Here is a 57,671-nt window from a genome sequence, read left to right on the forward strand (position 1 = left end):
CGCGGCGGCTGCGGGAATGCCCTGTTACGCTCGATCAGCTGGCCCACGAATTGTCCATATCCAGCGAACGGGTTCGGCAGATCGAGATGCGCGCCTTCGCCAAGGTCAAGCGGGCGGTGACGCTCGCTGCGCAGGATGCGCCACGCGGCACCGCATGGAGAGTTTGAATTCGTTTTCATTTGAACGCGGGGCCGACCGTTCTCATCTGTTCGACGATCCGGCGTAACTCGCTCCAGGCAGACCACCATGGGAATTGTTCGCTTCGCGCTCCGGCTTCCGCACACATTCTATGTGCTTGCGGCGCTGATCCTGTTTCTCGGCGGCATCGCGATCCGGTCGATGCCGACAGATATCTTCCCGGAGATTCGGATCCCCGTCGTTACGGTCATCTGGAGCTACACCGGCCTCTCGACGCCGGAGATGGAGCAGCGCGTCAGTACCTACAGCCAGTATTCGATCAGCGCCAACGTCAGCGGTATCAAGAACATCGAGGCGCAGACCCTCAACGGGCTGTCGATTCAGAAGATCTACTTTCAGCCGGACGTCAATCTCGATCTTGCTATCGCGCAGATCGTCTCGGGGACCAATGCCATCCGCGCCCTGATGCCGCCGGGCATCCAGCCGCCGATCATCGTGCAGTTCAATGCCTCGAGCGTGCCAGTGCTCCAGCTCAGCCTCGAGTCGAACAGTCTCAATGAGCAGCAACTCTACGACTTCGGCATCTACCGGGTCCGTCAGCAGCTGGCTCCCGTTCCAGGCGTGACCTTGCCCACACCTGCCGGCGGCAAATACCGCCAGATCATGGTCGACATCGATCCAAACAAGTTGCTGTCGCGCGGATTGACGCCGCTCGACATCGTCAATGCGGTGAACACCCAGAATCTGACGTTGCCGACCGGTACGACGAAGATCGGGGACACCCAGTACACTGTTCGCACCAACGCGACGCCGGGCACGATCCAGGATCTCAACATGATCCCGGTCAAGTTCGCGAACGGGGCCACGATCTTCCTGAAGGATGTCGCCCAGGTCCGCGACGGCGCTCAGGTCCAGCAGAACATCGTGCGCGAGGACGGCCACCGCGCGGTCCTGCTCAGCGTTATCAAGAACGGAAATGCCTCTACGCTCGCCGTCGTCAACGGCGTGAAGGCGGCCTTGACGTCGATCCGCGCGTCGGCTCCGGCGGGGCTGAAGATCAACGAGCTGTTCGATCAGTCGATATTCGTCACCCATTCGGTCAATGGCGTGCTGCGCGAAGGTGCTATCGCTGCTGGCCTGACAGCGCTGATGATCCTGGTGTTTCTGGGATCGTGGCGATCGACGCTGGTTGTCCTGATCTCGATCCCGCTGGCGATGCTGTCCTCGCTGATCGTCCTCTATTTCCTCGGCGAGACCCTCAACACGATGACACTCGGCGGGCTTGCCTTGGCGGTCGGTATCCTCGTCGACGATTCGACGGTGACGATTGAGAACACGCACCGGCTCTGGACCGAGGAAGGCATGCCGTTGTCGGAAGCGACCCTGCATGGCGCCGCCGAGATCGCGGTGCCGACGCTGGTGTCGACGCTCGCGATCAGCTGCGTGTTCACCTCGGTCGTATTTCTGGAGGGGCCGGCCAAATATTTGTTCACGCCGCTTGGCCTCGCCGTGGTGTTCGCGATGCTGGCGTCCTACGGGCTATCGCGGACGCTCACGCCGATCACTATCGGCCTGCTGCTGAAAGGGGGAGCGACGCCATGGTGAGGGCGAGCGCCCGTCGGGGATCTTCGCGCGCGCCTCCGCAGCATTCGAGCGCGGCTTCGAGCGCCTGCGCGATGGGTACTCGGATCTCCTGCTGAAAGTGCTGCGGCGTCGCGCCGTCGTACCCGTCGTCGCCGTGCTGGTGCTGGCGCTCGGAGCCACCATGTTCGCCTATGTCGGCAGGGATTTCTATCCCCTGATCGACGGCGGCCAGATCCAGCTTCATGTCCGCGCGCCCGCGGGCACGCGCATCGAGCGCACCGAGGCGATCTTCCAGGCGGTCGAGGACAAGATCCGTGAAGTCATTCCGGAGCATGACCGGGCGCTGATCGTCGACAATATCGGTCTCCCGGCGCGGGCCTACAATCTCGCATTCACCGACGGCTCCACGATCGGGGTGAACGACGGCACAATTCTGGTGTCGCTGAAGGACGGGCACAAGCCGACTGCGGATTACGTCAGGAAGCTGCGGCAGGTGCTGCCATCGGCATTCCCGGAGGACACCTTCTATTTCCAGGCGGCCGACATCGTCACGCAGATCCTGAACTTCGGTCTCCCGGCGCAGATCGATGTCCGCACGGTCGGGTACGGCGCTAACAACCTGGCCGTGGCCAAGGAGCTGCAGAAGAGACTGGCGGAGATCCCCGGAATAGTCGACGCGCATCTGCAGCAGGAGGTCGATGCTCCGGCGTTCTATGCTGACATTGACCGCACCCGCGCGGCGCAGCTGGGTCTCAATGCGAGCACGGTGGCGACCAACATCAATGTCAGCCTCAGCTCGTCCGCGCAGGTCTCGCCGAATTTCTGGACCGATCCGACATCAGGCATCCCGTATTACCTGGCTGTGCAGACGCCCGAATACAGGGCCAACTCGCTAAACGCACTGAGCAACACGCCGGTGTCGGCCTTGCTTGCCGCAAGCGGGCAGACGGTGCCCGGCCTGCTCAGCAATGTCGCCACCTTCAAGCGGGGCACCGTTCCCACCAATTCGAACCAGGTGAATGTCCAGTCGGTGTTCGACGTCTATGCGAGCGTCCAAGGCCGGGATCTCGGCAGCGTCGCGGCCGATATCGAGAAGGTGACGTCAAACCTCCAGAAGCAGTTGCAGCCGGGCAATTCGATTCAGGTTCTGGGACAGATCCAGAGCATGCATCAGTCGTTCCGCGATCTTGGAATCGGACTGCTGTTCGCCGCCATCCTGGTCTACCTGTTGATGGTCGTGAACTACCAGAATTTTGGCGATCCTTTCGTCGTCATCCTGGCGCTGCCGGCGACATTCTGCGGCATTGTAACGATGCTGTTCATCACTGGTACCACGCTGAACGTGCCCTCGCTGATGGGAGCCATCATGGCGATCGGCGTCGCCTCGGCAAACTCCATCCTGCTCGTGACCTTCGCGCGTGACGAGCAGTTGAAGGGACACACGGCCTTACAGGCGGCGCTCAGCGCGGGCCGAACGAGGATCCGGCCCGTCCTGATGAACCGCGGCCGCGATGATCGTGGGCATGATCCCGATGGCGATTGGCGGGCCGGGCGAGGAGCAGAATGCCGCGCTCGCGCGGGCAGTCATCGGCGGCCTGCTGTTCGCAACCCCGACCACCTTGCTGATCGTGCCTTATCTCTTCGCCGTGCTGCGCAAGGGTAATGACGGCAAGCCTCGCCACGGCGTATTCGAGGAGCAACCGGAATGAGTGATGTTCGCGCAAGGACCGATGACGAGGGGGCTCGAGACCGCCCGGGGGCAGAGAGCCTCCGGGTCGTGGAGCTGCCGGGCAAGAGCGCACGATCCGGACGCCGTTACGGTGGCGCGCTGCTCGGGGGAGGTGTGCTCCTGCTGCTTGCGGGCGGTCTCGGCATCGGCGGCTGGCGGCACTACGAGGCCGCGCGTGACGTTGCCGCGGTGGCAGAGCAGGTTCGGACCAACGTTCCGGAAGTTCGGGTGGCGACAGTCAAGCCAAGCGGCAACATCATGAAGGTGAGCTTGCCGGCGACGACGACTGCGTTCGAAGCGGCCAACATTTTCGCGCGGACCAGCGGCTATATCGAGAAGCGCTATGTCGATATCGGCGATCGGGTCAAGAAGAGCGATCTCCTCGCGGAAATCACCGCGCCCGAGCTGGACCAGCAGATCGCGCAGGCGCAGGCGACGCTCGCCCAGGACCAGGCTGCCCTTCAGCAGGCGCAGGCGAGCCGGGAGCTGGCCGACGTCACCAATTCGCGGGACAGCAATCTCGTCAAGCAAGGCTGGTTGACGGCGCAACAGGGCGACAACGACCGACTCACCCTGCGCGCGCAGCAGGGTGCGGTGGGCGTTGCCCAGTCGAACATCACGGCGCAGGAGGCGCAGATTCGCGTCCTCCAACAGGAGAAGGCTTACCAGCGCGTGGTGGCGCCGTTCGACGGCGTGGTCACCCAGCGCAACGTGGACAATGGCAGCTTGGTGCAAGCAGGCTCCACCTTTATGTTCACGATGATGCATTCCGACGTGGTCCGAACTCAGGTTTTCGTACCGCAGGACGAGGCGTTCGGAGTTGGGCCGGGCGTCGATGCGGAAATCCGCGTCCCCGAGATTCCGGGGCGGACGTTTGCAGGCAAGGTTACGCGGATCGCGACCGCGCTGCAGCCGGGTAGCCGGACGCTGCTGACCGAGATCGACGTCCCCAATCCCGATGGCCTGCTCAGTCCCGGGATCTATTGCACCGTCGAATTGTCAATCCCGCGCAGGACGCCATCAGTGACGATTCCCTCCGACGCGCTCGTCTTCGATCAGAACGGCCTCCATGTCGTGGTCGTACGGAACGGCACGGTTCAATTTCAGCAGGTCTCGATCTCCCGGGACTTCGGTACCACGGTGGAAGTACGAGACGGCGTGCAGGCCGGCGATCAGGTCGTGCTCAATCCGGCGGTCAGTCTGGCGGAGGGCAGCAAGGTCACCGTTCGCAAGACCGAGGTGAGTTAGGGACACGGAAATGATGCGGATCGCGCTCGCAACGGTGATGGCTCTCCTGCTCGCCGGTTCTCCGGGCCACGCACAGGTCGCAACGACCGGCAGCACGGCAATGGATCTGCCGACGGTGCCGGGCGCGATCGTGATTTCGCCGCTCAACAGTCCGGGACCGTTTTCGGCGACGACCGTGCCGGGTGCTCCGGATACGACGCTGGCGCCTGTTCCGCTCGCTTCGGATCCGACCACGCCGGGGACGGTCGTCGTCTGCGCTCCATCGTCGTCATCGCCGGCGCCGGTGCCGGCGACTCCGATGGTATCGGCCACGGGCCTTTCGACATCGGGCATCGCAGCTCCGATCCTGCTGGCCATGGGACAGAACGGCAGCTCCATCGGGACTGTCTCCGCCGCTACGCCGGTGGGAACAGGTACGAGTGTCGCATGCAGCTCAACGCCGGGAGGGCAGGTGACAAGCGCTGCGTCCCTGCCGCTTTCGGTACCGCAAGTGGCTGCAAGCCCCGCGCCTGGCACGATCCTGGCAGACATCGGCGGCGCCGGCGGCACTGGCATAGACCCGAACGTCGCCGTTGTGCCCAGCCCAAACAGCTCGGCCTGCGCGGAAGGGGTCTCGATGAATCTGGCGGAGCCTGCGACGGTGTTGCCGGCCAACGCCTCAGGCGCAGCACCGACGCCGGGCGTGTCGCCGATCCTTCCGCCGGGCTGCTGAGGCGGAATTGCAGGGCTTCCGTGTCATTGCATCACACCGCATTCGCCCGTCATGTTGCCGGGCGTAGCTTGCGGACTTCGGCATCCGGCGGAAGCATCGTTCCACCGTCCTTATATTTCCAGTCCACCATGACCGCCTTGTTGCCCCTGACCGTGGTGCGGCCGACGAATGTCCCCATCGTGCTCTGATGGTCGATGGAACGCCAGGCCGCCGGTCCAAACGGCGTATCGAAGCTGGCATTGCCAAACCCGTCCGCCATCGTTTCCGTATCGAGGCTCCCGAGGCGCTCGATCGGAGCGACGATGGAGCTGATCATGGCGTGACCGACCACGGAGCCCATGGTGGGAGGCTCGCCATATCGCGAGGAATAGGCCGACGCGAAGGAGCTGTTGGCCTGATCCAGGATCTCGGTCACGGGGTATCCGGTCACGATCCATCCTTTCGGCGCGTCCTCTCCGAGCGGATGGAGGTATTCGGGCTCGCCTGTCGTGAACGACACAACGTCTCGCCCTTCGAACAGGCCGCGATCATTACCTTGCCGGACGAATTTCGTGAGATCGGGCCCGAAGGTGACATTGAGGATCGCTTCGGGATTCTGCTGAGCGAGGGCGTTCACGACAATGCCGGCGTCGATGGCGCCCAAGGGCGGCCACTGACTGCCAACGAGCTGGACGTCGGGTCGACGTTGGCTGAGAAGCTGCATGAACCACCTCACGGCCGACTGCCCGTACTCGTAGTTCGGAGCGATCGTCGCCCATCGTGTCGCCTTGAGTTGTGCTGCCTCCTCCACCAGCATCGCTGCCAGCATGTATGTCGAGGGGCGGAGCCTGTAGGAATATCGATGTCCCCGCTCCCAGACGAGGGCATCCGTGAGCGGCTCGCTTGCGACGAACAAGACCCGATTCTGCCGGGCAAAGTCGCTGACCGCGAGGCCCACATGCGACAGATAGGCACCTGCCAGCAGATCGACCTCGTTCCTGCGCACGAGCTCTTCCGCCGCGCGGATTGCGACGCTGGGTTTGCCTTCGTCGTCCCGGCTGATGACCTGCAGCTCTCGCCCGAGAAGGCCTGCTTTCGCGTTGACCTGCTCGACCGCCAGCTGCCAGCCGCGACGATAGGGCAGGGTGAACGCAGGTGCGCTGCTATAGGAGTTGATCTCGCCGATCCTGATCGGTCGAGTGCCCTGCGCACGGATCAGGCCGGGCGAAAACACCGAAGCGCCGATGCCGGCCAGAATCTGTCGTCGAGAGATGTTCATCGAGCAAGTCCGCAAGATGGAGTGATGGGTCATTTTGGCAGTGCAGGACAAGTTGTCTCGGCCGAGCCTAGCAACCTAGTGGCAGGTGCAAGACGCGGGCCGGTCGCTGTCGCATGTCGAAAGTGAGATGCCCGGTATTTCAGCCAGAGCGCGGGCGAAGGCGAGCGCGGGAAGATCGATCTCCTGATCGAACAGAGCACTGACCGGACCGACGAGATCAAGGGCAGTCTGCTGACGGTTCGATCCAGCCATGATCCTTGCCCACGCCGCCGCAACCTTCAGCTCGTAGAAGCGGCATTGCTGGTCTCGGGCCACAGATAGTCCCTCGGCAAACAGCAATTCCGATCGCGAGAGATCGGATGGATTATTGGCCAGGAGAATTTCAGCCTTGATCCTCAACAGGTCGGCAAGGCACCACAACTGGCGGCCTTGCCGCGATATCGAAAAGGCCTCTTCCACCGCGCCCAGTGCCTGCGCAGCCTCGCCGCTCGCGAGCAGGCCTTCGGCGAGCGATCCGAGAAACTCGGGATTGCGCATCAGCCATCCGTTCTCGGTCCGCGCTTTCAGGCCGCTGCGCAGCAGAGCAATTCCGTCGTCGTGATTGCCTTGCAGGACCAGCAATTGTCCCTTCAGGCAAGACGTCCAGCTGGTCCAGAAAGCTATCCCCTCGCGTGTGACGAGCTCGAGAAGGGAGGATATCGCCTGATCAGCGGCAGCGAGATCATGCGTCATCAGCGCGATGGGGCAGACGGCATTCCGGAGTGCGTAGGCGATTGCAAGCTTGTCCTTCTCACGCTGGGCCTCCTGGAGGCATTCGGCGGCCAGGGATCTGCCCTGGGCGATCTTTCCCTGCAACAGCAGGACGCGCGCCAACATCGCCTTGGCAAGAACGCTCTGGTTCAGCAGAAACCACATCTGGTTCACACCGCCGTTCAATCCGTGAGCCGATTGGTCCAGCGACAGAGTCAGTTCGCGCCGCGCATCCTCCTGCGCGCCAAAGAAATGGCTGGCGGCGCCGATCAGGCGACGGCCTACCGCCTCGTTGGCGGTATTTTCCGTGCGCAGTGCGATCTCGAGGTAGCGTTCGCCGACCTCCTTGGCCGCTGCATATTGACCAGAGTTGAGGTTATAGCTCCACAAAGTCCAGACCGCCTTGAGCTGAAGTTCCAGATCGGACAATTCCTCGGCGAGCACGAGGCCGATGCTCAGTGCCGCCTTCATGCGATCCGCCGATCCCGTCGTGTTGAGAAGTGAGAATCCCAGGGCGACACAGAGCTGCGCCTTCAGCTTCGGAACGCAGCTGAACCCGGGACTGAAATGTGCAAGCGCATGCTCAATCCGTGTCGAACATTCCACGAAGGACAGCAGCTGCATCCATACCGGAACGAAACCGGCCGTCAGCTCGATTCCCAGCGCGGTATCGCCACCGGGCGAGAACGCCCAATCGAGCGCCGCATGCACGTTTCCGATCTCCTGGGCGAAACGGGAGATGTCGTCGGGAGCAGGAGAGGCATCGCCGAGCGGCGCGATGATCTGCCTGAGAAAGCCGGCCTGCCGTTTGGCCGCCTGTTCGACGAGGCCTGCGTCCGCGAGCTTCTCCAGCGCATAGGCGCGGGTGCTCTCCAGGAGGCGCCATCGTCCTTCGAACGAGGGGTCGAGCGACACTAGCGATTTTCCGACCAGATTGAACAGGGTTTCGATGACGTCCGACCGGGACAAAGTGTCGTTCATCATCGCGCTGGCCGCATCGAGCGTGAAGCCGGCAGGAAACACCGCGAGTTGGCAAAGCAGGTTCTGCTCTGCCGGGGGCAAGAGGTCATAGCTCCAGTCCAGTGTCGCCCGCAGGGTCTGGTGGCGTGGCAACTGATCGCGGCGGCCGCCGTTGAGGAGTTCGAAGCGCTTGTCGAGGCGAAGCAATACGGTGTTTACGCCGAGATTGGCGGCGCGGGCCGCGGCAAATTCCAATGCGAGCGGAATGCCGTCAAGCCGACGACAGATGGCGGCGACCTTCTGAAGCTCCTCAGCGCCTGCGGCGAAGCTTGCGCGCAAGGCCCGCGTTCGTGCGACGAACAGCTGCACAGCGCTTTCCCGGAGCAGCAGGTCGGGATCGTGCACATCGGCACCAGGAACCGAGAGCGCCGGAATGGCCGCAACGTATTCGCCATCGATACGGAGGCCTTCGCGGCTGGTCGCGAGGACCGTGGCGTTCGGACAATAGCGCAGCACGGCGCCGGCGATCTGCGCGGCCGCTTCGATCACATGCTCGCAATTGTCCAGGACAAGAAGCAGACGGCGGGTCCCGATGCCTTGGGCAATGCTCGCGGCCGAGACTTCCTTGTCATTCGAGACGAGCTTGAGTGCACGGGCGCATGCGGATGCCGCAAGTGCCGCATCCTGCAGGGTCGCGAGCTCGACCAGCACAACGGAATCGTTGAAAGTGGAGGCGACGCTGCGCGCGAGCTCGATTGCCAGCTTCGTCTTTCCGATGCCGCCGGGCCCGACCAGGGTCACGGCCCGATATGCCGATAGCACATCAGCCAATTGTCTCAGACAGTCTTCGCGTCCGATGAGAGGCGCGCGGATGCTCGGCAGGTTGCCGGAAAAGGGTGCATCGGCGGGCACCGTGACAGGTATGGCCAAAGGGTAGTCCAGATGCCCGCTTCGCCAGGTCCCGGCGAGTATGTATCCGCGGCCCGAAACCGTTTTGAGGAGATTGCGATCCTCGCCAAGAGCCTTGCGGACGGCCGAAATATGAACCTGAAGCGTGTTGTCTTCGACGGTCAGGCCCGACCAGACGCTCCCGATCAAATCGTCCTTCGTGACGAGGAGGCCCGCCGAACCGACCAGTTTCTCGAGAATTTCGAATGCGCGGCTGCCGATTGGCACCGCGACGTTGTCGTATCTCAGCTCTCTTCGCTGGCAATCGATCAGCCAATGTCCGAAAGAGTAAGTGCGATCAGTCGGCGATGACATCGGGGGTCCGTGAATCAATTTCGCTGCCGTGATCCGGCGGAAATCACGAGCTCGCCCTTGAGATCACCGCCCCTTGGCAGAATTTGAAAGCGTCAATGCGCTTGGGTCTCCTACAGGGGAGGTTGTCGGCGTGTCAAGAAGGCCCACTCAGTCGCCGGCGCTTCGTTCATCGTCGATGCTGGCACCCGACGCGTTCGTGTTCGATACACGAATTCGTGACGAGGTCGGGCGTGTGTCAGATTGGGAGAGTCGTTCGGAAGGAGGCTGATGCCATCAGTGAAGGCATCATTCGCTCACATCGCCGGGAGACGTCAGCGCAACAACTCCGAGGCACGATGCTTCGAGGAGACGTGCACCAGTCGCAAGAACGGCGGCCTGATCGTGAGCCGCCGTCCTTCCTACCGCCGAGGGGCCAAAATCCGAAACGTTGAGAGGATCAATTTCCAGTCGGCGTCAACCGGACTTGCTCCGGTTCGGGAGCTCAGTAGCCCGACGTGGGCTCGCAGGGCGGCCGGCGCCAGGGAGCGGTTGCGTAAGCGCCGACGTCGGGAGCACGGGCGCAGCCGTGCTTGGAGGTGACCGGAACGCGCTGAGCCGACGCATAAGCGTCGACATTGGTACGCTTCGCGTTGCCTTCGCGAGCCATCACGGGGGAGGCAATCATGGCTGCGACCACGAATCCGGCCGACAAGAGCTTCAGTGTAGTCATCGAACATCTCCTTGAGAAAGCGACGCCGGGAACGTCTCGGCCCGCTCACGGGACATGTGCATGTGCGCGCCGGATCCGCAGTGTTGATCGAACGAACATTTTCGCCTTTGCACGGAGTCGTCGCGGCGCGTTGACCTCAGACATCGACGACCCATCCGACAAAGAGGTTCGCGCACTAGTCAGGCGAATGCTTTCCGTGCCGAGGGCGCGCCAAGATTGCGAGCGCATTGCACGTTTCCAGATGCCGAAGAACTGTTAAGTTTTGCAGTTGTCGGAATCGATGTGATCGGCCTTGCTTCGAAGCCGGCAGGGTGCGCCGCATGGCGCGGTCGCACTCCCGGACTGCGGACACCATCATTTGCACCTGGCAGAACGCAGGATGCTCGATTGCCGTGTCTCGTCATCGGTGCCAGCTGCGGTTGTGAAGGTGGCCCGCGGCGAAGACGGGCGCGGCGCCACCGGGCCGCTCGATGCCCATTCGCCCGGCCGGCGTCAGCGCGCCACCATTCAGCACGTCGCGATCGGGGTACATCGATGCAAAGGCGGCTGGCTCCTGATCGGCGAAGGACCAGGCTGCGGATGCGGATGATATCGTTGCCGTTGAGAGTAGCGCAGCGGCGATTAGGATTCTGAATACGCTCATAGCGTTTCTCCATTGTTTGCTCTGTGCGGAGAGTCGCTTCGCGATGATCGCTGCTCGGCTAGTGGCGTTTCCGAAATTGTTCTTGATGGTTATGTAGGTCGTCCTGGTGGAAAACCCCGGCGTATGTGCATCACTGTTGCGGGAAGATTCTGTCTTCGTTGTCAGAATTCTCGCGCGATTGTGCGTGGTCAAACGCGTCCAGTGTCCGTTTCTGGAAGGCAGATAGTTTGAACATCTGGAGTGTGAGCAATGAGATCATTTGCTGTTGTTTGTATCCTCGCCAGCGTTGCGCTCTCGGGCACCGCGTCTGCCCGCGGTGGCATGGGATCGCATATGTCGATGGAGAGCGGCGGTGCGCTCGGTACGAGCGCCGCCGCACCAGGAACGAATTCGCTCGGCACCGCGCTTCCGTCTTCGGGCAGCGGTGGTCACGCGACTAAGGGGCCGTTGCTCGGCACGGACCAGACCATCGACAAGGAAGACGCCCGGCTCGAGAAGATGCTGGAAGGATCGATCTGCCGCGGCTGCTAAACAGCGCGCATTGCAAGACGGGAGTGGGGCGGCTGCGCCGCCCGGCTACCCGTGTCTTTCGAAAGAATTGATGGTAAGCTGGGTAGAAAATGATGAAACCGCTTGGGCTGTCCCAATGATGGCTGAGCCAGGCCAGCGTACCGTCTACATTTGCCGGGAATGGGAAATAGATCTTGCCAGACGCGAATTGCGCTTGACGAGAGAGCTCGTTCCCTTGGGGGGACGCGCCTTTGAGATTCTTGCCGAATTGGTGCAGGCGCAGGGCCATCTCGTCACCAAGAAAGATTTAACGGAACGCGTCTGGCGGGGCGTCTTTGTCGAAGAGAGCGCACTTCGCGTGCATATCGCGGCGATCCGAAAGGCGCTTGGTCCTGACCGCGACATGCTGTCAACCGCCGTCGGCCGCGGTTATCGTTTACTGGGAGCGTGGCAGATCCAGCACATCGACACCCCGCCACAATCTGTCGCAACCGGCTTGCCGCCGTCGATCAACATTCCCAACGCAGCTTTCGATCTCATTGGCCGAACGGCTGCGATCGTACATTTGTGGCGGCTACTGTCGGCCTATCGCATCGTGAGCCTGGTCGGGCCTGGCGGCATTGGGAAGACGTCGCTGGCACTCGAGGCCGCCAGGACGCCTCCGCCCGGCTTTGTGGCTGACCGGTTGCTGGTCGAGCTGGCCTCGCTGTCTGATCCCAAGCTCGTCTGCTCGGTCATCGCCGGCGTGCTCGGCGTCAAGCTCGAGGGCGAGGAGATTTCGCCTGATGCCATCGCGCGTGCAATCGGCCATCGGCCATTGCTGCTCATTCTCGATAATTGCGAACATGTCATTGATGCCGTGGCGGTTGCGGCCGAGCTGATTGTCAGCCGCTGTTCCGGGACGTTCATTGTTGCGACGAGCCGGGAGGCGCTGCGCATCGAGGGGGAGCATGTCTACCGCGTGCCCCCTCTGGATGTGCCGCCTGAATCCCGGTTCGAATCCGCCGGCGCTTCTGCGTACAGCGCAGTGGAATTATTCACGAGCAGGGCGAAGGCGCTGGGTTCAAGCTTCGCGTCCGACGAGGAGAACATTAGCGCCGTCGCAACCATCTGCCGGCGCCTCGACGGCATTCCGCTTGCCATCGAGTTTGCAGCGGCGCGCGCAGTCATGCTCAGCCCGCCGAAGATCGCCGCACTTCTCGATGACAGGTTCAAATTTCTGACGACCGGACGGCGCACGGCGTTGCCGAGACAGCAAACGCTGCGCGCAACGCTCGACTGGAGCTATGACCTGTTGCCGGACGACGAGGCGTGGCTTCTCCGGCAGCTCGGCATATTCGCTGGCGAATTCGAGCTCGATGCAGTGATCGGGGTCGCCGGCGAGGGCATCAGCGACGTGACCGGCCAGCTTGCCCGGCTGGTGGTAAAGTCGCTCGTTCTCGCTGATATTCGCGGCGACAGTCCTCATTATCGCTTGCTGGATACAACACGTGCCTATGCATTGGAGAAGCTGCACGCCGCCGGCGAACATCCCGACGCGGCCTGCCGCGAGGCGAAATACTATTGCGGAGTCTTTGCCCGCGCCGAAGCAGACAGCGAAGTAAGGCCGCAGGCGGAGTGGCTCGCCATCTATGGCCGGCACATCGACAACGTCCGCACGAGCCTCGATTGGGCCTTCTCGTCCGGCGGAGACTCGCAACTTGGGGCGGCCTTGACGGCGGCTGCGGTCCCACTCTGGGTGCAGTTGTCGCTCCTCACCGAATGCCGCGAGCGGACCGAACTCGCCCTGGCGCGCCTCGATCCGACGGCCTCGAACGCGCCGCGGCTTCGTATGCAGCTGTCGGCCGCGCGCGGCTGGTCGCTGATGTACGGTGTTGGAAGGGCCCGGGAGGCCGGTCCCGCCTGGGCTGAGACCCTTCGGCTTGCCGAACAGCTCGAGGACAAGGACTATCTGTTGCGCGCGCTTTGGGGACTCTGCATCGATCAGTTCAACAACGGCGGATTCCGCAGGGCGCTCGAATTTGCGCATCGCTTCGCGGCGGTCGTGGCTGATTCCGGCAATCCAGTCGACCGGATGATGGCCGACCGGCTGCTTGCGACGACGCTGCACTATCTCGGCGATCAGCGGCAGGCCTATGATCATATCGGGCGAACCCTGTCTCGCCTCTCGGATCTGGCGGCCAAGCCTCAGGTCATCCGGTTCTGCTTCGATCTGCGGGTCTCGACGCGCTACTTCCAGGCGCGGATACTGTGGCTGCTCGGCCTCGCGGATCAGGCCTTGAGCGTCGTCGAGCACAACGTCGAGGAAGGCCGGACCAGTGGTCACGCTCTCACTTTCTGCAGCGTCCTCGGCCAGGGTGCTTGCCCGATTGCCCTCCTGACCGGCGATCTCGACGCGGCCGAGCGCTATTGCACGATGCTGCTCGAACATACCGAGCGCCACCCGATCCGCTTGTGGAATCTGTGGGCGCGCGCCTTCAAGGGCCTGTTGATCGCGCGCCGGGGCGACCTTGCGACCGGATTGCCGTTGCTGCGCAAGACGCTCGAGCTTGCCCGCGAGGCGCGTCACCTGCCGCGCTTTCTGCTTATGCTCGGCGAACTCGCGGTATGTCTCGGCGAAGCCGGCGAGGTGTCACAGGGGCTTGCGACCGCCGACGAGGCGCTCGCGCGATGCGAGGCGAGGGACGAGGGGTGGTATGTCGCCGAACTCTGGCGCATCAAGGGCGAATTGCTGCTGCTTCCCGGCGAGCGCCGCTCGACGATCTCTGCCGCGCAGGCCTTCGACAGGGCGTCCGAAGTGGCCCGGAGCCAGGGCGCGTTGTTCTGGGAGCTCAGGACGGCGATCAGCATGGCGCGATTGCGGATGAGCGAGGGGCGTCCGGCCGATGCGCGCCATGTTCTGGCGTCCGCATACGGCAAGGTCACCGAAGGCTTCGAGACAGCAGACTTCCGCGACGCGCGCGCAATGCTGGCGAAGCTGGGGTCGTAGGCGAAGCCCCGGGGAGCGACATCCGATTTAACTCATCGGATGCCGGTGCGGCCTCTGTGAGCGCCGCATCCCCCGTGCTCTGGAACGTTCCACAATTCGCGTGTAAGGCCGCTTGTGCCGCGCGCCGACGTCTCATTGCATGCGCAGCGTGGACCGGCAGCCCGCACGAGTCGTTCGAGACTGCACCCCACTATCGCGATTGCACGGCGGTCATTTGGCCGCAAACGAGCACGAGCGTGGCGGGCTCAGCTCGGCAAGCAAGCCCCTTGCCGTCACGAGGCTGCGTGTCTGGAATCCCTCGGTAAACTGCTGATAGACGGACGCAAGCATATCGTGCGCCTGCTGGTGCCGCCCGCCTCGCTGCCATAATCTCGCGAGCGCAATCGCCGCGCGAAGCTCATAGCCCAGCGCTCCCTGATGGCGGGCGATGTCGAGCGCTTGCACGAGGCTCAGCTCGGCTTGCGAAAAATCCGGATTACTCTTGTGCATCAGCGCTTCCGCTCTTGTGCGCAACATGTCGGGCATGTCCATCATGAAGTTGCAGCGCCGGGACTGGGCGATCGCCTGATCAATGGTGTCCAGAGCTTCGTCGCCATGACCTGTCGCCACCAGGGCTTCGGCGAGAGGCATGCGAAGCCCTGCCACCGCACCGAAACTCAGGCTCTGCAGCTTCTCGATCGAACCTTTCAACATCGCGAGCCCGATTCCGGTCTCGCTCCCAGCCAGCAGCGTAATCCCCTTCATGGCCTCGCCTACCATCTGGAGGATGGCGAGGTTGTGCCTTCGAGCCTCCACGATGAATCTGTCGATATGGTCTTCGCAATCCTCCGTTTCGCCATTCCAGAAGAAGACGCCGAATGCCCATGGCAGTGCCCGGCAGAACATCACCGGATGGTTCGCTGCTATGACGTCCGAGATGGCGCGGCGCACCATTTGCGTCGCCTGATCCGAATGTCCCTGAAGCCAGAGGACGCGCGCAAGGGTGATCTGAGCGCGTTTGGGATATTCGAGCGTAAGTCTGCTAGGGACGTCCCCACCCAGGTCCGGATGCAGCAACGCCGATTCGATGTATGAGCGAGAGGCTGCGAACTTTCCGAGATATTGGCAGGAGATGCTGAGCAACACGCGCATGCGCGCCACCGCAATGGAATCGTTGCTGGCGAGAGCAATGGCTTCGCCGCGTTTGGCAGTGCCCAATGCCTCATCATACTTGCCGACGAACAATTGCAGCAAATGCAACTGATCGATCAGGCGGATCTGCCCTTGTATGTCGCCGATCTTTTCCGTCAGCTCGATCGCCCGGTGGAGGTGATTTGCGCCCAATTCATCCAGCTGTCCCGTGAGCATGCGGGCGGCCACAAGCGTAGCGTGAAGGACGAGGCCCTGCTTGATGTTTCCATTGGTCTCATCGAGTGCTTCGATGGCGCGGGTGACCCAGAACTCGCATTCTGCCAGGAGCGACAGCTTGAAGAATAGCGGTACTGACGCTGCGGCGAGGGCCACGCCGGCTCTGCGGTCTCCCTGATCGGAGAAGCACCACGTCAGCGCGGCACGGACGTTGCCAAATTCCTCGGCAGCCGCCGAGAGGTCTCGGTTCGCTTCGCCGCCGATCTTTTCAAGGAGGCCGTGAAAGTAGCAGGCGTGACGTCGCGAGATCGCGCCGGCGTCCCCGCTGGCGGCAAGTTTCTCTTGCGCGTATGCCCGGGTCGAGTCCGCAAGGCGGTAGCGGGGCCGGTTGCGAGCCGATGTTCAGTGCGAGCATCGACTTGGCGATGAGGCTGTCGATGATCGCCAGGATCGTGTCGTCGTCCTCCGTGGTCGCGGCAATCGACCGCGCGGCATCCAGGGTCATGCTGCCGACGAACACTGACAGCCGGCCGAGGATCACGCGTTCCGATACGCTTAGTAGATTGTAGCTCCATTCGATGGTTGCGCGCAGCGTCCGGTGTCGGGGCAGTGCGGTGCGCCGTCCCTCCCATAGCAGATTGAGGTGCTGGTCGAGGAGCTGGACCATCGCTCTCGCGCCGTATACGCCCACATGGGCGGCGGTGAGCTCGATGGCGAGCGGGATGCCGTCGAGCCGGCGGCAAAGGTTGCCAACGTCGGAGGCGTTCGCATCCGACAGCGCGAACTCGCCGCCTCCCGCAGTCGCGCGCTCGACGAAGAGTTTCACGGAAGCATAGGCGAGGGCGTTCGCGGCCGTCAGAACGGCCCTCTCCGGCGGGCTCGGCAGCGGCGGGAGACGGTATGTGAATTCGCCTTCGACGCGCATCAGCTCCCGGCTCGTGGCCAGGATGTGCAGCTCCGGCGCTGCCTGGTAGAGCCGCTCGGCAAGCACCGCCGCTGCCTCGATGACGGGCTCGCAGCAATCCAGAATGAGCAGCATGCGCCTGTTGCGCAGGAATGCCGTGAGGTTGCTCGTGGGATCATTCGATCGGATCAGCAGCCCAAGTGAAGATGCGACGATTGCCGGCACCGGAGCGGCGTTGCCGGTCTTGCCGAGATCGACGAAGTGGACATGACCGACGAATTCATCGAGCAGGGCGTGGCCTGCGGAAACGACAACCGTGGTCTTGCCGATGCCGCCCGGGCCGACGACGGTGACGAAGCGTTGAGCTCTCAGTTTTTCTGAGATGTCCTGGATGGTTTGCTCGCGCCCTACCATCTGCCGGGGAGGCGCCGGCAGGTTGTGGACGTAAACCGGGTCGGTCGGTGCAGATTGCCTCTGTTCCGGGTGCGAGACCGCAGCGACGAAGCAGTAGCCTTGCCCGGAGACCGTGCTCAGATATCTGACGCCGTCGTTGCCGTCTCCGAGTGCCTTGCGGAGTGCGGCGACATGGACACGCAGGATGTTTTCCTCGACTTCAGTGCCCGGCCACGCCTTGGCGATCAGATCCGTCTTGCTGACGACGTTGCCGGCCTGCCGCACCAGGGCGAGCAGGATGTCGAATGCGCGACCCGACAGTTGCAGCGGGCCTCCGTCTCTTTCAATCAGCCGCTGCGATGGGTCGAGGCGAAACGGCCCGAAGACGAAGATCTCCCGGGAGGCTTCGTCCTGGGCGCAGCGGTCAGCGGGGCTCATCACGTTGTTGCTTTGCCAGCGGGGGCCATTTGGCGATATCAACCCGGCGCACGATTCGTCACGTTCTATGACTTGGAAGCACACCAGGACGTGTGAACGTAGTGGCCCACGAAAGGTAACATCCGGCAGTTTCAGGGTAAAGGATCAGAGCCTATCACTTTCGTCTGGGGCTCGAAGTGGCTCCTGAATCTTTCGGGACGTCCTATCCGATGAATGTCGGCTTGAGAATGTCTTCCAGTCCGATGCGGCGGAGCAGTTCCGCGCGGGCGCTGTCGGCGACGGCGTCGACGGTTGCGGCTCCGTCGTCGTCCGGACCGAAATGAGCGCGTAGCGGACGCTGTCCGAATGGCATGTCGACGACATCGGCTATGGCGGTCGCGACGTCTTGGGGAGTTCGATCCTTCGCCGAGAGCTGCGCAAGCGCCGATAACGCGACCTCGCTCAAATCGGCCGTCGGACCATCCGCGTATTCCTCGGCCCGAACGGTGTCCAGCGGCCGGCCGGAGCGAATGTAGTGGCCGGGTCCGAGCGCGCTGGGGACGACGATGGTCGTCTCGACGCCCCAACGCGCGAGCTCGCCGGCATAACCGAGCGCCAGCGCGTCAAGGGCGGCCTTTGACGAAGCATAGGCGGCGAGGAAAGGAACCGAGCCGCCACGCGCGCTGCTCGACGAGACCCATATCAGCAGGCCTTGGCCCTGCTTGCGCAACTGTGGCAATGCGGCCCGATTGAGCCGTTGCGCATTCAGCACGTTGGTGTCGTAGAGCTCGGCAAGCTGGTCCGGTGTAAAGGCCTCCACCGGTCCGTAGAGGACCTGGCGGGCGTTGTGCACGATTACATCGAGGCGGTTGTTCTCGGCGACGATGGCATCGATGGCCGAGTTTACGGAGCCTTCCGAAGAGAAGTCGAACGCGATGGTTCGGAGATCCCCGCCGTGCTTGCCAGCCTCGGCTTCCGGCCCCGCGACGCCGTGCTCATCGTGGCCATCCGTTTCCCGCATTGAAACGTAGACCGTGTGGCCGGCCTGGGCCAATTTCTTGCAGGTGCTTCGTCCGATGCTGTTCGCAGCTCCCGTGACGATGATCACTTTGCTCATTCGAACCCCAATTGCATTCCACCTCCCGCAAAGACGCCAGCGCCGTCGCGACAGGTCGTCGTTCGGCAATCGACCGCTGGCCTTGCGCGAAGAGCCTCAGAAATACGGCCGGGCGCAAGACGGGTCTTTCGAGCCCGGCGGCTAATTTTCAGATCGCACGAAATATTTCGAAAAAGCCCGAAGGCGGGACAGGACGGGCCTCCCGCTGCCGGACAACCCTGAACGTGCCTTCGCGAAATTCGCGTTGGGTTTCAGAAGATCGTGGCCGCGGCCGCCGGCTACAAGGAACCTGAGCCGCTCGATGGAACGGACCGTGTGAGCGGTCTGCGGTAGCTCGCGTATTGCAAGGAGAAGCGGATGAATCAGTCGGGCAACCTGCCGCGTTCGGGACTCGGATCGCTCGTGTTGATCGCGGCCGTCCTCGGGGGCGGCGCTGCCGCGTTCGCCTACACCGCAGGCTGGCTCTCGCCCGGGCGCCTGACGCCGGAGCGGATGATCGCGGCGCTGACGCCTCCAAGCGGCGCGCCGCTCGGGCACCGCCGAAATCATGCGAAGGGGATCTGCTTCACCGGCATCTTCGAGGCGAACGGAGACGGTGTGGAGCTCTCGCGGGCCAGGGTCTTTGAACGGGGCACCTATCCGGCTCTGGGGCGCTTCAATCTCGGCACCACCGATCCGAACGCCGTGGATGCAACTGTCCGCGTGCGCGGTTTGGGATTGCAGATTGCAGCGGCGGACGGCGAAGAGTGGCGGATGGCGATGATCAATCCGCCGTTCTTTGCCGTGTCCACGCCGCAGGCCTTTCACGACCTGCTGATTGCATCCGGCAAGAAGGATCCGGAGGCGATGAAGAGTTTCATCCAGGCAAATCCGGAATTCGCCGCCTTCGCGGCCTGGGCCAAGACGGCGCCCTGGACCGGCAGTTATGCGGAAGAGCCTTACCACGGGCTCGACAGCTTCATCTTCACGGACGCGAAGGGCGGCGAGCATGCAGTTCGGTGGTCGCTGCTGCCGACGGCACAGATCGTTCCGGTCTCACAAGCTGAGCTGGAAACGCACGGTCCGGATTTTCTCGAGCGGGAGATAACAGAGCGGGTCCGGACCGTCGGCGCGCAACGCTGGACCATGGTCACGACGGTCGCCGATCCCGGCGATCCGACCGCGGACCCGAGCAAGGCCTGGCCGGAGAACCGCCGCACGGTGAAGGTCGGAACGCTCATCGCGCAGCGGATCGAGCCGGAGCAGGATGGGCCTTGCCGCGACATCAACTTCGACCCGACCGTGCTGCCGCGGGGAATCCGGGTGTCGGACGATCCTTTCCCGGCTGCGCGCTCGTCGGTCTACCGCAAGTCCTACGATTTACGCGCGGCCGAAGCCCGCGACTATCCGCGAACTGAGACCACCAAGCCATGAGCATTGCTCCTCATCGTTTCGCCCTGATTCAGAGGCTCCTGCACTGGCTGATGGCGGCCTGTATCATTGCCATGTCCTTCATCGGCGTCGGCATGGTGTCCACGGTGACGCCGACATATCTGCCGCTGATCCTGATCCACAAGACGCTCGGCCTCACGCTTCTGGTTCTCGTCGTGATCAGGCTGGCTCTGCGGCGCCATTACGGCGCGCCGCAGTTACCGGCTGATCTTCCGCCGGCGATAAAGCTGGGAGCGAGATTGTCGCATCTGCTCCTCTATGGCTTCATGATCATTATGCCGTTGCTGGGCATCGGCATGCTTTGGACCGCGGCCTATCCGGTCGTCCTGTACGGCGGAGTCCGAATTCCGGCGTTGCTGCCGCAGAGCGACCCCGTGCACACGCTGCTGTGGCAGGCCCACGTCTATCTGGGCTTAGCGTTCTTTGCCCTCGTGCTGCTGCATCTGGCGGCCGGGCTGTTCCACGCATTGATCCGCCGCGACGGCGTGTTCGGTGCGATCGCACTCTTTCCACTTCGGAACAGGACGACGCCGGCAGAATGAGGGCTTCGCGCGGCGGCGAAACGCGTGGCTAAAAGTCTTTCAACCTCCAGCAAGGATGACGGCAATGACCAAGGCAGACCTCCAAAGCCCGACGGATCTCGGGGCCAATGCGAACCGTGACGTTCCAGCCGCGCTGAGAGCGCTGCTGGCGGATGTCTTCGCGCTGTACATGAAGACCAAGAACTTTCACTGGCACGTGTCGGGCAGGCATTTCCGCGACTATCATCTGCTGCTCGACGAGCAGGCCGAGCAGATCTTTGCCATGACCGACGATATTGCCGAGCGGGGCCGCAAGATCGGTGGAACGACGTTGCGCTCGATCGGCCAGATCGCGCGCGAGCAGCGCATTCTCGACAACGACGCCGATTACGTCGATCCGCAGGACATGCTGGCCGAGCTGCGGAGCGACAACCAACAGTTGACACGGGAAATGCGCCGGGTCCACGAGCTCTGCGACGAATACGGCGACGTCGCGACTGCAAGCCTGCTGGAAAACTGGATCGACGAGACGGAGCGGCGGATCTGGTTCCTGTACGAGACCGGCCGAGGCGGGCCGAACTCGTAAGCACTGGGTATATCATGCGGCCGGAAAGCGCCGGCCGATCGTTGCGGCGGCGCGGAAGCGAGGGAGACCCTCGCTTCCGCGTGTTGGTGGTTGATTGTCTTCGAATTGATCGAACAGGCGGGCGCGCCGGGCCAGCATCGTGCGGATGAAACAATGTCGCTGCATCCGCGAAAGATGACTGGACGCAGATATCTATACGCTTGACCGCATTTATGACCGGCAGGCCTGTCATACGTACAAGGATCACGCCATGACGGATATGTCGAACTCGAAGGTGTCGCTCGGAAGGGCCATTCACGCAATCGCCGGAAAGTGGGGCTGGTTCGTTGCGCTGGGGGGCGGTGAACTGATCCTTGGCGGCATTGCGTCGGCCAATCTGATGGCGGCGAGCCTCGCCTCCGTGCTCGTCATTGGCGCCACGATGGCAGTCGCCGGGATCTCCCAGATCGTACATGCCTTTTCGGTGCACGGCCTGCGTGGCTTCCTGTGCTGGCTGCTCGCCGGAATCGTCTATGCCGCTGCCGGAGCCGTCATCCTCTACGATCCGCCGCTGGCCTCGGTCTCGCTGTCGCTCGTAATGTGCGCTTTCCTGGTCGCTGCCGGGGTGACGCGGATCTGGGCAGGCTTCCATATACGGCCGGCTGCAGGCTGGCGCTGGATCGTGGCTGCCGGCGTTGTGACGTTCTGCGTCGGCGTGATACTGGTTGCGGTCTGGCCTGCCATTGGCCTCTGGCTGCTCGGTGCGATGCTGGTCGTCGATCTGGTCTTCCAAGGTTGGGCTTTCATTGCATTCGGGCTCGCGCTCCGGAGCCGGGCCTCGCGGCATTCGGCCGAGCCGGCGACGGTGTGAGCCATGATGACAGGTTCGACATTCACGCGGCACCGGGAGATCGCCTGGCGCGGCGGCCGCACGACATCGACGTCGCGATTGGTGGCCGAGGAGAGCGCCATCGCGCTCACCTATAACGGATCGACCCATGCCGTGATGATGGGGACGCCGGCCGATCTGGAGGGACTTTGGTGTCGGCTTCAGCCTCACCGAGGCCATCGTCGATCGTGCGAGCCAGATCAGGAGCATCGAGCTGATCTCGAACGAGCTCGGCATGGAAGTGCGGATGTGGCTCGATGGCGACCGCGCGGCGGCCCTGGCCGCTCGCCGGCGCGCCATCAGCGGGCCGGTCGGGTGCGGGTTATGCGGCATCGAAAGCCTCGAACAGGCGCGTCGCACTCCGTCGCGGGTCGGGGGTCCGGGCATTGCCTTTCACGCGCGGGACCTGCTGAATGCCATGCAGGCGCTGTCTCCTCTCCAGACGTTGAATCAACAGACGAGGTCCGTTCACGCAGCAGCCTTCTGGCATCCGGGCACCGGCATTACCTTGGTCAGGGAGGATGTCGGCCGGCACAACGCGCTCGACAAGCTCGCCGGTGCAATGGTCCGCGACGGCAACTCGACCCGCGACGGCGCCGTGCTGCTGACGAGCCGCGTTTCAGTGGAAATGGTGCAGAAGGCCGCGATGATGGGCGTGCCAGTCGTTGTCGCCGTTTCCGCGCCGACCGCGCTCGCCATCCAGACCGCGAACGAGGCGGGGATCACGCTTCTCGCCGTCGCCCGTGATGACGGATACGGCGTCTTCACGCATCCGCGCCGCGTTCTGCTGCCTGACGAGGCCGTGCCGCGCGCCGGCCGCTGATATCCGCCGACCGGCGAACATGGTGATGCAAGCCGTAACAACGGAGCCTTTGGCCGGGACACGCGTCGAGATTCACGCTCCGGAACGATCGTTGCTGGTTGCCTCTCTGCTCTGCATGTCGGGAGGCTTCCTCGACGCTTTTACGTGGCTCTCGCTCGGCGTCTTCGCGAATTCGCAGACCGGCAATGTCGTCTTCCTCGGAGTCTTTGCCCAGTCCGGACAATGGCAGCGCGCGCTCCATCATCTCCTTCCGCTGGCTGCCTTCATCCTGGGAGCGCTGGTGGCGGCCCGCAGCCGGGCGGCGCGACGCTGCCTCGTCGGAGAGATCGTCTGCCTGGCGGCGGCGATGCTGATGCTTCATCGCCTTCCTGATGAGATCGTGATCCTTATCATCTCCTTTGGCGTCGCGCTGCAATCGGCGAGTTTTAGAGAGGTCGGCCGCTGGAAGTATCTCTCGGTGACCGTTACTGGGAACATGCTCCGCGCCATCGATCAATTCGTTGCGGCGTCCGATCGCGATGCGGAGCGCGGCGCCGGAACCATGCTTGCGCTCTGCCTGATGTTCCTGCTCGGGGCCGCCGTCGGTGGTTGCATAACGAAATGGCTGGGAACATGGAGCCTCGCTCTGCCGATCGCGTCGTCGGCATGGGTTCTCTGGCTGTGCCGGTATCCAAGCCATCCGCACTGAAGCCTTGCCAACATTTCTAGCCTTCATTCGCAGGGCTCGCTTGCTGCAGGCCGAGGCGCCCACCATGCCATTCGGCAAAAGCACGTTCGTTCGCGGAAGCGTGCTCACCGTGCCGTTCGTACACTTTCGATCAGTACCGCCAAGGTACTTTCCGACATCAACTGCCACGAGAGGCAAGGATGAACGACCTCCGCAAAGAGACAGACAGCCTGGGTGAAGTGAACGTTCCCGCGAACAAGCTCTGGGGTGCGCAGACGCAGCGCTCGCTGGAGCATTTCAGCATCGGCCGGGACCTGATGCCGCGCGAAATGATCCAGTCCTACGCGATCCTGAAGAAGGCGGCGGCGAACGCGAATTATGCCGGCGGTCGTCTCGACGGCAAGATCCACAAGCTGATCGTCCACGTCTGCGACGAGATTCTCGCGGGCCAGCATCACGACATGTTTCCCCTTCACGTCTGGATGACGGGCAGCGGAACGCAGTTCAACATGAACGTGAACGAGGTGATCTCGAATCGATGCTGCCAGCTCGCGGGCACCGCGCTCGGCAGCAAGCTGCCGGTTCATCCGAACGACCACGTCAACATGTCGCAATCGTCGAACGACAGCTTTCCTTCGGCCATGTACATCGCGGGCCGCGCTGAACGTGACGGAGCGCCTCGTTCCCTCAGTCGAGGCTCTGCATGACGCGATCGCGGCAAAGTCGAGCCAGTGGGACGACATTGTCAAGATCGGCCGAACCCACATGCAGGACGCCACTCCGCTGACGCTCGGTCAGGAGTGGTCCGGCTACGCCGTCATGCTCGCTGACAATCTGGCGCGTATCGACGACACGCTCAAGGGTGTCTACCGTCTCGCGCTGGGTGGCACGGCCGTTGGCACCGGGATCAACGCCGCGCCGGGCTTTGCAGAGGCCGTCGCCGCCGAGATCGCGCGCTTGACGGGCCTGCCCTTCGTCAGCGCGCCGAACAAGTTCGCAGTGCAGGGCGCGCACGACGCGCTGGTGCAGCTTTCCGGCACGCTGCGCACGCTCGCCGGCTCGCTCTACAAGATCGCAAACGACATCCGCCTGTTGTCCTGCGGTCCGCGCGCGGGCTTTGCCGAACTGAGGATACCCGAGAACGAGCCCGGCTCGTCGATCATGCCGGGCAAGGTCAATCCGACGCAGGCTGAGGCGCTGACCATGATCGCCGTGCAGGTGATGGCGAACGACGTCGCCGTCGGGTTCGGCGGCGCCGGAGGTTTTTTGCAGATGAACGTCTACAAGCCGCTGATCATCCACAACATCGCGCAGTCCGTCACCATTCTCACCGACGGCTGCACGAATTTCCGCACCTTCCTCGTCGAAGGTACCGAGCCGAACCGCAAGAAGATCCAGGAGTATGTCGAGAGGTCGCTGATGCTCGTGACGGCACTGGCTCCGGTGATCGGCTACGACAAGGCGTCGCGGATCGCGCATTACGCGATGGACAACGATCTCACGCTGAAGTCGGCGGCGCTGAAGCTCGGCTTCGTGACCGAGCCGGAGTTCGACCGCATCGTGGATCCCGCCAAGATGGTCAAGCCCTACGTTGCCGAGATCAAGGTGCCGCTGGCGATCGGCGCGAAAGCCGTTTGAAGGGAGCAAGAGCCATGATCCGGCGCGCACAATCTCGCTCGGGCAAAGCAGCAACAATGCAAGGAGAGACACAATGATCCGCTGTGTGCGTCTATGGACCGGCAAGGATAACAACTCGCATTTCGAGGACGGCTTTCTCGAGCTGGAGCCGGGCCAGCGTGGCGACTTCCTGACCGGCAAGATCGATGCCGTCAGCATCTCCTTCCAGGAGACGGAATCAGGCGGGGCCTTCGCCTGGCACACTGCGCCGATCCGGCAGCTCGTGATCACGCTGAGCGGTACACTCGATTTCCAGACGCGTGACGGCCACCACTTCCTGATCCACCCCGGCAACGTCCTGCTGGCCGAAGATACCGCAGGCTCCGGGCACAGCTGGAAATTGACCGACGATTCGTCCTGGCGCCGTGCCTACGTGATCCTGCGGCCGGGAGCGGACGTGCCGTTCCGCGCCAAAGCGCGGCAATCGGCGCGGGCCTGATCGAACCATCTGGAACAGCAATAGCCAACGAAGGAAAAAGCCATGTCGACAGCTTCCGACCGCGAAACCGACGTCGTCCTCATTGGCGCCGGCATCATGAGCGCGACCCTCGGTGTCTTTCTCAAGGAGCTCGAACCCTCGCTGTCGATCCAGACGTTCGAGATCCTCGGGGATTGCGCGCGGGAAAGCTCCGACTCCTGGAACAATGCCGGTACCGGCCATGCGGCAAACTGCGAGATGAACTACACGCCGCAGCGGCCCGACGGCAGCGTCGACATCTCCAAGGCGCTCCAGGTCAACGTCGACTTCGATCTGTCCCGACAGTTCTGGTCCTACCTGATCGGGCGGGGAGCGATCGTGGATCCCAAGTCCTTCATTCATCCGGTGCCACACATGAGTTTTGTGCACGGCCCGGAGAACGTCGCGTTTCTCCGAAAGCGGTTCAAGGCGATGTCGGCCCATCATTGCTATGAGGGCATGGAGCATACCGAGGATCCCAGTCAGATCGCCGAATGGACGCCGCTGGTGATGGACGGAAGGAGTGGCGACGAACCGGTTGCCGCAACGCGGATCACCACCGGTACCGACGTCGATTACGGCGCGCTTACGCATCTGCTGATCGGGCATCTTGTCAGTCAGCCGGGCTGCGCGGTCCACTACAACAGCTGTGTCACCGGTCTTGACCGGGAGCAGGGCGGCCGGTGGCGGATCGAGGTACGGGACACCGCGAGCGGCGAGACGCGTTCGGTTCGCGCGAAATTCGTCTTCATCGGTGCCGGCGGCGGTGCGCTGCCGCTGCTGGAGAAATCTGGTATCCCGGAAGGACGCGGCTATGGCGGTTTTCCGGTCAGTGGGATCTGGCTGCGCTGCGATGATCAGGAGATCAACAAGCGACATCATGCCAAGGTCTACGGCAAGGCCGCGGGTCGGTGCCGCACCTCGACACGCGCGTGATCGGCGGCAAGCACTCGTTGCTGTTCGGCCCCTATGCGGGCTTCTCGAGCAAGTTCCTCAAGCACGGCTCGTTGCTGGATCTCTTCAAGTCCATTCGTCCCGCCAACGTCAAGCCGCTGCTTTCGGTGGCGCGGGACAATTTCGATCTCACCGAATATCTCGTCGGGCAGGTGCTGCAATCCGAGGGACACCGGCTCGCGGCGCTCGACGAATATTTCCCGAAGGCCGACCCGAAGGACTGGAGGCTGCAGGTCGCGGGCCAGCGCGTCCAGATCATCAAGCCCGATGTCAAGCGCGGCGGTCTGCTCGAGTTCGGGACCGAGCTCGTCGGAGCGAACGATCATTCTCTGGTTGCCCTTCTCGGCGCCTCGCCGGGTGCCTCCACCGCCGCCTTCATCGCGATCAGCGTGCTGGAGAAGTGCTTTGCCGGCGAGCTGACGGCGAGCGCCTGGCTGCCGAAGCTCAAGCAGATCGTCCCGTCCTATGGCGTGTCGCTGATCGACGACGCGGATTTCTGCCGCCAGATTCGCGCGGCGACGGCGGAGGTCCTCAAGGTCGACAACATTCCGCAGCCGGCGGCACGCGCGCCAATGGCCGCGAATCGGGCGTGAGCGAACGGGAGACTATCCGATGGATCCGACGGCACTCCTCCTGTCGCGGCTGCAATTCGCCTTCACCATCTCGTTCCACATCATCTTTCCGGCATTCACGATCGGGCTTGCCGCCTGGCTCACCGTGCTGGAAGCGATGCACCAGTCCAGTGGCAAGCCCGTCTACCGGACCCTGTTCGAGTTCTGGCTGAAGATCTTCGGCGTGGCATTCGGCATGGGCGTCGTATCGGGCGTGGTGATGGCGTTTCAGTTCGGGACGAACTGGAGCGTGCTCTCGAAGATGTCGGGTCCGATCCAGGGCCCGCTTCTGTCCTATGAAACATTCACCGCCTTCATGCTGGAGGCGGGCTTCTTTGGCATCCTCATCTTCGGTCGTCCCCGAGTGCCGCCGTGGTTCTACCTGTTCTCGACCGCGATGGTCGCGCTCGGAACCGCGCTGTCGGCTTTCTGGATCATGGTCAACAACAGCTGGATGCAGGTGCCGACCGGCTACGTCCTGCAGAACAGCCAGTTCGTGCCTGATGACTGGGCGCAGATCATCTTCAATCGCGTGGTCTGGGTCCGATTTCCGCACATGCTGCTCGCGTCCTACCTGACCGGCGCGTTCTGCGTGGCGGCGACCGGCGCGTGGTATCTGCTGCAGCGGACCTATCGCGCCGAGGCGCATGTGATGCTGCGGATGGGCCTTGCGCTCGCGGCGGTGCTGCTGCCGGCCCAGCTCTTCATCGGGCATCTCGTCGGCGACTATGTCCACGACTACCAGCCGGCCAAGTTCGCCGCGATCGAGGCACGCTGGCATGACGAGCAGCCGGCCTCGGAGGTGCTGATCGCAATTCCCGATTCGAGCACTGAATCGAACAAATACGCGATCTCGATTCCGGTGCTCGGGAGCATCATCGGCAGCATGAGCCTGACGTCGAAGGAGGTCGGCCTGACCAGCTTCGCGCCGCAGGACCGACCGCCGGTGGCGATCCCGTTCTTCGCTTTCCGCATCATGGTCGGCTGCGGTTTCGTGATGCTGGGGCTGGCCTGGCTCGGGACCTGGCTCGGCCTCAAGCATCGGCTCGATCGGAGCCGCCTGCTGCTGTGGGGCATCTTCCTCAGCTTCCCACTGCCGTGGATCGCGATCCTCACTGGCTGGTACACCGCGGAAGTGGGGCGCCAGCCGTGGACTATCTACGGCGTATTGCGCACTGCGGACGCCGTGACGCCGTTCCTGACCGCGTCGGCTGCGATGGCTTCCCTGATCCTGTTCGTCGCGGTCTACGCCTTCATCTTCTCGTTCGGGACGTATTACATCTATCGGCTGCTGCGTGCCGGCCCGGCGGGACTCGGCGGCAAGCCACTCCACGTTCCCGTGCCCAATCGGCCGATGTCGCTCGCCGATCAGGTGCCGGCCGCGCGCAGCTATCTCGAGGCGAGAGAATAGCCATGGTGATGTACTGGGTTGCCCTTCTTGCCATCAGCATTCTGATCTATCTCCTCCTCGACGGGTTCGATCTCGGCGTCGGCATGCTGTTCGGCGTAGCCGGCAGCGAGGCGAAGCGGGATGCCACGCTGAGCACGGTCGCTCCGGTCTGGGACGGCAACGAAACCTGGCTGATCGTCACGGGCGTGATCATGTGGGGCTCGTTCCCCGTGGTCTACGCCATGGTGATGTCGGCCTTCTATATCCCTGTCGTCGTAATGCTGCTCGGATTGATCCTGCGCGGCGTGGCCTTCGAGTTTCGCGGCAAGGCGCTCCGGTCGCGCTGGGTCTGGGACGTCAGCTTCGTCGCGGGCTCGTTTGCGGCCAGCTTCATGCAGGGCGCGATGGTCGGTGCTCTCGTCGAAGGACTTCAGTTCTCCAACGGCGATTATACCGGCGGAACGTTCGGCTGGCTGACCGCCTTTTCCGCCCTGTGCGGGATCGGGCTCTGCTTCGGCTATTCGCTGCTCGGCGCCTGCTGGCTGGTGAGAAAGAGCGATGGCCCCGTTCGGGATGCCGCACGGCGCCAGATCCCGCCGCTGGCGATCGGCGTCCTGGTGTTCCTGGTCGTTGTCTTTGCTTATGCGCTTGCCGAACATCTTCCGATTCTGCAGCGCTGGACCGACCGGCCCTATCTGCTCGTGTTTCCCGCGATCGGCGCCGGCGCGGCCGCGATGCTGGCCAAGAGCATCCTCGTCCATGACGATTATTGGCCGTTCCATATGGTCGCGCTGATCTACGTGGCGGCTTTCGCCACGCTCGCTCTGTCGTTCTGGCCCTACATGATTCCGTTCGTTGTCACGATTGACGAGGCCGCGGCGCCTCATGCAAGTCTCGCCTTCATGTTCTGGGGCGCCGGCCTGTTCGTATTTCCGCTGATGCTGCTCTATGTCGCCGTCGGATATCGCGTCTTCCGCGGCAAGGCGGCGCCTGCGGTCGATCACTACTGACGGCTGCACGCTCGAAGTTGCAGCGGGCCGCCATGGACGAAAAGAAAGGCGCCGGCTTTGGCGCCTTTCTCGTTCAGGCCCCTTTGTCAGAGGTCTGGTTCAGGATTTGGGCATGACGCCGGGGCTGTTGTCCGGCCATTGGGCGACCAGCTTCTCGTCGATGTTGAAATGCTGGGCGACCAGCCTGGCGGGCGTGTGCGTCAGCCAGTTGGAAAGGGACACCTCCTCGTAGCGGGGCGCACGGAACACGCCGACGAACTGCAATTCGGTGTCGCCGACATTCTCGACATAATGGCCGAGATTGCGCCGGACATAGCCGATGTCGCCGGCCGAGAAATCCGTCGTCAGCGCGTTGGGGCCGGTGTTGAACACCGTCATCCGCGCCTTGCCCTTGATATAGTACTGCCACTCGTCGGCGTTCGGATGCCAGTGCATCTCCCGGACTGCTCCCGGTGGCATCGTCACCAACGCCGCGGCGACGGTGGTGGCCACCTTGAAGTTGCTGCTGTCGGCGACGCGGATGCTGCCGGCGGGACTCTCCTTTACCGGCGCCGAACTGCCAAGCGAATGGATGAACGGATAGGGCGGTGCTTCGGCATGCTTGGCGATTGCGGCACGATCGGCGGCGAGATCGCCGGGCACCGTGCCCTGGAAGATCCAGCGATTGTGCAGCGGGATCTTCGCGAACGCGTCAGCCGGGACGCCGAAATTCTTCGCCAACACTTCGGGCGGCGTATGGGCGAGCCAGTCCGTCACGAGCAGCGTGTTGAACTCATTGGCGTGGCCGTCGTCGAAACAGATTACGAATTCGCAGCCGTCGGGCCCCAGGCCCTGCAGCGAATGCGGCGCGCCCGGTGGGAAATACCAGAGGTCGCCGGCTTTGAGGTCGCCGACATAGGGGCGTCCTTGCGTGTCGAGCACGGTGATGCGGCAGCTGCCGTAGGTCATGATCGCCCATTCGGCCGCCTGATGCCAATGCAGCTCGCGGATGCCGCCGGCGGACAGCCGCATGTTGACGCCGGAGATCTCCTTCGAGATGGCGAAATCCTCGACGGTGACCTGCCGTGCCCAGCCGCCATTCTGGATGCGCCTCGGCGCATTGTTGAACGAGGCCCAATCCATCGGCAGGCCGCCAACATCGGTCGGCGGCGGGGTTTGCGCGGAGGGGAATTGCTTGGCCAATTCAGGATTTTGCGGACCGGGATCGGTCAGGCTTCCCGGGCTTTTGGCATTCACGGCCCCTTGCGGCGGCTCGTCCGGATTGCCGAAGGTTGCGGCCTGCGCGCTGGAACCGACCATGGCGGCGCCTGCCGCGGACATGGCCAGCAAATCACGTCGTGAGAACATGTTGGGTCGCTCCTGAAAAATGTCGAAAGCCCTCCGTAGCGACGGGGCTCTGGCCGACAAATCTAGTTTCCGGTTGCCGTTTCTGCTTCCGCGAACGGTGCTCTTTTTGCCGGAATGCATGGCTGCTGCGGCCGGCCGCCCGGGACCGAACGTGTGCAATTGCGAAATTCGGCTTCGTTTTGAAAAGACGGCTCTGCCCGCGCGATCCATTAACTGAACCGGAGAATTGCCATATCGAGAGATATCGAGATGACCACGAAATCGGTTCGGCCCTATCGTGAACCTGCCGGCGGCTGGGGCGCACTCAAGGCGCTCAGCGAGGCGCTTCTGGTGCAGCGGGCGCCGCTGAAGGGCGCAGCGACGCTGAGCCGGATGAATCAGCCGGAGGGCTTTGATTGCCCCGGCTGTGCCTGGCCCGATCCGAAGCACACCTCGTCTTTCGAATTTTGTGAGAACGGCGGCAAGGCGATCGCCTGGGAGACGACATCGAAGCGCTGCACGCCGGAATTCTTCGCCGAGCATACCGTCACGGAGCTCGCGAGCTGGAACGATTACGATCTCGAAATGGTCGGGCGGCTCACCCATCCGGTGGCTTACGACGCCGCATCCGACCGTTATCTCCCGGTGGAGTGGAGCGATGCATTCGACATGATCGGTCGCGAGCTTCGGGCCTTGCCGGATCCGAACATGGCGGAGTTCTACACGTCCGGGCGGACCTCGAACGAAGCCGCCTTCCTCTATCAGCTTTTCGTGCGCGAATACGGTACCAACAACTTCCCCGACTGCTCGAACATGTGCCACGAGGCGACCAGCGTCGGCCTGCCGTACTCGCTCGGCGTCGGCAAAGGCACCGTGCTGCTGGAGGATTTCGACAAGGCTGACTGCATCTTCATCTTCGGCCAGAATCCGGGCACCAACAGCCCGCGGATGATGACCAGCCTGCGCAATGCGGGACGCCGCGGCGCCTCCATAGTCTCGTTCAACCCGTTCCGTGAGCGGGCGCTGGAACGTTTCCAGGCACCGCAGAGCCCGGTCGAGATGATCACGCTGTCGTCGACGACGATCAGCTCAAAACTGCTCCAGGTGCGGGTCGGCGGCGACGTCGCCGTGCTCAAGGGAATCATGAAGATTCTGGTGGAAGCCGACGAGGCCGCTCGTGCGGCCGAGCAGCCCGAGATCCTGGACTGGGATTTCATTCGCGGTCACACTGTTGGCGTGGAGGCGCTGACCGACGATCTCAAGCGCACGCAATGGCCCGACATCGAACGTCAGTCCGGTCTGACCCGCGAAGACATGGAATATGCGGCCGGCGCCTATATGGGGGCCGAGCGCGCCATCCTCGTATACGGGATGGGCATCACGCAGCACTGGCGCGGAGCGAACAACGTCCAGCAGATCGCGAATCTCGCACTGTTGCGTGGCAATGTCGGGCGCGAGGGCGCCGGTGTCTGCCCGGTTCGCGGTCATTCCAACGTGCAGGGCGATCGGACCGTGGGAATCACGGAGGTTCCCAAGGCAGATTTCCTCGAGCGCCTGGAGCAACGCTTCGGCTTCAAGCCTCCGGTCGCGCCGGGTCACAACGTGGTGGCCGCGCTGGAGGCCATGATCCGCGGCGAGGTGAGGGCCTTCTTCGCGATGGGCGGTAATTTCGCCGCGGCTATTCCGGACTGGCAGGCGACCCAGGCGGCGCTTGGCAACCTCGATCTGACCGTCCACGTCTCGACCAAGCTCAACCGCAGTCACCTGATCCACGGCCGCGCCGCCCTGATCCTTCCGTGCCTTGGGCGCACCGAGATCGATGTGCAGGAATCGGGGCCGCAGTCGGTCACGGTGGAGGATTCGATGTCGATGGTGCACGCGTCCGGTGGTCGCAACAAGCCGGCGTCGGAGCATCTGCTCAGCGAAGTCGCGATCGTCGCCGGCGTCGCCAAGGCGACGCTGGGCGAGCGCACGGTGGTGGACTGGGACGGCTTCGTTGCCGATTATGACCGCATCCGTGATGCGATCGAGGCTGTGTTTCCGATCTTCCAGGGCTACAATGCCCGCATCCGCGTCCCCGGCGGTTTCCATCTCACCTCGACTGCACGCGAGCGCATTTGGGCGACGCCGTCGGGCAAGGCGAATTTCCTGGTCTTTCCGGGGTGCGGCGAGGACCCGCCGCAGAGCGATCCCGATTTCCTCTGGCTCACCACCGTACGCAGTCACGACCAGTATAACACCACGCTTTACTCGATGTCCGACCGCTATCGTGGCGTGTTCGGCCAGCGCGACGTGATCTTCCTCAACGAGTACGAGCTGAGGAAGCGCGGGCTTGCCGACGGCGACCGCGTTGACCTGGTAACCGCTTCGACAGATGGCGCCGAGCGGATCGTCCGCAATTTCCGCGTCGTAGCCTATTCCTTCCCGACCGGCTGCTGCGCCGCGTACTATCCGGAGACCAATCCGTTGGTCCCGCTCTATGCCCGCGATCCTCTCAGCTTCACGCCGTCATATAAGGGCGTCCCGATCCGCCTCGTGCGTTCGGCCGTGTCCGGGGAATAGCGGCCGGGCTGGAAACGTCGCGATCACGTATCGGCCCGGCGGTCGCAGCGGGGCGAGTCCGCAGGCGAAGCGGATATCGGCAGCGTGAACCAGAAGCGGGCGCCACCATTCGCGCCATGGCCTTCGGCACCGATCCGGCCGCCATGCGCTTCGACGATCGACCGGCAGATTGGCAATCCCATGCCCATTCCGCTCTCCTTGGTCGTGAAAAAGCTCTCAAACAGCCGGTCGACATGTTCGGCGGCGATGCCGGGACCGTTGTCTTCCAGGGAGCAGTACAGCGTGGCCGCGTCCTGTATGACCGTGCTGATGATGATCCTGCGATCGTCATATCCCGCTTGCGTCATCGCCTGCACCGCGTTGATGGCCAGATTGACGATGACCTGCTGGAGTTGGGTACGGTCACCGAGCACCTGCGGCGTGCCCGGATCAGGCCGGTGCAGGATCGTCACGCCGCGGGATTCCATCTCGTGTCGAAGGAACAGAAGCACTTCCCGAATGATCTCGTCGAACGATAGCAATGCCTGCTCGGGCGCTTTCCGCGAAGCCATCCCGTGAACGCGCGCCACGATGTTCGCGGCGCGCTGGGTATCCACAACGATGTTCTCGATTGTCTTGCGGATCTCGACGATATCGGGCGTGGGCCTGTTCAGCCATCGCAGCCCGGCTGCGCCGTTGGTGGCGATCGCGGCCAGGGGCTGGTTGACTTCGTGGGCGATCGACGCGGTGAGTTCACCTAGCATCGAGACTCGCGCGGCATGCGCGAACTCAGCCTGTACTTGCTGGAGTTTCTGCTGGGCGCGAACACGCTGTGAGATGTCGATGGTGCCGACCAGACTGACTTCGAGATCGTTGATGGGGCCGACCCGGGCCGTTGTGAAGAGAACGTCGACGACGCGGCCGTCCCACGTGACCATCCTGGTCTCTTCCTCGAAATTCGTCTCACCGCGGTAACGGGATTCCATGGCGCGCCGGAATGTATCGGGACGATCCCTCCAGGTCTCGGCCATGGAACGTCCGACATAGTCGCCGGCGCCGCCGCCGAACATGTGGATGGCCCGTTCGTTGGCCTCCTGAAACGAGAGCGCGTCCATGCAAGTTCGGAGGAATTCGGGATGGCTGTCGAAATAGGCGCCGAGATCCTTGACGCCTTCGGCGCGCAATCTCCGGAACAGCACGACCAGCCTGCTGGCATCGAGCTGCCGGAATGCGATCGGCATGCGGCTGAACAAATGGCGGTAGCGCTGCTCGCTCCGCTCCAGCTCGACATGGGCCTTCCTCAGGGCCGTGATGTCCATGATCGCGCCGACGAGCGTCAGCGAAGCGGCCAGAAAAGCGGCGAAAGCGATCGCCGTGAAATTGTCTCCGAGCAGTGAGCAGGCGAAGGACAGCAGGGTCAAAACAAGGCTGCCCCAAGCCCACAGGAGAATGCGATCCTGTATTGTCTGGATCGGCAGCACACGGCGCCACCATCGCTGGGGCTGTACGGGGTTAGAGCCATCCAGGCGTTCGAGCGTCATGCAAACGGTTTACCGCCCCGCCGAAGAGCGGTCTTCTGCGTTTTCGTCGACGCTTTGTCAAAACGCACGAATCCGAAATCGAGCCGGCATCATGCCGGCGGTGACCTGCTCAAGCGGATTCACGGCGCAATCCCGTATCTGCTTCGCTCGTGGATGGAGCGGATGTCTCGGTCGCCCGTGGCTTCCGCCCGGTCAGCCGGTTGCCGAGCCGGTCGAGATAGAGATAGACGACGGGCGTCGTGTAGAGCGTCAGGACCTGCGACAGCATCAGGCCACCGACGATCGTGTAGCCGAGCGGCTGGCGCAGCTCCGCGCCGGTGCCGGAGCCGATCATCAGCGGCACGCCGCCCAGCAGCGCGGCCATCGTCGTCATCAGGATCGGGCGGAAGCGCAGCGTGCAGGCCTGGTAGATCGCCTCTTCGGGGCTGAATCCGTGCTGGCGCTCCACCTCGAGGGCGAAATCGACCAGCATGATGCCGTTCTTCTTGACGATGCCGATCAGCAGGATGATGCCGATGATGGCGATGACGCTGAGATCCATGTGGACTGCCAGCAGCAGCAGGAGTGCGCCGATGCCGGCCGAGGGCAGCGTCGACAGGATCGTGATCGGGTGGATCAGGCTTTCATAGAGTACGCCGAGGATGATGTAGATCACGATTAGGGCGGCCCCGATCAGCAACGGCGTGCCCGACAGGGAGGATTGGAACGCCTGCGCGTTGCCCTGGAACGAGGTCGAGAGCGAGGCGGGCTTGCCGGTGCTCCTCTCGATATTCTGGATCGCCGTCACCGCATCGCCCAGTGCGATGCCGGGCTTCAGGTTGAACGAGATCGTCACCGAGGGAAACAGGCTCTGATGATTGATCAGGATCGGCGCGGGCTTGATGACGCTGTGAACCAGCGTGCTCAGGGGGACCTGCTGGCCGGTGGCCGAGTTCAGGTAGATGTCCTTTAGTGCCTCGGGGCCATACTGGAAACGCGGATCGACTTCCATCACGACATGGTACTGGTTCAGCGAGGTAAACATCGTGGAGACGATGCGCTGGCCGAACGCGTCGTCGAGGGCATTGTCGATCGTCGTGGGCAGGATACCGAAGCTCGATGCGACCTCGCGATTGACGGTGACCTCCAGCCTCGGGCCGGCATTGGCCTGGTCGCTCGCGACGTCGGTGATGAGGTCGAGCGCGCGGAGTTTTGCCAGGAAGGTCGCCGACCAGTTGGTGAGCTCGTTCGAATCGGCATCTGTCAGCGTGTACTGATACTGCGTCTTCGACAGCCGTGCGCCGATGGTGATGTCCTGGGCGGCCTGCATGTAAAGCCTTATGCCCTGGATGTGGGCGAGCTGGGGCCCCAGCCGCTCGATCACCCGATCGGCGCTGGCCTTGCGCTCGGGCTTCGGCTTCAGGACGATGAAGATGCGTCCCTGGTTGAGCGTTGCGGTCGGGCCGCCCGGGCCGATATAACTCGCCACCGACTGGACCGCCGGATCCTTTGAGAGGATGTCGACGATCGCCTGCTGGCGCTCCGACATGGCGGGGAAGGATATGTCCTGTGCGGCCTCGGTGATGCCGACGATCTGGCCGGTGTCCTGTTGCGGGAAGAAGCCTTTTGGAATGATCACGTACAGATAGCCGGTCAACGCAACGGTCGAGAGCATCACGAGCAGCGTCGCGAAGCGATGGCGCAGCACGATTCGCAGGCCCCTCGCATAGAGCGAAAGCAGTGCATCGAAACTGTGTTCGAAGACGAGATAGAGCCGGCCGTGCTTCTTCTGCGGGCCGTGCTTCAGGAGCCGCGCGCACATCATCGGCGTCAGTGTGAGCGAGATGACCAGTGACAGCAGCAGCGCGGCGGTGATCGTGATGGCGAATTCCTGGAATAGCTTTCCGACGTAACCGCCCATCAGAAACAGCGGGATGAACACCGCGATCAGCGACAGGGTGATGGAGACGATCGTGAAGCCGATCTCGCCGGAGCCCTTGAGCGCGGCCTCCATCGGCGTCATGCCCTGCTCGAGATGGCGCACGATGTTCTCGATCACGACGACTGCATCGTCGACCACGAAGCCCACCGCGATCGAGAGCGCCATCAGCGAGAGGTTGTCCAGGCTATAGCCGAGCACGTACAGGACCGCGAACGTGCCGACCAGCGACAGGGGAACCGTGATTGCCGGAATGATGGTGGCCCAGAAATTCCGCAGGAAGAGGAATATGACCATCACCACCAGCGCGACCGTCAGCATCAGCGTGAATTGAACGTCGGAGACTGCGGCGCGGATGGTGGCGGTCCGGTCGGCGGCGATCGTCACCTTGATCGCGGGCGGAACGGAGGCCTGCAGTTGCGGCAGCAGCTTCTTGATGCGGTCGACGGTCTCGATGACGTTGGCGCCGGGAACGCGCTGGACCGCCAGAATGACGGCGGGGTCCTTACCGTACCAGCCGGCCAGGAGGTCGTTCTCCGGCCCCTCGATCGCCGTGCCGATGTCGCGTATCCGTACCGGCGAACCGTTGCGATAAGCGATGATGAGGTCTTCATAGGCAGATGGCTTGAGCAACTGATCGTTGGTGTTCAGCGTATAGGTTACTCGCGGGCTGTTGAGCGTGCCCTTGGGCAGATCGACGTTGGCGCCGGCGATTACGTTGCGGACGTCTTCGAGGCCGATGCCGCGGGCGGCAAGCGCCTGCGGATTGACGCGAACACGGATCGCGGGTTTCTGCTGGCCGCCGATTCCGACCAGGCCCACGCCTGGCACCTGCGATATCTTCGGAAGCAGGATATTTTCCGCATAGGCATCGACCGTGGTCAGCGGCAGCGAGTCCGACGTCAGCGCGATCAACATGATCGGCGTCTCCGCCGGATTCACCTTCCGGATCGTCGGCGGGTAGGGGATGTTTGGCGGCAGGAACGGGCTCGCGGCGTTGATCGCGGCCAGCACGTCCACCGCCGCGCTGTCCACCGTGCGCGACAGCTCGAATTGCACCGTGAGCTGGGCCACGCCGAGCGCACTGGACGAGGTGAGCTGGGTGACGCCGGGGATCTGGCTGAGCTGCTGTTCGAGCGGCGTGGCCAGCGACGAGGCGATCGTGCCGGGATCAGCGCCGGGTAGTTGCGCCGAGATCTGGATGGTCGGGTAGTTGACGTTCGGCAGCGCGCCGACCGGCAGCAGGGGATAAGCCGCAACGCCGCACAGCAGCAAGCCCGCCATCAGCAGAGCGGTTGCGATCGGCCGCAGGATGAAGGGCGCGGAGAGGTTCATGGGATTGCGTCCTGCACGGCGCTTTGCAGGTCGGCTTCGCGCGCCGCCTTGCCGTGCAGCTCGCGAACGCGACTGCCTTCCGCGAGCCGGTACTGGCCGTCGATCACGACAACGTCACCTGATTTCAGCCCCTGGTCGATCAGGGCCTGGCCATCGCGGATCTGTACGACGTGAACGGGACGCAAGGCGGCCGTCTGGCCGTCGGTCACGACATAGACATAGGTGCCGTTCGGGCCCTGCTGCACGGCCGAGCCGGCGACAGTGAGCGCATCCTTCTGAATGTCGAGCAGCAGGCGCGCATTCACTAGCTGGCCCGGCCACAGCCGGTGCTCATGGTTCGGGAACACGGCCTTGAGCTGGACGGTGCCGGTCGTTCCTGCGATTTCGTTGTTGACCAGCAGCAGCGTGCCTTCATCGAGCTTCGTCTTGTTGTCCTGGCTGTAGGCGACGACCTTCAGGGAGCCCTTTGCGGCGTGCTCCTGAATTATGGGCAGGTCTGCCTGCGGCAGGGTGAACAGCAGCGAGATCGGCTCGATCTGGGTGACGACGACGAGGCCGTTGGCATCGGTCGGATGAATGACATTGCCGACATCGATCTGGCGAACGCCGGTGATGCCGGGAACGGCCGACGACAGGCGGGTATAGCTGAGCTGGACGTTCGCCTCGTCGATCTGGGCCTGGTCCGCCTTCACGGCGGCCTTGAGCTGCGCCACCTGCGCCGTCTGCGTCTCGATCAGTTGCGGGGTCGCATAGCCCTTGTCCCCGAGCTGATTGTAGCGGGAGAGATTGGCCTCGGCGTTCGTGAGTTGCGCCTGGTCCCTGTCGCGATTGGCCGTGAGCTGCTCGATCTGCGCTTCGTAAGGACGCGGGTCGATCTGGGCCAGGAGATCGCCGGCCTTGACGGTCTGTCCTTCCGTGAAGGCGATCTTGACGATCTGCCCCTGGATCTGGCTGCGCACGACGTCGGTGTTGTAGGCGATCACCGTGCCGATGCCGCGCAGATAGATCGGAACGTCCTTGCCCGTGACCGTGGCGGCGACCACCGGCACGGCAGCGGCCACGGGTGCGGCTGCCACGCCCGGCGTGCGGTCGGTGCCGAAGAACCAGAATCCGGCGCCGACCATGACCGCAACGAGAGTAACAAGCGCAACGGTGAGGTTCCGTTTCACGGTGATGATCCTCCTTGATTTTGGGGATTGCCGGAGCCGTCGATCGATGTTGTGCCGTTCAAGGACGTGGGGCCGGCCACCGGCACGGACGGACTGATTCCGGCGCCGCCGATTTCAGTCGCGCCCAGCGGAATTCCGACGCGGCCGACCGTCGACGTCGAGGGCAGGGATGAGACCGCTGCGGTGCTGCCGGCGCAATTGGTCGATGAGGTGCCCGACAACCCGCCGCCGTCGAACAATGCTCCGGTCGATGCGGCGTTGCCGGACCCGGCGCAGCCCATCGTGCTTTGCACAGGATTGATCGGGGAAATGCCGGGGGTTGCGATTTCGGTCGATCCCAGCGGGATGCCCACCGGCCGCGTGGATTGCGGGTTGAGGGGTGACGTCGCAAGCATGCCCGTAGGCGGCTGCATGCCCGGCACCGTTGTTTGCGCGATGGCCGCAGCCGGGACCAGCCACAGTATGGCGGTCGCAAGCATCACACCGTTGTATGTTGAATGCTGTTGTCGCATGGATGAAAGCTCCGGCTACTGCGATCGAACAATAGGAAGCCGCGCGAGCGCGGGTATTTCCAGAACGCACGTCCTGCTGCTCGGCTGCACGACGACGAGGCACTTCGTGCGCCGCATTCGCTCTCGCGCGACCATTTTGGCGGGCCGCCTCGTCGTCGGCCCTGAAAGTGCTTTCGCTATCTCAGAATGGCCCGCGCGTGCGCGATCTCCCGGCCGCACGCGGCGATGTCGCCGCCGCGATTGGCGGTGCGCGCGCGATCGAGCGAGTCGAGCGCGTCGGTGAAATCGACGCCGTTGCCACCTGCTGCTTCCGCGAGCGAGCGGGGCGTGGGTTGATGGCCGCGCAGCGCGCTGAGGCTCTCCGGCTGCCAGCCGTGGGAGCCCGCGTCCTTTTCTATGGCCAGATCGAGCTGGGCCTGGGTGTGCGCGATGTCATCCGTGCAGGTTCCGGCACGAGCCGGCATCGTTGCGCACAGCAGTGCGAAGAGGGCGGCGCTGTACTTTGCGATGGATGTCATTGTTCGATCCTATGCTTGGATTTCGGGTGACGTCAGGAACGTTGCCGTGAATGACAGAGCGCGTATCGATCGTCTTTCGTGTACGAACGCCGGCCGTTCACGCTTGCGAGAGGTCATGTCATGAATGTCAGCGTGCATCACGTGAGCCTCGGAAATGCATCTCTCGGCCGGGCCGCGTCCGGAGGATGGTCGAACAGCGATCGTCGCAGCTCACGTTTCCGGGCGTGCGAAGTGGCAAGGATAGTTGTTTGCGGAAATACGCAAGCAAGCTTCGAAACTAGTCTCGCGTCAGCCCAACCCGGAGTGATCCCGACATGAAACACCTCAACGCTGGCCTCGCCTTTGCCGCCGCCGTTTCGCTATTCTCGACCGTCGCCCCGGCGCGCGCGGAACCGCTAAAGAACATCGTGCTGGTGCACGGCGCCTGGGTGGATGGGTCCGGCTGGAAGCCGGTCTACGAGATCCTGACCAGGGAAGGCTTCCGCGTCACCATGGTGCAGGAGCCCGAGACCTCGTTCGCCGACGACGTCACTGCGGCCAAGCGCATTCTCGATCTGCAGGATGGCCCGACGCTTCTCGTCGGTCACAGCTACGGTGGTTCGATCATCACCGAGGCCGGCGTTCATCCCAACGTCGTTGGTCTTGTCTACGTCGCCGCACATGCGCCTGACGTCGGAGAGGACGAATCGGCGCTGGGCAAGAAGACGCCGAGCGTGCTCGGGAAGACCGAAGGCGTCATCAAGGTGACGCCCGACAAGTTCACCTATCTCGATCCCGTGCAATTCCCGAAATTGTTCGCGCCGGATCTGCCGCGCGAGCGGGCCGAGTTCGTCGCGCGCTCGCAGGTCCCGGCCGCGACCCAGGTCTTCAGCACGCCGCTGAAAGCGGCGGCGTGGAAGACCAAGCCGAGCTGGGGCATCGTCGCCGGCAACGACCAGATCATCAGTCCGGATCTGGAGCGTTGGTACTACGAGCGCGCCAAGAGCCAGACCACCGTGATCCCGGGCGCCAGCCACTCGGTGTACGAGTCGCGTCCGAAGGAAGTGGCGGCGGTCATCACCCGCGCCGCGCGCAGTATCCAGCCGTCGGTTACGCGCTGATCACCCTTCGCTGGTCCTGACGCACGGACGACCGGCAGAAGGAAGGACGGCGGGAGTTACAACCCTCCCGCCGTCCCGACTGTCCCAAAATTCACGAACGCAATCGAAGAAGCGCTGATGCTTCTGTGCGGCGCCGGTCTGAGGGAATGACGGTCATGACGAGCTGGCAGAACAATCGAGCCGCGCGCGATGCGCGCATTGCGGCGGGAGCTGGCCTTGCCCGCGGCAAGATCGTCGAAGCGCACGACGTGACGCGCCTGCTGGAGGCCGTGATCCGGTCGGGCGACCGGGTTTGCCTGGAGGGCGACAACCAGAAGCAGGCGGATCTCTTGAGCCGCGCGCTGCTGGCGGTCGATCTCTCCAAGGTCAACAATCTGCATATGGTGCAGTCGGGTGTCGTTCTCCCCGAACATCTGGACCTCTTCGACCGCGGCGTTGCGAAGCGGCTGGACTATGCCTATTCCGGGCCGCAATCGGCACGCATTGCGCGCATGCTGTTCGGCGGCAAGATCGAGCTGGGCGCGGTTCACACCTATCTCGAGCTGTTCGCCCGCTACTTCATTGACCTCACGCCGCACGTCGCGCTGATTGCAGCCGTCAGCGCGGACCGCGACGGAAATCTCTACACCGGCCCGAACACCGAGGACACGCCCACCGTCGTGGAGGCGACGGCGTTCAAGGACGGTGTTGTGATCGCCCAGGTCAACGAGATCGTCGAGACCGTGCCGCGGGTCGATATCCCAGCCGACCGGGTCCACTTCATCGTCAGGGCCGACAAGCCGTTCTTCGTCGAGCCGCTGTTCACGCGCGATCCGGCTGCGATCACGGAAGGCCAGATACTGACGGCGATGCTCGCGATCAAGGGAGTCTATGCTCCTTATGGTGTGCAGCGGCTCAATCACGGCATCGGCTTCAGCACGGCCGCGATCGAGCTGTTGCTGCCGACATTCGGCGAGAGGCTGGGGCTGAAGGGCAGGATCGCGACCCACTTCGCGCTGAATCCGCATCCCGCGCTCATTCCCGCAATCGAGTCCGGCTGGGTGCGGCAGATCCACTCGTTCGGGTCGGAGGTCGGCATGGACGATTACATCCGCGCCCGCTCCGACATCTACTTCACCGGTTCCGACGGTTCGTTGCGCTCCAACCGCGCCTTCTGTCAGACCGCCGGGCTCTATGCCTGCGACATGTTCATCGGCTCCACGCTGCAGATCGATCTGCAAGGTAATTCGTCGACCGTCACCACCTCGCGCATTGCAGGCTTCGGCGGCGCCCCGAACATGGGGGCGGATGCCCGTGGGCGGCGTCATCCGAGTGAGCCCTGGCTGAAGGCCGGAGCGGAGGCCATCCGGACGGCGCGGCACTGATGCGCCGTGGCCGCAAGCTGGTCGTGCAGATCGGCGAGACGTTCGGCGACAAGAACGTGCCGCTGTTCGTCGAGGAGCTCGATGCGATCGAGCTCGCCGAGAAGCTGAAGCTCGATCTCGCGCCGGTCATGATCTACGGCGACGACGTCACGCACATCGTCACCGAAGAGGGCGTCGCGAACCTGTTGCTGTGCCGCACCGCGCAGGAGCGCGAGCAGGCCATTCGCGCGGCGTTGCCGGCTATACCGATGTCGGCCGTCGGCGGGACCGCGGCATGGTCTCGCGCTTGCGCGAGCGCGGCGTGATCCGCCGGCCGGAGGATCTCGGCATCAATCCGCTCGATGCGGATCGCAGCCTGCTGGCGGCGCGCTCGATCAAGGATCTCGTGCGCTGGTCAGGCGGCTTGTACGCACCTCCGTCGAAATTCAGGAACTGGTGAGGACCCGCCATGGAAGCTCTCAGCTTTCGACATCCGGTCCGCTCCCGCGCGGACGGCGCCAGGCGAAGCGCGATTGTCGGCGTGGTCGCCTCGGGCAACCTCGAGGTGCTGGTGGAGCGTGTGCTGCCGGACGCGGAATGTGCTATCGAGATCAAGACCGCGGCGGTCGGATTCGGTGAGGTCTGGAGTGCCGTGATCGACGATTTCGTCGAGCGCTATTCACCCGGCGGGCTGAAGTTCTCGATCAATGACGGCGGCGCGCGTCCCGATACGGTCTCGCTCCGTCTGGCCCAGGCGGTGCGATTGATCACGGAGAACGGCCAATGACCGCGCCGCTCAAGGACATCACCCCGGCCGAACGGGCTCGCAGCACCAGCTTCTACGAGGCGTCGGCCCGCACGCGGCTGGAGCTGCTGCTCGATGCCAACAGCTTCGTCGAGTTCATCGGGTCGGAGCAGCGCGAGGTCAGCCCGCATCTAAAGATCTTCGATCTACCCGAGCAGTTCGACGACGGCATCGTCGTCGGTCACGGCCGCCTCGGTGGCTCGCCCGTGTTCGTCGCCGCGCAAGAGGGCCGTTTCATGGGCGGCGCCTTCGGGGAGGTGCACGGCGCCAAGCTGACTGGGCTGCTCCGCGCCGCGCGCCAGATCGGCTCGATTCCTGTGCTGATCCTGTTCGATACCGGCGGCGTCCGGCTGCAGGAAGCCAATGCCGGCGAGCTTGCCATCGCCGAGATCATGCGCGCCGTGATGGAGGCGCGTAGCGCCGGCGTGAAGGTCATCGGTCTGATCGGCGGCAGGTCCGGATGCTATGGCGGCGGCGGCCTGATCGCAGGCTGTTGCTCCGCGCTCGCCGTCTCCGAGCCGGGGCGCATCGCGGTGTCGGGCCCGGAAGTCATCGAGACCAATCGCGGCGTTGAGGAATTCGACTCCCGCGATCGCGCTTTGGTCTGGCGTACCATGGGCGGCAAGCATCGCCGTCTGCTCGGCGCCGCCGATGCATTCGCCGACGACAATGTGCAGGATTTTCGCGAGGCCGCGCTGGAACTGCTCGGCCTGGTCGGACCTTTCGGTCTCGACAGGTTGAAGGCCGAACAGGATCGGCTTGCCGGCCGGCTGCGCAGCTTCGGTGCCTGCGCGGATGCCGTCGACATCTGGACGGTGGAAGGCATCGCGGATGCTCAAGCCGTTCCCGAGCTGCCGGCCGATGAGTTCATTGCCCTTGCCAACCGGATCGGGAGGACCAGCCGTGACGCTCGATGATATTATCGCCTCGCTCTTTCCCGACGGCCACGAGGTGAGGCGCGACAAGGGCGTCATCCTCGGCTCGGCGACGCTGCGATCCGGTGGCCGGATGCTCGTGCTTGGCGTTGCAGACCGGACTGCGCTGGGCGTCGACGAGGCGATCAGATTGTCAGGCCATGTCCTGGAGTCGATCGGCCGGAATTCCGGTCCGATCCTGGTGCTGGTCGACAGCGACAGCCAGCGCATGAGCAAGCGCGACGAGCTGCTCGGGCTGAATGAATTTCTCGCGCATCTGGCGAAGGTGCTGATCCATGCGGACATGAACGGTCGCCCGACCATCGGCCTCCTGTACGGTCATTCGGCCGCGGGTGCCCTGCTTGCGACAGGCCTTGCAACGCGCGTGCTGGTCGGATTGCCCGGGGCCGATCCCGCGGTGATGGACCTGCCGTCGATGGCGAAGGTCACCAAGCTGTCGATGGAGGCGCTGCAGGAGAAGGCGAAGTCGACGCCGGTGTTCGCGCCGGGCCTGTCCAATCTTGCGCAGATGGGCGCCGTTCACATGACATGGAGCAATGCCGGCTCGCTCGCCGACCAGCTGGAGGCGTTGCTCGCCGACATGCCGGCCGCGCAGGACCGGCGGGATGCGCTCGGCAAGGAGCGTGGCGGCCGGCTCAAGGCCGCCGAGATTGCGGAGCGTGTTCGTGACCTGGCCCTGCAAGCACGGTGAGCATCCACCGGGTCGTCATGACCTCGTCTTCGTCAGCCCCGCGGGATGGCGCGCGATGCTGGACGCGCGCGACGATCTCGCAGCCGATTCCCTTCTCGCGCGCTGGCCCAAAATGCGATGGCCGACGATCAGGCGTCGCGCTTTGCCATGCGAGGCAGGCGGCCTCGCGCTGGGCCTGCCCTTGCCGCCCTCGGCCGGCAGGAAACGGATCTGCCTTATGGTTGATATCGACCACGTCGCCTCGGTCGCGAGGCCGCCATTGTTGCGGCAGGCGCGGGCTTACGCGCCGCGCAACTGGTGGCCGACGCTCGACCGGCTCGACGGGCTGGCGCTTCGCCATGCGGTGGACGCGCGCGTCTTCGGCAGCCTGGCCTGGCAGTCGTTGACCGGGCTCGACTACGTCACCGGCCGTTCCGACCTCGATGTCCTGTTCGAGTTTCAAGGTGAAACCGACATAGATCGTTTCATTGCCGAAGTCGCCGCGATCGAGACCGGCGCGCCGGTGCGGCTTGATGGCGAGCTGATGGGCGCCGACGGCGCCGCGGTCAACTGGCGCGAATTCCACGGCGGCGCGGGCGAGCTTCTGGTCAAGAGCATCGAGCGCGTGGTCTTGCTCGGCAGGCAGCAATTCATTTCGAGAGCTAGGGGATCATGATCACCACGGCTGCAAGAGGCGTGGAACGGCCGGTTCTGCGCCGGGCGCAGATCGGGCCCGATGTCTCCGCGGTCGGCGCTGTCGCCGCCGATTGCCTCGTCCAGGAGCTCGAAACCTGGCCGAAGCCGGGGCTCGTGAGCCATGTCGACAATGGCAGTCACGACGACATGGATGCGGCCACGTTTCGTCGCAGCGCCGCGGCCATCGGACCCTATCTGCGACGCCTGGCCGATGCGGGTGCGCATGGCTGCGGCATGGGGCGGCTTCGCATCATCGGCCTTGAAGCGGAGCGCGCCATGCTGGCGGCGACTGCGGGGGTCAACACGCACCGTGGCGCAATCTTCGGGCTCGGCCTGCTGTGCGCGGCGGCTGGTGCGAGAGCCGGCGGGTTGGTCGATCCCGGGCTACCGCTTGGCGATGTCGTGGCGCGCCTGTGGGGCGACGGCATACTCGATGGTCCAGTGCTGCTGCACAGTCACGGCAGCGTGGCCCGCCGCCGCTTTCGCGCGGGCGGTGCGCGCATCGAGGCCGCGACGGGATTTCCCAGCGTGTACCGGATCGGCTTGCCGTCCCTGCGCAGAGCAACGTCTGTCGTGCCGCAGGATGTGGAAGCCGCTCGGGTTGAAGCGTGCTTCGCCCTGATCGCATCCGTCGAAGACACCAATCTTCTACATCGCGGCGGGCTCGACGGCCTCCGCTTCGCGCATGACGAGGCGCGGAGCTTCATCGCTTCAGGCGGCGTCCGCGCGCCCGGCTGGCGTGCGCGGGCGCAATCGATCCACGAAAGCTTCGTCGCCCGCCGTCTCAGCCCGGGTGGATCGGCCGACCTGCTCGCTATGACGCTATTCGTCGACGCCCACGAAAGGCCGGTTCCATGACGTCTAACGCGATCCTGATGGCGCTGGTGCCGGTCTTCTTCGTTCTATTGCTGGGATATGCCGCCGGAAAATTTCATATCGTCGACAATCTTCACGTCGACGCCCTCAACGCACTCGTGATGGATTTTGCGTTGCCGGCCTCGCTGTTCGCCGCGACCGCCTCGGCGTCGCGCCGCGAGATGATCGAGCAGATCCCGCTCTTCCTGGTGCTCGGCGTGACGATGCTGCTGCTCTATATCGCCTGGTATTTTGCCGCACGTGGATTCTCCAAGGTCTCCCGGTCGGAAGCATCGTTACAGGCGTTGACGATCGGCTTTCCGAATCTCGCCGGCGTGGGCCTTCCGATCATGACGTCGGTCGTGGGGCCGGCCGGCACTGTCCCGGTTGCCGTTGCATTGGCGGCGGGCTCGATTCTCATCAGTCCGCTAACGCTGATCATCGCGGAAATGGGCGCCGCCAAGGCTCGCGGTGAGCAAATGGCGACGCTGCAGGTCCTGACGGCAATCCGGCGTGCGATCACCAAGCCGGTGGTGCTCGCGCCCGGGCTTGGCATCCTGTTCTCGTTGTCGGATGTGAGTCTCGACGCGCTTGCGCATGCGAGCCTCGCGCTGATCGGAAGTTCGGCCGCCGGCGTCGCCCTGTTCCTCACAGGAGCCATTCTGTCGGCGCAGTCGTTTCGGCTGGATTGGAAGATCACCGCTGCAACGGTGGCCTCGGACATCGGGCGCCCGCTGTTGGCGGTTGCGGTCATTTGCGTCATTCCGATCACGCAGGATGCTGCCAAAACGGCTATTCTGCTCGCCGCCATCCCCTCGGGCTTTTTTGGAATCTTATTCGCAGTCAACTACCGGCTGGATTCCGCAAGGGCAGGGTCCATGGTCATCGCCAGCACCGGATTCAGCGCCGTGACCCTGGCGATCGCGATCGCGCTGCTCTTTCCTCATTAGGCCGGGACCATGACGCTTGCGATCCTTTGCGCGGGGCAAGGCAGGCAGCATCGGGACATGTTCGCTCTCACGGGCGATGCGCCGGAAGCCGCGCAGCTGTTTGGGCACGCGGCCGCATTGCTCGGCGGCAGGGATCCGCGCGATTTGGTGCGCGGCGAAGCCGATGAGGCCATGCATCGCAACCGTGCCGGCCAGATTCTCTGCACCTTGCAGTCGCTCGCTGCGGCGCGCGCGCTCGCGGAGGTCATCCCACATGGCGTCATCATTGCCGGCTATAGCGTCGGCGAGGTCGCCGCCTGGGGTGTGGGCGGCTTGTTCGATGCTATCACCACGCTCGATCTCGTGGCGCGCCGCGCAGAGGCCATGGATGCGGCTACGCGCGCGGGCGACGGGCTGATCTTCGTCCGCGGCCTTTCGCCAGACGCGATCGGTCGCCTTTGCGAGTGCCACGGCGCAGCGATCGCCATCGTCAATCCGGGCGACGCCTTTGTCATCGGCGGCGGCCGTGAGGCGCTGAGCGGGATTGCCATCGACGCGCGGGCCATGCACGCCGCAAGGATCGTCACGTTACCGGTCGAGGTTGCCTCCCACACCAAACGGCTCGCCGCGGCGTCCGCCGTCTTTCGTGAAACCTTGCGCCTGGCACCGGTGGTCTTCCCGCCGAGGATCGGTGCGCGCATTCTGAGCGGAATAGATGCCAGTCCGGTCGTCTCGGCCGAGAGCGGTCTCGACAAGCTTGCCGCACAGATCTCGCACACCGTGCAGTGGGCAGATTGCCTGCAAGCCTGTGTCGAAGCGGGTGCGACGGGATTTCTCGATCTGGGGCCGGGACATGCGCTGAGCAGCATGGCCGCGGAAATCGCGGCCGGACTTCCGGCTCGCTCTCTGGATGATTTCAGGAGTCTTCAGGGCGTCCGCGCCTGGGTTGCGCCTCACCTGAGCGCCTAAACGCGACAAGAGAGACGATGCCGTCGATCGCGTCGTCGAAAAAGAGGGGCCGTCCTTGGGGGGAGGACGGCCCCAAAATGCTCGTATGCCCAGGGAGGAGAAAGGCTCGAGCCGTGACTTGGGGGTCTCAGTCACCTAACACGCGCAGCATCGCCAATCCCGCGGCCGAAGTATTTCACGAACCCCGGCTGTTTCTCATTTCGCATGATTCACGTGAAGTCCGCGGGCAGCACGCAAGACACGGCCTTGCAGGTCGAAGCCAGATCGCTGCCGGCGAATCTGGAGGGAGCCGACGCGTTCCGGCTGGCGCATCGCCAGCGCGCGGGAGTTTCGCCCGTGATCCGCCTGAAGACGGTCGAGAAATGCGCCTGCGTGCAAAAGCCGACGGTCAGCGCCACCTCGACCAGGGCCGTTTCGGAATTCGATAGCAGCGATTTCGCACGCTCGATGCGCTGATGCAGCAGGTATTCCCGCGGTCGGTATCCAGTGGCGGCGCGAAACTGCGCCGCGAAGTGCATCCGGGACAGTCCCGCGACCTTGGCAAGCTCGGACAGGGTGATGCAGTGGTCGAAGTGCGTCCCGACATACTCTTCGATGCGCCGCAGCCGCCATTTCGGCAACGCATTGACTTTCGCGTGCGGGAGTTCGCGCCGGGCAATGTGCATTGCTAGCGTCTGACCGATGCAGCGCGCGAATTCCCAGTCGGCCCAATGGCCGCGTTCGGTCAGCGCTTTCGCAAGCTGCTCGGCGAACGAGTCGCGGAGCAGGATGAGGTCGTTGAGATCTTCGGCCGAAGCAGGTCCTACTCCAGGTCGAGGCGGAAAATAGCGGTTGGCAGAGACATGGAAGTGCAGGAAATCGCACGGCGCGTAGAACTGCGCACTGAGCTGCTGCGACGGTGCGCCGATATACAGCGTGCCTGCCGGCATGACGCCGTCGAAGATGGTGTGACGGCCTCTGGTCAGTTTGACGCGTGTGGTCTTTAAGGCGATGGCCAGGAAGTATCGGTCGCAAGGTGTCCGGGCTTCTTCGTGCCTTCTGACCGTTTGCGCAGAGGTCCAACGCGAGATCGTAATGTCCTCGGACGCGGTGCCGGCACGTTGGTTAGGCTGGCGCCACCTGCGTTCGAGGGAAATTGCGCGAGACTCTTGCGGGGAATCCGGTTCGCGTTGGCTGGGTTGATACGTCACCCGGGCGCCGGCCGCTTGCATATCAGTGAGCATCGTTCGTCCCCGTATCCTGGATTCTGCTGCCGTCGCGACGGCTGCTGAATGCAAATGATCCATGTTCGAACGATAGGTGCGACCTTGTCGAAAGGCTCGTTAAGGAAGCTTAAGCGGTATTAGATTTTGCAAATGCGAGAGGTGCGACCGCGTGTCGCGAAAAGTTCAATTGAACCAAAGAGATCAAGTACATGTCTAGTGATGTCTGATGTTAGGCGCGGCACCACCGGACGAGAGGTGCATGCGGTACCGTCTCCCCGGCCGGGCTTCTTCGTGCGATTCAGGGCAGGCGTGGCGAGGCGCCGAGGCCGGGTGCGATCGTGTCCGCCGGGGGAGCCACGAGTTCGCGCGAATACGGAACCGCTTCCACCTCGGGGCGCTGCTGGGATGTGGCTTGAAGGCAGTTCGCGCGAGGCGGATGTCCCGCGCCGAACAGATCGGCGACGGGATCGACGAAATTCGCGCGCAACCGTTCAAACGGGGTTTGGGGTTCGCTCGAGGACTGCCGGATCGTCACCGTCGCCGTCATGCCGGAGACTAGCGGCACCTCCGGCGGCACCGCGTCGATGGCGACGCGAACCGGAACGCGCTGCGCAAGCCGCACCCACGTGTAGATGGGGTCGACGTTGGGCAAGCCCTGCGTGCCCGTGGCGGCGTTCGACACGCTGATACCGCGCGTCACGGTCTTCACATGCCCCAGAATCGGCTTCGAGTAGCCGACCAGTTGCGCTTCGGCGCGATCGCCGACGCAGACTCGGGCCATCTTGGTCTCCTCAAAATAGCCGTCGATCCAGAAACTGTTGGAGTCGATGATTGAAATGTTGCTGACGCCAGTGGCGGCATAGTCTCCTGCGCGCAGCAGGAGATTGGTGACGTAGCCATCGACGGGACTGGTCACGCTGGTCCGTTTCAGATTTAGTTCCGCCTGTGCAAGCTGGTGCGCTGCCGCCTCGTAGGCGGCCTTTGCCTGCGCTGCGTTGCCTGCAAAGATCTGCTGTTCTTCGGGTGTCGTCGCAAGATTGGACAGATGCTGGCGCCGGTTGAACTGGGCTTGCTTGACCTCCAGGTCCGCCGCCCGTTGGTCGAGGACGGCCTTGCCGACGCGGACGGCAACGTCGAAGTCGAACGGGTCGACGATGTAGAGGACGTCGCCCTTGTGGACGAACTGGTTGTCGGCCACCCGCAGCTCCACGATCTTGCCTGAAACTTGCGGCGCGACATTGGCGACCTGGACGCGCACGCTGCCATTCCGCGTCCAGGGCGCGGTGACGTAATGCTGCCACGTCGCGACCGATATCAGGACGGCGACCAACGCGATTGCGAGGGTCGCAAGATGCCTGCCGAGGCCGGCCTTGAACCGTCCGAGGGGATTGCGTCGTGGCATCGCGGGGGGCGGCGCCTGCCAGGGCGCTTTGTCGTCGGCGCTCCGATTGCTGGTGTCGCGCGCCTCGGGTTCTTCGAGGCCGGATCGATCAACGGTGTCGGAGGCACCCCGCTGTGCTCCGCCCAGCGTTTCGTCATAGAACAGTGGAGAGGTATCTTGGGGAAGGGCGCTAGCCATGACTCTTCTCCTAGAAAAACAATGCCAACAGACCGAACATCGCCACATAGAGGCTGAGCTCGGCCAGTGACGGGTTACTGAAACATTCCGCAAATCCGACGAGGCGCAGCACCGGCCGAAGCATCAGGAACGCGACCAGCGCGATAGCCGCATAGGAGATGATGGGAGCAATGAGCACGCCATCGAAGACGAGCTCCCGATACGTGTTCATCATGACCGCTTCTCTTGGCTGGTGCCGGTGAGAGTCTGCGGCGCTCCGAACGTAATGCTCGCAGGGACGAGCACGGCAAGAGCCGCATCGGCAGACAGGCCGCTTTGAGCTGCCGCTTGGCGCAGCGCCTCGGCAGCCCCGAGGATCGCTGCACCGCTCCGCAGCGCAACCGCTGTTTCAGCGGCACGCGCGGCACCGGCAAGCGGTCCTGCCTTTAGCCGCTCTATTTCCGCGCGGCATCGCCGCAGAATCGCCGCCCTGTCGAAGCAGTGCATCGCTTCGGCGACGGTCCGATCGGCAATCGGGGAAGCGCCCTTGGCCGTTACGATCTGCTCGATCCGTGCCGCGTCGCGAAACGTGGCTTCCCCGGGTGCGAGATGCCGGGTTCGCCCGCTGTCCAGGTGATCTAGCTCGCGCTTTGCCTCTTCCAGCAACAGCCCGATCCGCTGCTCGCCCGACAGGGGAGGGAGCAAAAGCTGCGCCGCCAAGACCAGGGCTGAAGACAGACAGACAAAGAGGCACGTCACCAGAAACACCTCTGGATCGTAGCTCTGAGGGTTGGTCGGCGTGAGGGTGGCGAGCGTGAACACCAGTGTGAGGCGTCCCAGTGGTGACAATATGCGGCTTGGCAGCGATATCAGCAGCGCAAGGCCAATGACGACGGGCGCAAGACCGATCGCCAGCAGTTGGAACTCGGATACGCCGTTGAAGACGAGGTATTTCAGGACCCCGGCCAGCACGCACGCGATCGGCGTTGCCATCGCCGCCGTCATGGTGAAACTGCGTGGCTCGGGGGACGTCGAGCCGAGGCCCGTAATGACCGCGACCAGCGAAAGGCAGAGCTCGGTAGCGGGCCAGCCCGCCAGCATGAAGAAGCCCGCGACCAGCGCGAAATAGATCGCCGCCCGCGCGCCGCTTTCGGCCGCGATGCGGCGCGAGCGATACAGGGGCGCACGCCACGCGTGGGAGGGGTACCTTCCGTCATGCAGTGCATTGAGGCTGCTGCGCAAGTCTGCGTTCTTGCGGTCGATGTCGCTGCGAAGGTAAGTCCGGCAGATCGTCATCAGGGCCGATCTGCCGTGACGCGGATCGTCCCTGGCCGGGACGGAAGCGACGGATAGCGCTGCGAGCATGCGGGCGAGAGACAACGCGCTGACGAGATCAACGAGCACCGAGCGGGCGGCCGCGGTTCTCGCCGAGCCGTTGCTTGACTCCGTCGCGAGGCTGGCGATCTCCGGACGCAGCGCCGCGATATCGTGTAAAAGACCTGCCGCGATCGGTGCGTATGAAGCTTCACCGCGATCGGCGCCTTGCGCGAAGTCCATGACGCGGCGGCGCAGCGCCTCCATGCGGCCTGCCAGAACCGGATGGTAGTCCGGCGCGGCCAGCACCTCGTTGACCAGCGCCACCGCAAGAACGCCGATGCCGATGGCGGCGCCGCGCGCGATGCCGGTCGGGAATACCCTGAGCGGGCTGTCGATCTGCTGAATGGCAATCAGCGCGACCGTGGTGCAGCAGAGAGACGCTGCATAAGCGCGATTGCCGTCGAGCATCCCGACGACGTAGACGCAAAGGCCAACCCAAATGCCGAGCACTGCGAGCAGGAGACCGTCGGTTTGGGAAAACATGCTGGCGATCGCGATCGATGCCGCCACGCCGATGCCGGTTGCAAGCAGCCGGTAGCCGGCCTTTTCCATGCCTTGACCGCGCGTGGGCAGTGCCAGGATCACTACGGTGAGGGCTGACGACGAGGGCGATTCAAGCTCGAGCCAGAAGCTCACATAGAGCGCGAGAAGCATCGCGAGCCACACCCGCAGCGCAAAGGCCCAGGAGCTTGCCGGAAACCCGGCGAAGACCAACGGGCGCGCCTCGGCGGCGGCATCGGCATTGATTTGCATCGCGCGAGATCCTCCCGGCAGAGCGGTCGGCGCTGCCAATGTCGTGATACGCCTCCGAGTATGAGATGTGCCGGGTTCGCCGGTATTTCCGGTTCACCAATCTGGTTGCCGGAATGCACGTTGGGTCGCGAGAAAAGGGCTGTCGTCCGCTCAGCCGCGGGCCGGACTATTGCGGCCGTGGCCCGCCAGCGCCTCTTCGAGGCAGCGGATGATTTCGTCGCCGCTGGAGGGCTTGCCGAGAAAGCAATGCGCGCCTGCCGCCATCACGCGCTGACGCACGGATTCGCTCGGAAACGCCGTCATGAAGATGATCGGGAAATTGCGGCCTGCGGCAACCAGCCGGGCCTGCAGCTCATCGCCGGTGATGACAGGCATCTGGACGTCGGCGATCATGCATGCCGGATCGTCTCCTGGCGCCTTCCGCAGGAAGTCCATGCCGTTTTCGTAGGCCTGCGCATCATAGCCGACCGAACGCACGAGGCTCGCCAGCGACGCGCGAACGCCTTCGTCGTCGTCCACGATCGCAATCACCGGGGTCTTGGCCATGGGCGCACAATCCTGACCGCGGTGTTCCGCAAGGAGAGCATCTCCCTTTGCGCGGCCGATGAGGCTTTATGCACCCGGGGCAGTCCCGCCGGAATTATACTCAGGTTTGGTCCGTAGTCCTGCGGGTCTGGGAAACTCCGAGCGCCTCGGCCTTGCGAACGAGGTCGGCGAACGACCGGACCCCCATTTTGCGCATAACGTTCCCCCGGTGGATCTTGACCGTGATCTCGCTGAGGCCGATCAGGGCGGCGACCTGCTTATTCATCAGGCCGGCGGTGACATGGCCCATCACCTCGCGCTCGCGCGCCGTCAGGGTCTCGTACTGGGCGCGGATGTCCTCCTTGGTCGCGGCTTCGGTCCGGTGCTGTGCATCGCGCTCGAGCGCCGCCGTCACTGCGTCGAGCATGTCCTGGTCGCGAAATGGCTTGGAGAGAAAATCGACGGCGCCGGCCTTCATGGCACGGACGGACATCGGAATGTCCCCATGGCCCGTCATGAAGATGATCGGATAGCTGATGCCCTGCCGGACGAGCTGGCTCTGCAGATCGAGCCCGCTCACACCGGGAAGGCGGACGTCCAGCACGATGCAGCCAGGGCCGTCGGGCAGCGAGCCGCCGAGCAGTTCGGCCGGCGAGCCGAACAGGCGCGTATCGAGGCCGACGGATCGGAACAGGCTGTCGAGCGAGGCGCGGATCCCCGCATCATCATCAACGATGATGACGACGGAGTTGAGGGATCCGCCCGGCGGTTGCGCGTGATCTGGTCGTGTCATGGTCGAGTGTTTTCTTGGCTGTATGGCAGTGTCAGGCGGAATGTCGCTCCCGCGCCGGGCGTACTCTCGGCGGACAACTGGCCGCCGTGAGCTTCCGCCGTCGTTCGGCAGATCGCAAGTCCCATGCCCATTCCGCCGCGCTTCGTCGTGAAGAACGGATCAAACAGGCGCGGCAGATCGTCGGGAAGGATGCCGGGGCCGCTGTCTTGCACCATGATGGCGAGGCTTTCGCCGTCGACATCGCTGGTGCGCAGCCTGACAGCGCGGGATTTGCGCTGGTCCGACATGGCCTGGCCGGCATTGACCAGCAGGTTGACGAGCACCTGCTGAAGCTGGATCCGGTCGCCGCGGATTGGCTTGAGGCCAGGTTCCGTCTCGACTGTGAGGACGACGTCATCATTCGCGAGTTCCCGTGCGACCAGAAGGGCCGCTTCCTGGATGATCTCGGCGATATCGAGACTGTCCGGCTCGGCAGGAGCCTTCTTCAGGAAAGTCCGGATGCGCGCCACGATCTCGCTGGCACGGCGGCCTTCCGCGACGATTTGGACGATCGTGGCTCCAACCTCGTCCAGATCAGGCACCTCGCGCCGCAGCCAGCGCAGGCCGGCCTCGCCACTGGTGACGATTGCCGCCAGCGGCTGGTTGACCTCGTGGGCAATGGAGGCGGTGAGCTCGCCGAGGGTGGCGACGCGCGCGGCATGGGCGAGTTCGGCCTGCGCCGCGAGCAACGCATCCTGCGCCTGCTTGCGCTCGGTGATGTCGATGACGAAGGCGAGTACGTTGCGATCACCGTCGGGCTCGGGGGGAAAGGTGATCGTGAACAGCACGGGAACCTTGCGTCCGTCGAGCCTGACGAGATCGGTCTCGCCTTCGTAGAACGGCTCGCCTTCCGCGAACGCGACCAATGCGTCGAGGAAATTCCGGTCGTTCTCGCCGAGAAGCCGGTCCACGTTCTCAATGAACATCGCGGCGCCCTGCGCCCCTGCCATCGCCTGCAGGGCCGGATTGACGTCGGTGATTCCAGCGAGCCCGCGGGCATGCCGGACGAAATCGGGGTGTCGCGCCAGATGGTCGCGCAGGCCGGCTCCTGCGGTCTTCAGCGATTGCAGCGCGGTTCGGAGTTCGCTCCAGTCCTCTTCGACCACGCCGATCCGGCTTGCGTCGAACATCCGGCGGTATCGCTGCTCGCTCTGCACCAGCGCGCTGTGTGCGGCCATGCGGTCGGTGACGTCGGTGTGCGTTTCAAGGACCCCGACGGGCTTGCCGAGACGGTCGTGCTGCAAGGCCCATCGGGCATCGACGGTGAGGGCGGCGCCGTCTTTCGTTCGCTGCTGCACGCGGCCTTCCCATCGACCGGTGTCGAGCAGGCCCGCTTCGATGACCTCGCGCCAGTCGGGATATCTGGTTTGCAGGAGCTCGTCGGCGAGCTGCCCGAGCGCCTCGTCGTCCGACCAGCCGTAGATCTGCTCGGCCGTCTTGTTCCAGTAGGTGATTACGCCGCCGCAATCCCTGACGAAGATCATGTCGTGCGAGAGGTTGAGCAGGCGCGCCTGCGCCGCGAGGCGCTTCGTTGCCGCGTGATTCTGCAGCGCCAGCAGGGTCGTGATCCCGATTGCCGCGAGGCTCACCAGCACGCGAAGCGCGGGCGAGGCGATGGTCCGCAGATCGTGCGACAGCAGATAGGCGGTTATCGTCAGGGCTATGCAGCCAGCTGCGGCGACGATGGTGTCGTCGCGCCGGTTGGTCTTCGCTGCGAGCAGGATCGCCACGACGTAGAGAACCGCCACCGCGCCCTCGAGCGGCGTCAGCACGTCAACCAGGAAAACCGCAAAGGCGAGGACGGCGGACCAGAACCGCAAGCCGGCGCGGCTTATGGATGAGCCCGTGGTCCGATCATGAGTCGTCATCGTCGCTGGAAGTCGTTCTTCTCATATCAGCAGCGTTGATGCCGCGATTTGATCGCGTTCACAACATCGAGCCGCACGATTTTCGTGCTCTCGTGGAAGACCTGTCGCGCCGCTCAATCCGACGAAAGCGCCGGCAGGTGGCATTCCCCGGAAAAACCGGGGCGCTCGCGTGGTCCCACCGGTGGATGGTGCGCAAATAGCGCGTCAACTTACCGCAGGCGCGTCACGCCGCAAGTCCTGCCGCATCCGCGATGCCGATGAGGCGTCGCGCCAGTGCGCTCACCCGACGAGCGTGTTGCGATCATACCTAAGTATGATGCGGTCAACCTGAGAACCTATCGACGCACCCGCGCGTAGAATGGATCGCACGCACCGCCGAATTACGCTGTTCCCATGACATTCGGGCAAGGCAGTCAGGCCTGGCCGGGTCGAAAACGGGAACAAGGAGATTCGACGATGTCGTTGCAGATGTCACGCTCACAGACAATCAAGGATCATGACGTTCGCGCGATCGATATCTCGACGATCGATCGCGATCGCCTCGGGCTGTCGAAACTCCCTGGCCGGTTCGACGAAGGCGGGTCAATGCTCTCTTTCGTCCATCTGGATATGGCCCTGGCGGTCGAGCATGCGGCAGACGTCGAACGTTCTGCCGTTCGCGGGCCTGGCTTCAGGCTCTCCGCAAAACTGCTCGCGGGACCGCCTGCCGAGAGCGAGCGGGCGTT

Annotated in this window: 42 protein-coding genes and 6 pseudogenes (2 of these 48 cut by a window edge); 28 read left to right on the top strand and 20 right to left on the bottom strand. The window is 63.8% G+C overall.

Going from position 1 to position 57,671, the window contains the following annotated elements; genetic code table 11:
• The 4 genes and pseudogenes from rpoH to ACVWYI_RS19435 all read left to right on the top strand — a co-directional run.
• A pseudogene (gene rpoH, locus ACVWYI_RS19420) lies at nt 1-167 on the top strand (RNA polymerase sigma factor RpoH) (it extends 758 nt beyond the left edge of the window).
• Between the two features lie 79 nt (nt 168-246).
• Nucleotides 247-3,431: pseudogene (locus tag ACVWYI_RS19425) on the top strand (efflux RND transporter permease subunit).
• Nucleotides 3,428-4,699 (top strand): efflux RND transporter periplasmic adaptor subunit, encoded by a 1,272-nt coding sequence (locus ACVWYI_RS19430; protein WP_456662917.1) that lies wholly within the window; start codon nt 3,428-3,430, stop codon nt 4,697-4,699. The pseudogene ACVWYI_RS19425 and the gene ACVWYI_RS19430 overlap by 4 nt, the downstream one beginning before the upstream one ends.
• A 10-nt stretch (nt 4,700-4,709) precedes the next feature.
• Complete coding sequence (locus ACVWYI_RS19435; RefSeq protein ID WP_456662918.1) at nt 4,710-5,411, top strand: hypothetical protein; 702 nt, start codon at nt 4,710-4,712, stop codon at nt 5,409-5,411.
• A 49-nt stretch (nt 5,412-5,460) separates the two neighbouring features.
• On the opposite strand, the gene ACVWYI_RS19440 is transcribed toward ACVWYI_RS19435, so the two are convergent.
• The 4 genes from ACVWYI_RS19440 to ACVWYI_RS19455 form a co-directional block, all read right to left on the bottom strand.
• On the bottom strand, nt 5,461-6,669 hold the full coding sequence (locus tag ACVWYI_RS19440; protein ID WP_456662919.1) for an ABC transporter substrate-binding protein: 1,209 nt from the start codon (nt 6,667-6,669) through the stop codon (nt 5,461-5,463).
• A gap of 75 nt (nt 6,670-6,744) precedes the next feature.
• Nucleotides 6,745-9,555 carry a winged helix-turn-helix domain-containing protein gene (locus tag ACVWYI_RS19445; protein ID WP_456662920.1) on the bottom strand — a complete coding sequence of 937 codons (2,811 nt, stop codon included), beginning with the start codon at nt 9,553-9,555 and terminating at the stop codon, nt 6,745-6,747.
• A 568-nt stretch (nt 9,556-10,123) separates the two neighbouring features.
• Nucleotides 10,124-10,351 (bottom strand): hypothetical protein, encoded by a 228-nt coding sequence (locus ACVWYI_RS19450; RefSeq protein ID WP_354103470.1) that lies wholly within the window; start codon nt 10,349-10,351, stop codon nt 10,124-10,126.
• Nucleotides 10,352-10,751: 400 nt separating this feature from the next.
• Nucleotides 10,752-10,994: a hypothetical protein gene (locus tag ACVWYI_RS19455; protein WP_456662921.1), complete on the bottom strand. Its 243-nt coding sequence runs from the start codon at nt 10,992-10,994 to the stop codon at nt 10,752-10,754.
• Nucleotides 10,995-11,243: 249 nt separating this feature from the next.
• Here ACVWYI_RS19455 and ACVWYI_RS19460 point away from each other — a divergent pair, with 249 nt between their 5' ends.
• Nucleotides 11,244-11,525 (top strand): hypothetical protein, encoded by a 282-nt coding sequence (locus ACVWYI_RS19460; protein WP_354103468.1) that lies wholly within the window; start codon nt 11,244-11,246, stop codon nt 11,523-11,525.
• A gap of 193 nt (nt 11,526-11,718) precedes the next feature.
• Nucleotides 11,719-14,493, top strand: a complete 2,775-nt coding sequence (locus ACVWYI_RS19465; protein WP_456662922.1) for an ATP-binding protein — start codon at nt 11,719-11,721, stop codon at nt 14,491-14,493.
• 210 nt (nt 14,494-14,703) lie between these two features.
• Here the strand turns inward: ACVWYI_RS19465 and ACVWYI_RS19470 are convergent, their stop codons facing one another.
• From ACVWYI_RS19470 to ACVWYI_RS19480, 3 genes are all read right to left on the bottom strand, one after another.
• A complete protein-coding gene (locus ACVWYI_RS19470; RefSeq protein ID WP_456662923.1) occupies nt 14,704-15,996 on the bottom strand; it encodes a hypothetical protein in 1,293 nt (430 codons plus the stop codon).
• 112 nt (nt 15,997-16,108) lie between these two features.
• On the bottom strand, nt 16,109-17,575 hold the full coding sequence (locus tag ACVWYI_RS19475) for an ATP-binding protein (protein ID WP_456662924.1): 1,467 nt from the start codon (nt 17,573-17,575) through the stop codon (nt 16,109-16,111).
• A 202-nt stretch (nt 17,576-17,777) separates the two neighbouring features.
• A complete protein-coding gene (locus tag ACVWYI_RS19480) occupies nt 17,778-18,671 on the bottom strand; it encodes an SDR family NAD(P)-dependent oxidoreductase (protein WP_456662925.1) in 894 nt (297 codons plus the stop codon).
• A 357-nt stretch (nt 18,672-19,028) separates the two neighbouring features.
• On the opposite strand from ACVWYI_RS19480, the gene ACVWYI_RS19485 reads away from it, so the two are divergent.
• The 11 genes and pseudogenes from ACVWYI_RS19485 to cydB all read left to right on the top strand — a co-directional run bounded on the left by ACVWYI_RS19485 (nt 19,029) and on the right by cydB (nt 29,666).
• Nucleotides 19,029-20,084, top strand: coding sequence for a catalase family peroxidase (locus ACVWYI_RS19485; protein WP_247445591.1), 1,056 nt, complete (start codon nt 19,029-19,031; stop codon nt 20,082-20,084).
• Nucleotides 20,081-20,644, top strand: a complete 564-nt coding sequence (locus ACVWYI_RS19490; RefSeq protein WP_456662926.1) for a cytochrome b — start codon at nt 20,081-20,083, stop codon at nt 20,642-20,644. Before ACVWYI_RS19485 ends, ACVWYI_RS19490 begins: the two co-directional genes overlap by 4 nt.
• Before the next feature lie 64 nt (nt 20,645-20,708).
• Entirely contained in the window at nt 20,709-21,209 is a 501-nt protein-coding gene (locus tag ACVWYI_RS19495) for a Dps family protein (protein WP_247445593.1), read from the top strand.
• 250 nt (nt 21,210-21,459) lie between these two features.
• On the top strand, nt 21,460-22,059 hold the full coding sequence (locus ACVWYI_RS19500) for an HdeD family acid-resistance protein (protein WP_247445594.1): 600 nt from the start codon (nt 21,460-21,462) through the stop codon (nt 22,057-22,059).
• Between the two features lie 3 nt (nt 22,060-22,062).
• Nucleotides 22,063-22,900, top strand: a pseudogene (gene fdhD / locus ACVWYI_RS19505) (formate dehydrogenase accessory sulfurtransferase FdhD).
• 91 nt (nt 22,901-22,991) lie between these two features.
• Nucleotides 22,992-23,588: a YoaK family protein gene (locus tag ACVWYI_RS19510; RefSeq protein ID WP_247445596.1), complete on the top strand. Its 597-nt coding sequence runs from the start codon at nt 22,992-22,994 to the stop codon at nt 23,586-23,588.
• Between the two features lie 179 nt (nt 23,589-23,767).
• Nucleotides 23,768-25,205: pseudogene (gene fumC / locus ACVWYI_RS19515) on the top strand (class II fumarate hydratase).
• Nucleotides 25,206-25,278: 73 nt separating this feature from the next.
• Nucleotides 25,279-25,683, top strand: coding sequence for a cupin domain-containing protein (locus ACVWYI_RS19520; protein WP_247445598.1), 405 nt, complete (start codon nt 25,279-25,281; stop codon nt 25,681-25,683).
• A 42-nt stretch (nt 25,684-25,725) separates the two neighbouring features.
• A pseudogene (mqo, locus tag ACVWYI_RS19525) lies at nt 25,726-27,248 on the top strand (malate dehydrogenase (quinone)).
• Nucleotides 27,249-27,267: 19 nt separating this feature from the next.
• Complete coding sequence (locus tag ACVWYI_RS19530) at nt 27,268-28,677, top strand: cytochrome ubiquinol oxidase subunit I (protein WP_247445600.1); 1,410 nt, start codon at nt 27,268-27,270, stop codon at nt 28,675-28,677.
• Between the two features lie 2 nt (nt 28,678-28,679).
• Entirely contained in the window at nt 28,680-29,666 is a 987-nt protein-coding gene (gene cydB, locus ACVWYI_RS19535) for a cytochrome d ubiquinol oxidase subunit II (protein ID WP_247445601.1), read from the top strand.
• Between the two features lie 99 nt (nt 29,667-29,765).
• On the opposite strand, the gene ACVWYI_RS19540 is transcribed toward cydB, so the two are convergent.
• On the bottom strand, nt 29,766-31,013 hold the full coding sequence (locus ACVWYI_RS19540; RefSeq protein WP_456662927.1) for an oxalate decarboxylase family bicupin: 1,248 nt from the start codon (nt 31,011-31,013) through the stop codon (nt 29,766-29,768).
• A 249-nt stretch (nt 31,014-31,262) separates the two neighbouring features.
• Here ACVWYI_RS19540 and ACVWYI_RS19545 point away from each other — a divergent pair, with 249 nt between their 5' ends.
• Nucleotides 31,263-33,554, top strand: a complete 2,292-nt coding sequence (locus ACVWYI_RS19545) for an FdhF/YdeP family oxidoreductase (protein ID WP_247445603.1) — start codon at nt 31,263-31,265, stop codon at nt 33,552-33,554.
• Nucleotides 33,555-33,577: 23 nt separating this feature from the next.
• Here ACVWYI_RS19545 and ACVWYI_RS19550 read toward each other — a convergent pair whose 3' ends face one another.
• The 5 genes from ACVWYI_RS19550 to ACVWYI_RS19570 form a co-directional block, all read right to left on the bottom strand.
• Complete coding sequence (locus tag ACVWYI_RS19550; RefSeq protein WP_456662928.1) at nt 33,578-35,074, bottom strand: sensor histidine kinase; 1,497 nt, start codon at nt 35,072-35,074, stop codon at nt 33,578-33,580.
• A 109-nt stretch (nt 35,075-35,183) separates the two neighbouring features.
• Nucleotides 35,184-38,327: an efflux RND transporter permease subunit gene (locus ACVWYI_RS19555; RefSeq protein ID WP_456662929.1), complete on the bottom strand. Its 3,144-nt coding sequence runs from the start codon at nt 38,325-38,327 to the stop codon at nt 35,184-35,186.
• Nucleotides 38,324-39,496, bottom strand: coding sequence for an efflux RND transporter periplasmic adaptor subunit (locus ACVWYI_RS19560; protein ID WP_247445606.1), 1,173 nt, complete (start codon nt 39,494-39,496; stop codon nt 38,324-38,326). The genes ACVWYI_RS19555 and ACVWYI_RS19560 overlap by 4 nt, the downstream gene beginning before the upstream one ends.
• Entirely contained in the window at nt 39,493-39,975 is a 483-nt protein-coding gene (locus ACVWYI_RS19565) for a hypothetical protein (protein WP_456662930.1), read from the bottom strand. Before ACVWYI_RS19565 ends, ACVWYI_RS19560 begins: the two co-directional genes overlap by 4 nt.
• A gap of 209 nt (nt 39,976-40,184) precedes the next feature.
• Entirely contained in the window at nt 40,185-40,526 is a 342-nt protein-coding gene (locus ACVWYI_RS19570; protein ID WP_247445608.1) for a hypothetical protein, read from the bottom strand.
• 314 nt (nt 40,527-40,840) lie between these two features.
• Here ACVWYI_RS19570 and ACVWYI_RS19575 point away from each other — a divergent pair, with 314 nt between their 5' ends.
• The 9 genes and pseudogenes from ACVWYI_RS19575 to ACVWYI_RS19615 all read left to right on the top strand — a co-directional run bounded on the left by ACVWYI_RS19575 (nt 40,841) and on the right by ACVWYI_RS19615 (nt 48,828).
• The gene (locus ACVWYI_RS19575) at nt 40,841-41,626 is read left to right on the top strand and encodes an alpha/beta hydrolase (protein ID WP_247445609.1); all 786 of its coding nucleotides are present in this window, start codon (nt 40,841-40,843) and stop codon (nt 41,624-41,626) included.
• Between the two features lie 155 nt (nt 41,627-41,781).
• A pseudogene (gene mdcA / locus ACVWYI_RS19580) lies at nt 41,782-43,429 on the top strand (malonate decarboxylase subunit alpha).
• Nucleotides 43,430-43,438: 9 nt separating this feature from the next.
• Entirely contained in the window at nt 43,439-43,756 is a 318-nt protein-coding gene (mdcC, locus tag ACVWYI_RS19585; protein ID WP_456662931.1) for a malonate decarboxylase acyl carrier protein, read from the top strand.
• Complete coding sequence (locus ACVWYI_RS19590) at nt 43,753-44,691, top strand: biotin-independent malonate decarboxylase subunit beta (RefSeq protein ID WP_456662932.1); 939 nt, start codon at nt 43,753-43,755, stop codon at nt 44,689-44,691. Before mdcC ends, ACVWYI_RS19590 begins: the two co-directional genes overlap by 4 nt.
• Nucleotides 44,678-45,400, top strand: a complete 723-nt coding sequence (gene mdcE, locus ACVWYI_RS19595; RefSeq protein ID WP_354103445.1) for a biotin-independent malonate decarboxylase subunit gamma — start codon at nt 44,678-44,680, stop codon at nt 45,398-45,400. Before ACVWYI_RS19590 ends, mdcE begins: the two co-directional genes overlap by 14 nt.
• Nucleotides 45,375-46,055, top strand: a complete 681-nt coding sequence (gene mdcG, locus ACVWYI_RS19600; protein WP_456662933.1) for a malonate decarboxylase holo-[acyl-carrier-protein] synthase — start codon at nt 45,375-45,377, stop codon at nt 46,053-46,055. Before mdcE ends, mdcG begins: the two co-directional genes overlap by 26 nt.
• The gene (gene mdcB, locus ACVWYI_RS19605; protein WP_456662934.1) at nt 46,052-46,933 is read left to right on the top strand and encodes a triphosphoribosyl-dephospho-CoA synthase MdcB; all 882 of its coding nucleotides are present in this window, start codon (nt 46,052-46,054) and stop codon (nt 46,931-46,933) included. Before mdcG ends, mdcB begins: the two co-directional genes overlap by 4 nt.
• On the top strand, nt 46,930-47,880 hold the full coding sequence (locus tag ACVWYI_RS19610) for an AEC family transporter (protein ID WP_456662935.1): 951 nt from the start codon (nt 46,930-46,932) through the stop codon (nt 47,878-47,880). Before mdcB ends, ACVWYI_RS19610 begins: the two co-directional genes overlap by 4 nt.
• A gap of 9 nt (nt 47,881-47,889) precedes the next feature.
• Nucleotides 47,890-48,828: a malonate decarboxylase subunit epsilon gene (locus tag ACVWYI_RS19615; RefSeq protein ID WP_456662936.1), complete on the top strand. Its 939-nt coding sequence runs from the start codon at nt 47,890-47,892 to the stop codon at nt 48,826-48,828.
• 209 nt (nt 48,829-49,037) lie between these two features.
• Here ACVWYI_RS19615 and ACVWYI_RS19620 read toward each other — a convergent pair whose 3' ends face one another.
• The 7 genes from ACVWYI_RS19620 to ACVWYI_RS19650 all read right to left on the bottom strand — a co-directional run bounded on the left by ACVWYI_RS19620 (nt 49,038) and on the right by ACVWYI_RS19650 (nt 56,946).
• Complete coding sequence (locus ACVWYI_RS19620; RefSeq protein ID WP_456662937.1) at nt 49,038-50,051, bottom strand: helix-turn-helix domain-containing protein; 1,014 nt, start codon at nt 50,049-50,051, stop codon at nt 49,038-49,040.
• A 280-nt stretch (nt 50,052-50,331) separates the two neighbouring features.
• Nucleotides 50,332-51,612, bottom strand: a complete 1,281-nt coding sequence (locus ACVWYI_RS19625) for a biotin/lipoyl-binding protein (RefSeq protein WP_456662938.1) — start codon at nt 51,610-51,612, stop codon at nt 50,332-50,334.
• A 10-nt stretch (nt 51,613-51,622) separates the two neighbouring features.
• Nucleotides 51,623-51,826 (bottom strand): DUF1656 domain-containing protein, encoded by a 204-nt coding sequence (locus ACVWYI_RS19630; protein WP_456662939.1) that lies wholly within the window; start codon nt 51,824-51,826, stop codon nt 51,623-51,625.
• Nucleotides 51,823-53,721, bottom strand: coding sequence for an FUSC family protein (locus tag ACVWYI_RS19635; RefSeq protein ID WP_456662940.1), 1,899 nt, complete (start codon nt 53,719-53,721; stop codon nt 51,823-51,825). The genes ACVWYI_RS19630 and ACVWYI_RS19635 overlap by 4 nt, the downstream gene beginning before the upstream one ends.
• 150 nt (nt 53,722-53,871) lie before the next feature.
• On the bottom strand, nt 53,872-54,267 hold the full coding sequence (locus ACVWYI_RS19640; RefSeq protein ID WP_456650108.1) for a response regulator transcription factor: 396 nt from the start codon (nt 54,265-54,267) through the stop codon (nt 53,872-53,874).
• A gap of 100 nt (nt 54,268-54,367) precedes the next feature.
• On the bottom strand, nt 54,368-55,039 hold the full coding sequence (locus tag ACVWYI_RS19645) for a response regulator transcription factor (protein WP_456662941.1): 672 nt from the start codon (nt 55,037-55,039) through the stop codon (nt 54,368-54,370).
• Nucleotides 55,036-56,946, bottom strand: coding sequence for a PAS domain-containing sensor histidine kinase (locus tag ACVWYI_RS19650; protein WP_456662942.1), 1,911 nt, complete (start codon nt 56,944-56,946; stop codon nt 55,036-55,038). The genes ACVWYI_RS19645 and ACVWYI_RS19650 overlap by 4 nt, the downstream gene beginning before the upstream one ends.
• A 456-nt stretch (nt 56,947-57,402) precedes the next feature.
• Here ACVWYI_RS19650 and ACVWYI_RS19655 point away from each other — a divergent pair, with 456 nt between their 5' ends.
• A protein-coding gene (locus ACVWYI_RS19655; RefSeq protein ID WP_456662943.1) for a helix-turn-helix domain-containing protein crosses the window boundary here: on the top strand, nt 57,403-57,671 show its 5' end (the start). Its footprint extends 583 nt past the window's final position; the window shows 269 of its 852 coding nt (coding positions 1-269); the start codon lies at nt 57,403-57,405; its stop codon lies beyond the right edge, outside the window.

The organism is Bradyrhizobium sp. LB13.1, from assembly GCF_054056815.1.

Coding starts and splice junctions, on each gene's coding strand:
- ACVWYI_RS19430 (WP_456662917.1), top strand. CDS start 3,428: ATGAGTGATGTTCGCGCAAGGACCGATGACGAGGGGGCTCGAGACCGC.
- ACVWYI_RS19435 (WP_456662918.1), top strand. CDS start 4,710: ATGATGCGGATCGCGCTCGCAACGGTGATGGCTCTCCTGCTCGCCGGT.
- ACVWYI_RS19440 (WP_456662919.1), bottom strand. CDS start 6,669: ATGAACATCTCTCGACGACAGATTCTGGCCGGCATCGGCGCTTCGGTG.
- ACVWYI_RS19450 (WP_354103470.1), bottom strand. CDS start 10,351: ATGACTACACTGAAGCTCTTGTCGGCCGGATTCGTGGTCGCAGCCATG.
- ACVWYI_RS19455 (WP_456662921.1), bottom strand. CDS start 10,994: ATGAGCGTATTCAGAATCCTAATCGCCGCTGCGCTACTCTCAACGGCA.
- ACVWYI_RS19460 (WP_354103468.1), top strand. CDS start 11,244: ATGAGATCATTTGCTGTTGTTTGTATCCTCGCCAGCGTTGCGCTCTCG.
- ACVWYI_RS19475 (WP_456662924.1), bottom strand. CDS start 17,575: ATGAGCCCCGCTGACCGCTGCGCCCAGGACGAAGCCTCCCGGGAGATC.
- ACVWYI_RS19480 (WP_456662925.1), bottom strand. CDS start 18,671: ATGAGCAAAGTGATCATCGTCACGGGAGCTGCGAACAGCATCGGACGA.
- ACVWYI_RS19485 (WP_247445591.1), top strand. CDS start 19,029: ATGAATCAGTCGGGCAACCTGCCGCGTTCGGGACTCGGATCGCTCGTG.
- ACVWYI_RS19490 (WP_456662926.1), top strand. CDS start 20,081: ATGAGCATTGCTCCTCATCGTTTCGCCCTGATTCAGAGGCTCCTGCAC.
- ACVWYI_RS19495 (WP_247445593.1), top strand. CDS start 20,709: ATGACCAAGGCAGACCTCCAAAGCCCGACGGATCTCGGGGCCAATGCG.
- ACVWYI_RS19500 (WP_247445594.1), top strand. CDS start 21,460: ATGACGGATATGTCGAACTCGAAGGTGTCGCTCGGAAGGGCCATTCAC.
- ACVWYI_RS19520 (WP_247445598.1), top strand. CDS start 25,279: ATGATCCGCTGTGTGCGTCTATGGACCGGCAAGGATAACAACTCGCAT.
- ACVWYI_RS19530 (WP_247445600.1), top strand. CDS start 27,268: ATGGATCCGACGGCACTCCTCCTGTCGCGGCTGCAATTCGCCTTCACC.
- cydB (WP_247445601.1), top strand. CDS start 28,680: ATGGTGATGTACTGGGTTGCCCTTCTTGCCATCAGCATTCTGATCTAT.
- ACVWYI_RS19540 (WP_456662927.1), bottom strand. CDS start 31,013: ATGTTCTCACGACGTGATTTGCTGGCCATGTCCGCGGCAGGCGCCGCC.
- ACVWYI_RS19545 (WP_247445603.1), top strand. CDS start 31,263: ATGACCACGAAATCGGTTCGGCCCTATCGTGAACCTGCCGGCGGCTGG.
- ACVWYI_RS19550 (WP_456662928.1), bottom strand. CDS start 35,074: ATGACGCTCGAACGCCTGGATGGCTCTAACCCCGTACAGCCCCAGCGA.
- ACVWYI_RS19555 (WP_456662929.1), bottom strand. CDS start 38,327: ATGAACCTCTCCGCGCCCTTCATCCTGCGGCCGATCGCAACCGCTCTG.
- ACVWYI_RS19565 (WP_456662930.1), bottom strand. CDS start 39,975: ATGCTTGCGACCGCCATACTGTGGCTGGTCCCGGCTGCGGCCATCGCG.
- ACVWYI_RS19570 (WP_247445608.1), bottom strand. CDS start 40,526: ATGACATCCATCGCAAAGTACAGCGCCGCCCTCTTCGCACTGCTGTGC.
- ACVWYI_RS19575 (WP_247445609.1), top strand. CDS start 40,841: ATGAAACACCTCAACGCTGGCCTCGCCTTTGCCGCCGCCGTTTCGCTA.
- mdcC (WP_456662931.1), top strand. CDS start 43,439: ATGGAAGCTCTCAGCTTTCGACATCCGGTCCGCTCCCGCGCGGACGGC.
- ACVWYI_RS19590 (WP_456662932.1), top strand. CDS start 43,753: ATGACCGCGCCGCTCAAGGACATCACCCCGGCCGAACGGGCTCGCAGC.
- mdcB (WP_456662934.1), top strand. CDS start 46,052: ATGATCACCACGGCTGCAAGAGGCGTGGAACGGCCGGTTCTGCGCCGG.
- ACVWYI_RS19610 (WP_456662935.1), top strand. CDS start 46,930: ATGACGTCTAACGCGATCCTGATGGCGCTGGTGCCGGTCTTCTTCGTT.
- ACVWYI_RS19615 (WP_456662936.1), top strand. CDS start 47,890: ATGACGCTTGCGATCCTTTGCGCGGGGCAAGGCAGGCAGCATCGGGAC.
- ACVWYI_RS19620 (WP_456662937.1), bottom strand. CDS start 50,051: ATGCTCACTGATATGCAAGCGGCCGGCGCCCGGGTGACGTATCAACCC.
- ACVWYI_RS19625 (WP_456662938.1), bottom strand. CDS start 51,612: ATGGCTAGCGCCCTTCCCCAAGATACCTCTCCACTGTTCTATGACGAA.
- ACVWYI_RS19630 (WP_456662939.1), bottom strand. CDS start 51,826: ATGATGAACACGTATCGGGAGCTCGTCTTCGATGGCGTGCTCATTGCT.
- ACVWYI_RS19635 (WP_456662940.1), bottom strand. CDS start 53,721: ATGCAAATCAATGCCGATGCCGCCGCCGAGGCGCGCCCGTTGGTCTTC.
- ACVWYI_RS19640 (WP_456650108.1), bottom strand. CDS start 54,267: ATGGCCAAGACCCCGGTGATTGCGATCGTGGACGACGACGAAGGCGTT.
- ACVWYI_RS19645 (WP_456662941.1), bottom strand. CDS start 55,039: ATGACACGACCAGATCACGCGCAACCGCCGGGCGGATCCCTCAACTCC.
- ACVWYI_RS19650 (WP_456662942.1), bottom strand. CDS start 56,946: ATGACGACTCATGATCGGACCACGGGCTCATCCATAAGCCGCGCCGGC.